This window comes from Xanthomonas sp. F4, assembly GCF_011761895.1.
On record NZ_JAASQX010000004.1, the window covers coordinates 225,085 to 281,333 of the forward strand.

Genomic DNA, 56,249 nt, shown 5'->3' on the forward strand with positions numbered 1-56,249 from the left:
GCCAAGCTGCAGGCCAACACGCCGGGCTTCCGCGTGCGTCGCGCGCAGAGCCAGATGATCGGCGTGGTCTCGCGTGCGCTGGGTACCTCCGGCGGCGTGGGCGTGGCCGAAGCGCCCACCGGCGTCGGCAAGAGCCTGGGCTATCTGACCGCCGGCGTGCCGATCGCGCTGGCCAGCAAGAAGAAGCTGGTGATCAGCACCGGCACGGTGGCGCTGCAGTCGCAGCTGGTCGAGCGCGACATCCCGGCCTTCCTCAAGGCCACCGGGCTGGAGGCCACGGTGGCGCTGGCCAAGGGCCGCACCCGCTACCTGTGCACACGCAACGTCGCCGAACTGCATGGCGAAGCCGCGCAGGACCGCATGTTCGAGGACGAGGCGCCGCTGTACGACCGTCCGCTGAGCCCGGCCGAGGCCGAACAGGCGCGCGCGCTGGCCAAGGCCTATGCCGACAAGACCTGGAACGGCGACCTGGATGCCGCCCCGGAGCCGGTGCCGCCGTCGCTGCGCGCGCGCATCACCACCAATGCCGCCGGCTGCGCGGGGCGCCGCTGCTCGTTCGCGGTGCAGTGCCCGGTGCTGAAGGCGCGCAGCGAGGTGCGCGATGCGCAGATCGTGGTGACCAACCACGCGCTGCTGCTGTCGGCGCTGTCGCTGGGCGACAGCGACAACGGCCAGCCGCTGATCGCGCCGCCGTCGGACATGCTGCTGGTGCTCGACGAGGGCCACCACATCGCCGGCGTCGCCATCGATCAGGGCGCGGCCAATCTGCCGCTGGACGAGATGGCGCGACGCACCGGCCGCCTGCAGGCGCTGGTCGGCGCCGCCTACCGGCTCGCCGACAAGGACCGCATCGGCAACCAGCTGCCCAACGAGGCGGTCGAACTGGCCGCGCAGGTGGCCAAGGGCCTGAAGGCATTCCGCGCCGAGATCGAACGGGTGTGGGTGCCGGAGCCGGGCCAGGACGAACCGATGTGGCGCGCGCCCAACGGCCGCCTGCCCGAGGACTGGAAACCACTGATCGACGCGCAGGCGCAGGACACCGGCGCGCTGCTGAACTGGGTGCAGGCCGCGCACCAGATGGCGGCCAAGTCCAAGCAGGAGGATGCGGCCAAGGAACGCCTGCAGCGCAACCTGGGCATGGCCCTGGAGATGGTCGAGCAGCAGTACGCGCTATGGCTGGGCTGGCGCCGCGAGGACCAGGACGGACAGCCGCCGATGGCGCGCTGGATCACCGCCTCGCGCGATGCCGACCTGATCTGCCATTGCTCGCCGGTGTCGGCCGCGCAGGTGCTGCGTTCGCTGCTGTGGAGCGAGGTGGACGCGGCGGTACTGACCTCGGCCACGCTCACCGGTGGCGGCGATTTCCAGGCGCTGGCGATCGACAACGGCCTGCCCGCGCACGCCGAGATGGTGTCGCTGTCCTCGCCGTTCGACCTGCCCAACCAGGCCGAGTTGATCGTGCCGGCGTTCCCGGTGGCACCGGACGACCGCGAAGGCCATCCGCGCGAGGTGGCGCGCTACCTGGTGCGCGAGCTGGACTGGGGCAAGGGCTCGATCGTGCTGTTCACCTCGCGCTGGAAGATGCTCAAGGTGGCCGACCTGTTGCCGATCGCGCAGCGCAACCGGGTGCTCGTGCAGGGCGATGGCTCCAAGTCGCAGATGATCGGCGAGCACATGCGCCGCATCGCCGCCGGCGAAGGCTCGGTGCTGTTCGGCCTCAACTCCTTCGGCGAGGGCCTGGACCTGCCGGGCGAGGCCTGCACCACGGTGGTCATCACCCAGGTGCCGTTCGCCGTGCCGACCGATCCGCAGACCGCCACCCTCGGCGAATGGTTCGAGAGCCGCGGCCTCAACGCCTTCAACCTGATCGCGGTGCCGCATGCGTTGCGCACCCTGACCCAGTTCGCCGGCCGCCTGATCCGTACTTCCGACGACCACGGCCGCGTGATCATTCTCGATTCGCGGCTGCTGACCAAGCGCTACGGCAAGCGCATCATCGACGCGCTGCCGCCGTTCAAGCGGGTGATCGGCTAGCGGTTGCACGTGCGATGGCGATGGTCGTGCGCGTGTCGTCTGCCGCGTTGATCGCCCCGTGTCGCGACACGCTGCGTGCGGCGTCCTCGCAACAGGAATTGTCTACCGCACCGACCACGCATGTGCAGCTGCGCGCTTGACGGCGTTTATCCGGCAAGCGATAAACATTCACGCGCTAGGAACGCATGCAGCGCCGCTCAGGGGATGGCAATGGCGGACGGATTCTTCAGGGAAGAAGTATTTCGAGCGCGCCGCGAGGGCTGGCTCGGCGCCGTGCGCCTGGACGCACCACGCTTCGGTTGGGCTTACTTCTGGGTCAGCGTCGCGCTGCTCGTAATTGTTCTGGTGCTGCTGTGCATCGGCAGTTATACGCGACGAGAAGCGGTCAACGGCACGCTGGTACCCGATCGCGGACTGCTGACCATGACGCCTTCCGCATCCGGACGGGTCGTGCGCACGTTCGCCAAGGAGGGCGCAAAAGTACGTGCGGGACAACCGCTGATCGAGATCTCCGGCGAACAGGACAGCGCATCGCTCGGTGATACGCAGGCATCGGTGATCGCGCAGTTGCGCGTCAAGCGCGAGCGCCTGCGTTCCGACATCGAGGAACAACGCAGCCTGTCGCAAGCACAGGATCGCGACCTGCGCACGCGCATCGAGTTGCTGAAGGGCCAGATCGCCAGTACCGAAGAACAGATCGGTCTGCAGCGGCAACGTGCCGAAAGCGCCATGCGCCTGTACGAACAATGGTCCAGTCCCAGTAATCGCGGGGTGCTGACCAAGGTACAGCTGCTGCAGCAGCAGGATGTGGCGATACAGAATCAGGCGCAGCTCAAGGATCTGCAGAAGCATTCGCTGGAACTGCGTCAGCAGCAATCCCAGTTGCGGACACAGTTGGAGCAGCTTCCGGCAACGCTGATCGGAAAGAACAACGAGATCGACCGGCAACTGGCGGACGTCGCGCAGTCGATCTCCGAGAGCGAGGCCCGCCGCGCGGTGATCCTGCGCGCGCCATCGGACGGGATCGTCGGCAATCTGCTGGTGTATCCGGGGCAGCCGGTCGCCGCGCAGCAGCCATTGATGACATTGTTGCCGCGGGACACGCGTCTGCGCGCCGAGCTGTGGGTGTCTTCGCGGGCGGTCGGGTTCGTCAGCCCGGGCGACCGGGTGGTGCTGCGCTATCAGGCATTCCCGTATCAGAAGTTCGGGCGCCATGCCGGCCGTGTCGCGGAGATTTCGCGCAGTGCGATGAGTTCGGGCGATCTGACCCGGTTGCTGGGCCAGGACATCAAGGAGCAGCGTTACCGGGTGATCGTCGAACTGGGTAGCCAGGATGTCGTGGCGTATGGGCGCAAGGAACCACTGCGTCCCGGAATGGCGTTGGATGCGGACATCCTGCTCGAACGCAGGCACTTGATCGAATGGATGTTCGAGCCGGTCTACGAGCTGGCCTCCGGCATGCGCGACATCCCCTCGAACGAGCGTGGATCATGAGCCGGTCCTGGTCGCCCTGGAGGTCGCCGTTCGCGACGCGGATCGTGCCGATCATGCAGACGGAAGCGGCAGAGTGTGGCCTGGCCTGCCTGGCAATGGTCGCGGGTTTCCACGGCCAGAAGGTCGACCTGCCCAGCTTGCGTCGACGCTTCAGCATCTCGTTGCAGGGCGCGCGTCTCGAACGCCTGATGCAAATCGCGCGCACGATCGGTTTCGACGTCAGACCGATGCGCGCTGAGCTCGACTACCTGGCCGCCGTTGGCGGTCCCTGCGTCCTGCATTGGGATCTGAGCCACTTCGTGGTCCTGGAGCGGGTGACGCGAGGCGTCGCGGTGATCCACGACCCTGCGCGCGGACTGCTGCGGCTGCCGTTGGCGGAGGTGGGCAAGCACTTCACCGGGGTGTTGCTGGAACTGGTGCCCAGCCCGAGCTTCGAGAAGGTGGCGGCGCCGCAGCCGGTGTCCTTGCGCATGTTGACCGGCAGGATCGTTGGGCTGCGTCGCGCGCTCGTGCAGGTCTTCGCGCTGGCGCTGGCGATCGAGATGTTGGTGCTCCTGATGCCATTCCAGATGCAATGGCTGATCGACCATGTCCTGGTCTCTGCAGACATGCCGTTGCTCAAGATTCTGGCGATCGGATTTCTGATCGCAGTGCTGGCGCAGACGTCGCTGATGCTGGCGCGCAGCTGGGTGGTCAGTTGGCTGGGTGCCTCGCTCAACAGCCAATGGATCAACAACCTGTTCGGCCACCTGATGCGGTTGCCGCTGGACTACTTCGAAAAGCGGCATATGGGCGATGTGCTGTCGCGGTTCGGATCGCTGAAGTCGATCCAGACCACGTTGACCGGAAGCTTCGTCGAAGCGGTCCTCAACGGCATGACCGGCATGCTGGCGCTGGTGGTGCTGTTCTTCTACAGCGCCAAGCTCGCCGGCGTGGTGCTGGCCGCATTCGCGTGCTACTTGCTGCTGCGCGTGGCGATGTACCGGGTCCAGTTCGGCATCACGCGTGATCAACTGTTCCATACGGCGCGCCAACAGAGCGAGTTGATGGAGTCGGTCCGTGGCATCCAGGCGATCAAGCTGGCCAACAAGCAGGGCTTGCGTCAGAGCCGGTTGTTCGCGGCGACCGTGCAGGCCGCCAGTCTGGATATGCAGTCGCAGCGCATCGGCCTGGCATTCACGGCATTGAATGGTGGCGTCTTCGGGATCCAGCGCGTCCTGTTGATCAGTATCGGTGGCTACATGGCGCTGCAGGACGCGTTGTCGGCTGGCATGCTTGTGGCGTTTCTCAGCTACGCGGACTTGTTTACCAGTCGGGCGGGAAGCCTGGTCGACAAGTGCATCGAGTTCCGCATGCTGCGACTGCATGCCGAGCGCATCGCCGATATCGCCATGAGCGATCCCGAGCTGCATGCGCTGGGACACTACAGTGGGCCCGAGCTCGCGCCGGAGATCGAGTTCAAGGGAGTGAGCTTCCGTTACTCCGACGATGACCCCTGGGTGCTGCGCCACTTCGATCTCAAGGTCCGCGCAGGCGAGTCGGTGGCCATCGTCGGACCGAGCGGGTGCGGGAAATCCACCTTGGCCAAGCTTCTGCTGGGTTTGCTCGCGCCAACCGAAGGACAGATCGAAGTGGGCGGCGTGGAGATTCGAAGATTGGGGTTGGAGACCTATCGCGGCATGGTCAGTGCGGTGATGCAAGACGACCAGCTTTTCGCCGGCTCCCTGGCCGACAACATCGCATTCTTCGACCCTGACGCCAGCTTGCAGCGCATCGTGGCAGCCGCAAAGCTGGCGGCCATTCACGATGACATCGTGCGTATGCCGATGGGATACGAATCGCTGGTGGGCGACATGGGATCGATCCTGTCGGGCGGACAACGGCAGAGAGTGATTCTTGCGCGCGCGCTGTATCGGCAGCCCAAGATCCTGGTGCTGGATGAGGCCACCAGCCATCTGGATCGGCAGCGCGACGAGATCGTCAATGCGCACATCAAGGCGCTGAGCATGACGCGCGTGCTGATCGCGCATCGAGAAGACACCATCGCCTCGGCCGACCGCAAGGTCGTGCTGGGGGCGGAGCGGAATCAAGGCGTGCGACATGGCGCCGAAAGACTTGACGCGTCGCGAAGCGTCGAGAAGCTCGCCGGCATCGTCGCTGGCGAATAACCCTGCTGTCTTTCAAGGAGAGTGTAATGGAAAATGTCGTGAACACGGAAAATTCGCGTCCCGTTGCCCAGCGTTTCGCGCGTGAGATGACCCAGGAGGAAGTCAGTGCGATTTCCTGCGGTGGCGGTCAGGACACTCTGATTATCATCGTCGTCGAGGCCGTGGACACCGAGACGGTCATCATCTTCAGCTGATCGGACGGCGCATGGCGGTGCTGCAGCGCCGCCATGCATCTGGCGAGGATGCACAACGGATGTCCGGACGATGCAGGAAGACACAAAGACCGTATTGATCGTGGCGCCGCAGCACGATACGCACGCGGCGACCATCGCCGCTATGATCGTTGCGGCAGGACATAAGGTGGATTTCTTCGATAGCGGTGCCTGGCCGACGGGCCTGGCCGGATCGATGCTGTGCGATGCACACGGTGCCCGCTTCGTACGCGACGGGTCGCCGCTCTGCTATGACGCTGCCTGGTGCCGACGGTTGCTGTTCAAGAAGCAGGCGCCGCCGGGTGTGCACGAGCAGGATGTAGGGTTCATTCGTTCCGAGGGAATGCTGTTCGACCTCGGCACGCTGGCCGTCATGGGCAGTGGAGTCGGCGTGCAGCGCTGGATCAATGCGCCGATGCAGGCGTTGATGGCGGACCAGAAGGCGTTGCAGCTGGCCACGGCGGCCTCCAGTGGCCTGTGCGTCCCTCGGACGCTGATCAGCCACCGTGCGGAAGACATTCGCCGCTTTCGCAGTCGCGAACCGGACGGCGTTGTCGTCAAGCCGTTCAACGTCAGCGCCTGGTCCGAGAATGCCGGCTACAGCGTGTCGTATGCGACGCGCGTCAGCATCGAAGAGACCTTGGCCGATGGCGACGTGAGCGCGTGCCCGACCAACTATCAGGAGGTGGTGCACCACCGCGGCGATGTGCGCATCGTCTGCCTTCAGGGCGAGTATGTGGCGGTCAAGATGACGCACACGCTGGAGGGAGAGATCGATTATCGTGCCGTTCGCCACAAGACGACGATTACGTATGCCGAAGCTGTGCTCCCTGATGAGTTGATCGCCAAGCTCGAACGCCTGCGGCGAACGCTGGGCATCGACTTCTTCTGCGCTGATTTCCTTGTGCCAGCGGATGGAGGCGAGCCGATCTTCATCGAGCTCAATCCCGGCGGCCAGTTCCTCTATCTGGATCAGAGGCTCGCGCAACTGGATATCGCACGTAAGTTCTGTAGCTTGCTGGTGTATGGAGCAACTGCGCGTTATCGAGAATTTCCGAAGCCTGTTGCAGCATCGCCGTCTGCCCAAGCCCCCGCGCGGGTGTCCACCCCCTCCGAAGCGAATCCCCTATGCGAATGATGATGCGCCTGGCCACCGCGGCCACCCTGCTTGCGATCGCTGGCGGAGGTTTCGCCCGTCCTCAACAGGAGCAATCGATGTCCCATTCCGTTGAGGCCGAACACATCAACGCCGACTACCGGCAGCAGCTCCTGCAGTTGGCCCAAGCCGACCAGCAGATCCGTGCAGATGCCCTGAAGAAGTACACGCCGCAGCAGTTGCAGAGTGACCCCGGCAGCGCACGTGCGCTTGCATTGCAGATCCATGCCTCGCAGCAGCAGAATCAGCAGACGCTTTCCACCTTGATGGCCAAGTACGGCTTTCCTGATACGGCGGTCGCCGGCAGTGACGGCGCACATGCAGGCTTTCTGGTGGCACAGCATGTCGGCGACCGGGCGTTCCGCGATGCGTTCCTGAAAGGCATCGAAGCCGCTGCAGAACAGGGACGCTACAGCAAGGAGGATCTTGCGCTGTTCGTGGATCGCAATCGGGTCCTGAGCGGGCAGCCGCAACTTTACGGCACCCAGCACAAGGCCGATGGCAGTCTGTTCGACGTTGAACAGCCCGAACAACTGCAGCAGCGCCGAGCCGCGATGGGATTGCCGCCGGACGTCGCCGGACACTGAAGCACTCAGTACGTGCGGTTCGGGCACCTGGCTATTCTGGCGAGCGTCCGGGCGGCGGGCTCGATCGCGGCGGCGCGCTGGGTCACGAGCTAGGGAGCGGCGCTGAGCTTCTACGGCGGTTCTGTGTTTGCAGATCGGGTGGCCGCGGGCGATAGGGCGCCGAGGCCGGCTGCCAGTGGGCGTCTGAATGGCTATGCCACGGCGCGCTTAGGACTTCGCATAAATGAGTGATCTGGTTTGGTCTATAGATGTGATTTCCATCGATAATTCCATGTCGCATAGGCGGCGATCTGTGTTGTCCAGCCCAGATCGGGGACAGGTCGCGCTTACTGGTCTACTATCCCCGCGACAGGGGGAATCATCATGCGAATCGCCAGGCAGTGGGCGTTCGGAGCGGCGTTGTGCGTGCTGACCAGCATCGCCGCGGCGCAGCCGACGGGCACACCGACAGAAGACACCGCAGTGGCGGCGCCGGCCAATCCGGCCTACCGCACGCAACTGCTGCAGTTGATCAGCGACGACGCGCAGGCCCGCGCCGATCTCAAACGGGACTACACCCCGCAGCGGCTGCAGCACGATACCGTCTCACTGCGCGCGTTCGCGCGAGAACTGAGGATGGCGCAGAAGGAAAGCTTCGGGCGCCTGACCGAGTTGATCCGGCGCCAGGGATTTCCCGATGCGCACGCGGTCGGTGCCGATGTGGCGCATGCGGCCTTCCTGATCGCCCAGCGCATCAACGAGCCTGGGTTCCGCGCCGACTTCCAGCGCGGCATCGACGCGGCCGTGCAGCGCGAGGCCTATAGCCGTGCCGATCAGACGCTGTTCGCCGATCGCAGCCGGGCGCTGAGCGCGAAGCGCTAGCCGCCGCCATCGCGGCAAAGCCAGGAAGGGCGGCGACGTTGCACTGGCCCCGTCGCTGGCGCGACGCGCGCGCAACGACGGCCCACTTCGCAGATGCCGCCGCATCGGTCGCGTGCGGAGGTTGTGCGCACGCGCGTTCGGCAATGTCGCTTGCCGCGGTGCTGCGGTGTGGCCCGCAGCCGGCAGACGCCTGTCGCCGATAGACGCCGCAACCTTGTCTCCTGGCGTTGTTCGGCCGCGCGTCTTCCGACGTGTGGCGTCCCGTTGTGTCGCTGCCCGCGCATTCCACGACGCGCTGCTGCCGCAAACCGCCTGGCACGCGTCTACATTTTGCGGCCGATCTGCGCCGGCACGGCCTTCGACTGACACTGCGCCGGCGCTGCAGCTGCAACGCATTGCGCGCTCCACCCGCGTTCGCGGTCACAGTGCATGCGCACGATTGGCCGTGTCGATGGCAGTGATTGCAAGGAACGAATGTTCTGCGCGCGGCACTGCCGCCATGCTGCAGCTCCCTTCACACGAGCCGACGCCATGCGCCCTGGATCCCTGCTGCTGCTTGTCCTGTTGTCGCCTTCTCTGATCCTGTCGGCCAGCGCCGCGCAGTCCACGCTCACCCGCGACAACGGCGCGCCGGTGGGCGACAACCAGAACTCGCAGACCGCCGGGCCCAACGGTCCGACGCTGCTGCAGGACGTGCAACTGATCCAGAAGCTGCAGCGCTTCGATCGCGAGCGTATCCCCGAGCGTGTGGTGCACGCGCGCGGCACCGGCGTGCATGGCGAGTTCACCGCCACCGCCGACATCTCCGACTTGAGCAAGGCCAAGGTGTTCGCGCCAGGCACCACCACGCCGGTGTTCGTGCGCTTCTCGTCGGTGGTGCACGGCAACCATTCGCCAGAGACGCTGCGCGACCCGCACGGCTTCGCCACCAAGTTCTACACCAGCGAAGGCAACTGGGACCTGGTCGGCAACAACTTCCCGACCTTCTTCATCCGCGATGCGATCAAGTTCCCGGACATGGTGCACGCGTTCAAGCCGGACCCGCGCACCAACCTCGACGACGATGCGCGCCGCTTCGATTTCTTCTCGCACGTGCCTGAGGCGACCCGCACGCTGACCCTGTTGTACTCCAACGAAGGCACGCCGGCCGGCTACCGCTTCATGGACGGCAATGGCGTGCATGCCTACAAGCTGGTCAACGCGCAGGGCCAGGTCCATTACGTGAAGTTCCACTGGAAGAGCCTGCAGGGCCTCAAGAACCTGGATCCGCAGCAGGTGGTGGCAGTGCAGGGCAAGGACTACAGCCACCTGACCAATGACCTGGTCGGCGCGATCAAGCGCGGCGACTACCCGAAGTGGGACCTGTACATCCAGGTGCTCGCGCCCGAGGACCTGGCCAAGTTCGACTTCGATCCGCTGGATGCCACCAAGATCTGGCCGGGCGTGCCCGAGCGCAAGATCGGGCAGATGGTGCTGAACAAGAACGTGGACAACTTCTTCCAGGAGACCGAGCAGGTGGCGATGGCGCCGGCCAATCTGGTGCCGGGCATCGAGCCGTCGGAAGACCGCCTGCTGCAGGGGCGCATCTTCTCCTACGCCGACACGCAGCTGTACCGCGTCGGCACCAATGGCCTGAGCCTGCCGGTGAACCGGCCGCGCGTGGCGGTCAACAACGGCAACCAGGACGGCGCGATGAATGCCGGCAGCACCAGCAGTGGCGTGAACTACGAGCCTAGCCGGCTCAGCCCGCGGCCGCAGGATCCGAACGCGCGCTACAGCCAGCTACCGCTGTCCGGCACCACCCAGCAGGCCAAGATCACCCGCGAGCAGAACTTCAAGCAGGCCGGCGAACTGTTTCGCAGCTACAGCAAGAAGGAGCAGCAGGACCTGATCCAGAGCTTCGGCGAATCGCTGGCCGGCACCGACGACGTGAGCAAGCACCTCATGCTCTCGTTCCTGTACAAGGCCGACCCGGCCTACGGCAGCGGCGTGACGCGGGTGGCCAAGGGCGACCTGGCGCGGGTCAAGCAACTGGCCGCGCAGCTGCAGGACTGATCCGTCCCACGCGCGGCCCGGCGGCGCCATCGCCGCGCCGCGCACCTTCTTGCGGAGACCCCCTATGCGTCGTGTTGTCCTCTTTCTTCTCGGCCTCGCCGTGAGCGCAACGGCCGCCGCAACGGCTGCGCCTGCGACCCCCGATCCGGCTGCGGTGCAGGCGCAATTGCGCAGCTACTTCTTCGATGCCGCGCGGCAGGGCCGCCAGGACATGCTGGCCGAGTTCATCCGCGCCCATTACGACCTCGATACCCGCGACGACAAGGGCTACACCGCGCTGATCCTGGCCGCCTATCACGGGCAACAGGCAGCGGTGGAACAGTTGCTGCGCGCCGGTGCCGACCCCTGCGCGCAGGACAAGCGCGGCAACACCGCGCTGATGGGCGCGATCTTCAAGGGCGAGCTGAGCATCGCCAAGCGGCTGATGCAGGCCGATTGCGCGCCGGACCAGCGCAACAACGCCGGACAGACCGCGGCCATGTACGCGGCGTTGTTCCAGCGCACCGAGGTGCTGAAGGACCTCGCCGCCAAGGGCGCCGACCTGCAGGCCCGGGACGCGCAGGGCAACGACGTGGCCCGGCTGCAGCGCGGCGAGTTCGCGACCGCACCGGCGCGCTGAGCGGTCCCGCCCCGCTTCCGGGGCGGGTGCCGGGTCGGGCAATCGCACGGCGCGTGGATCGCAGGCCCCGGATCGGCGAAAATGCCCGGGTGGCCGGTTCCTCCGGCCCGCCGCGGCCCGTGCGTCGCCGTTTCCGCTTCGGCGGGCGGTGGCACACCAGGGCCGCGTGCTGCCCTGTCGGCGTCGTGCCGGCGCTCTGCCGCGGCTCGCCGTCGCCCATCCCGGATCTGTCTTGAACGCCACTGCCCCCGTTTCTCCCGACGACCTGCCCCAGGCCGAGCGCCTGCGCATCGCCCTGGACCTGCTCGAGACCATCGCCGCCGACCGGCGTGTGCTCGATACCCTGCCGGAGCCCGAGCGGGTGCGCCTGCTGCAGGTGGTCGCCCAGGTCTTCAACCCCGAACCCAAGGCGCGGCGCAAGCTGCTCAAAGACCAGGCGCGCGAGCGCCACCAGGAGAAGGTGCGCAAGGCCGAGGAACTGCTGGCGCAGACCGGCATCCGTGCGCTGCGGCGCAAGCCGGTGTTCAGCACGCCCAACTATTTCCCGCCGCACATGCCGGCCGCGTTGGCGCATGCGCAAACCGTGGCCGAGACGCCCGCGACGCATTCGCCCGAATTGCGCCACTGTTACGTGTGCAAGCAGAAGTACACCGAGCTGCACCACTTCTACGACCAGATGTGCCCGCCCTGCGCCGAGTTGAACTACTTCAAGCGCACCGAGACGGCGGACCTGCGCGGGCGTGTGGCGCTGCTCACCGGCGGCCGGGTCAAGATCGGCTATCAGGCCGGGCTCAAGCTGCTGCGCGCCGGCGCCGAACTGATCGTGACCACGCGCTTCCCGCGCGACTCGGCCGCGCGCTACGCGGAGGAGCCGGATTTCGCCGAGTGGGGCCACCGCCTGCAGGTGTACGGGCTGGATCTGCGCCACACGCCCAGCGTCGAGGCGTTCTGCAGCGAACTGCTGGCGACCCGCACGCGCCTGGATTTCATCGTCAACAACGCCTGCCAGACCGTGCGCCGGCCGCCGCAGTTCTACGCGCACATGCTGGCCGGCGAGACCGCCGCGCTGCACGACCTGCCCGAGCACGTGCGCCGGCTGGTGGGCCAGTACGAAGGGCTACGCGGCCCCGACCTGCTGCCGGCCGGGGGGAACACGCTGCCGGCCGGTGCGGGCCAGGGGCGCGGCGGCGCCGACGGCCTGCTGCGCGCCGCGGAGCTGTCGCAGGTGCCGTTGCTGGCCGACGATCTGCTCGCCCAGCAGCACCTGTTCCCGGAAGGGCGGCTGGACCAGGACCTGCAGCAGGTGGACCTGCGCGGACGCAACTCCTGGCGCCTGCTGCTGGACGAAGTGTCCTCGGTGGAGCTGCTGGAGACGCAATTGGTCAACGCGGTCGCGCCGTTCGTGCTCAACGCGCGGCTCAAGCCGCTGATGCTGCGCACGCCCGAGCGCGACAAGCACATCGTCAACGTGTCGGCGATGGAAGGGCAGTTCTACCGCAACTTCAAGACCACCCGGCATCCGCACACCAACATGGCCAAGGCCGCGTTGAACATGATGACCCGCACCTCGGCGGCGGATTACCAGAACGACGGCATCCACATGAACAGCGTGGATACCGGCTGGGTCACCGACGAGGATCCGGCCGAGATCGCTGCGCGCAAGGTTGAGGAAGAGCGCTTCCATCCGCCGCTGGACATCGTCGACGGCGCCGCGCGCATCGTCGATCCGATCATCCACGGCTTCAACACCGGCGAGCACGTGTGGGGCCAGTTCCTCAAGGACTACGCGCCGACCGACTGGTGAGGCGGCGCCGCTCGACCGGAGCGGTGCGCGCGATGTGCATCCGCTCCGCGCTCGGGGACTAGCCGCGGTCGCGTCCTGCGGTCGTCGCGGTGACGGCGGCGGCGGCCTTCTCGCGGCCCCGGCACTGAACAGCGAAGAACACGCGCGTTCGCCGCCTGCCGCCGCACGCCGCGTGTCCCTGCGTCGCGGCGCCGGACCCGCGCGTACTAGCCCAGGGTTTGCAACTCGCCGCGCGGGCCGGCTGATGTCAGATACAGGTGGCCGATGCTGATCGGCAGGCGAAAGCGGCGTGGTCCGGCGCTGCCGGGATTGAGGTAGAGCACGCCGTCGCGGGCCTGCAGCGACGGCATGTGCGAGTGGCCGCTGATCACCACGTCCACGCCGTCGGCGACGCGCGCCAGCGTCTTCAGGTCGTGGCGCACGTGCAGGCGCACGCCGTCGATGTCCAGGTCCAGGGTCTCGGGCAGCGCCTGCGCCCATGGCGCGGTATCGATGTTGCCGCGGATCGCGTGCAGTGGCGCCAGTTCCCCCAGCGCTTCCAGCACGGCGGGCTTGCCGACGTCGCCGGCATGCACGATCGCGGCGCAGCCGCGCAAGGCCGCCAGCGCCTCGGGACGCAGCAGGCCATGGGTGTCGGCGATCACGCCGAGATGCAGCGTTCGAACGGGACCCATCGGTGGCGCTTCCTGGTGCGTGACCAGCGTCCAGCCTACGCATTCGGACGTGGTGGCGCCGTCGCGACCGCCGTGTAGGTGCCACGGTCCATGGAGCGAGTCGCGCCAGCGCAGCGAGCGTGGACGCGCAGGGTTCGCACGCCTGCATCGGTACGTCGGCGTGCAGCGGTAAGCCCGGCAGTGCCCCCGCGATTGGCAGCCACCGGCCCTGCAGGACCGCGCCATCGCGCTCGAGCATTAACCTGCACGGAGCGGCGCGCGCGCCGAGTGCGGCGGACGCACACGGCGTGTTGTACCGTTGCCATCCGCGTTCAGCCCTCGATGTCGCGCGACCGCGCAGGGCCTTGCCTTTCTTCTCCAGCAGACTTCGACCGATGACCTCTTCCGCTACGCCCCCTGCCGCCGCCGATGCCGCGCCGCACGGCGCCGCCGCCGTGTTCCGCGTGGTCACCGGCAACTTCCTCGAGATGTACGACTTCATGGTCTATGGCTTCTATGCCACGGCCATCGGCCATGCGTTCTTTCCCTCGCACAACGCGTTCGCCTCGCTGATGCTGTCGCTGGCCACCTTCGGCGCCGGCTTCCTGATGCGGCCGATCGGCGCGCTGGTGCTGGGCGGCTACATCGACCGGCACGGGCGTCGCAAGGGGCTGATCCTGACCCTGGGGCTGATGTCGGCCGGCGTGCTGCTGATCGCCTTCGTCCCCGGCTACGGCACCATCGGCGTGCTGGCGCCTGTGCTGGTGCTGATTGGCCGCCTGCTGCAGGGCTTCTCCGCCGGTGCCGAACTGGGTGGCGTGTCGGTGTACCTGGCCGAAATCGCCACGCCGGGACGGCGCGGTTTCTACGTGGCCTGGCAGTCGGCCAGCCAGCAGGTAGCGGTGGTGTTCGCCGCCGCGCTCGGCGTGGCCCTGCATGCATTGCTGTCCGACAGCGTGATGGACAGCTGGGGCTGGCGCGTGCCGTTCGCCATCGGCAGCCTGATCGTGCCGCTGATCTTCCTGATCCGCCGCTCGCTGCAGGAAACCCCCGAGTTCGCCGCGCGCAAGGCGCCGGACCTGGCCGGCATCGCACGCTCGCTGCGTGCCAATGTCGGGCTGATCCTGGCCGGCGTGGGCATGGTGATGATGACCACCGTGTCGTTCTACCTGATCACCGCCTACATGCCGACCTACGGCCGCGCCGAACTGCATCTGAGCGAACTGGACAGCCTGGTGGTGACCGGCTGCATCGGCCTGTCCAACTTCGTGTGGCTGCCGGTGATGGGCGCGCTGAGCGACCGCATCGGTCGCAAACCGCTGCTGGTGGTCGCCAGCGTGGCCATGCTGCTGACGGTGTGGCCGGCGCTGCAGTGGCTGGTCGACGCGCCCTCGTTCGGTCGGCTGCTGCTGATCGGCGAGTGGCTGTCGCTGCTGTACGGCGCCTACAACGGCGCGATGGTGGTGGCGCTGACCGAGGTGATGCCGGCGGAGGTCCGCACCACCGGCTTCTCGCTGGCCTACAGCCTGGCCACCGCGACGATGGGCGGCTTCACCCCGGCAGTGTCCACCTGGCTGATCCACGCCACCCACAGCCGCGCCGCGCCGGCGCTGTGGCTGTCATTGGCGGCGCTGATCGGCCTGGCCTGCACCTTGCTGCTGTTCCGTCGCCAGCGCGGCGCCGACACGTTCCACGCCGCCTGAGCGCGGCACTGCGTGGAGGAGGGCAGGGCGGCTGCAGTCTGCCGCGCTCTGCCTGGGCAACGCGCCCCGGTATGCGTCCGGCGCTGGTCTAGCTCAGATCCAGTGCGGCAGTCAGATCGCCCGGCACCACGCCGCTGGCGGCGTGCATGGCGCGTTCGCGTTCGACCAGGCCCGGCAACGGCTCCAGGCCGAAGCGGCGGGTGATGAAGCGCAGGATCGAGCCGGTGTCGTAGACGCTGTGGTCGACATGGCCGCGCTTGGCGTGCGGCGACACCACCAGCGCCGGGATACGCGAGCCCGGGCCCCAGCGGTCGGCCTTGGGCGGCGCCACGTGATCCCACCAGCCGCCGTTCTCGTCGAAGGTGATGAACACGACGGTCTTGTCCCATAGCGGGCTGTTGCGCAGCGCGTCCACCACCATCGCGATGTGGCGATCGCCGGCGGCCACGTCGGAATACCCGGCGTGCATGTTGAGGTTGCCCTGCGGCTTGTAGAACGTCACCGGCGGCAGCGTGCCGGCCTGCACGTCGGCGAGGAAGCGGTTCTCCGGGGTGCTGTCGCCCAGGCCGCCGTCGCGCAGGTGACGCGCCCGTGCCGGCGTGCCCGGGGCGAGGTTGGCGAAGTAGTTGAACGGCTGGTGGTGGATCTGGAAGTTGGGGCTGGTCGGGAACTCGCTGGTGTCGCCGGTGTCGCCCTTGCCCTGCACCGCCAGCGCCCAGCCGCCGGCGTACCAGGCCCAATCCACGCCCTTGGCGTCGAGCGCGTCGCCGATGTGGCGGTGGGTCTGCGGCGGCAGCGTGTTGGGGCTGTTGGGGTCGGCGTAGTCCGGGCGTGCCGGGTCCTGGCTGGTGCTGGGCTGGAACGGCGGGCTCAGCGTGTTGATCGCCCAGAAGTCCGGGGTCAGCGCGCCGTTGCGCACGAAGCGCGGCCGGCCGTTGAGCGCGCTGCCCGGCGAATCGTCCTGCACCGCCAGGCGGATCTCGTCGGGACGGTCGCTGGCCAGCACGCTGATCTGGGTCCGCCCCGGGCTGCTGTCGGCCTTGGGGTAGTACGGCGCCTGCGCGGCGACCAGATACTGGTGGTTGAGGAACGAGCCGCCGAACGCGCCCATGAAGAAGTTATCGCACAGCGTGTAGTCGCGGGCCAGGCTCCACAGCCGCAGCGTGGCCGGCGCATCGGCGTAGTGGCCCATCACCAGGCCGCCGGCGTCGCTCCACGCGGCGAAGCCGTCGTTGCGGCCGCCGTTGATCTGCATCTGGTTCTCGTAGAAGCGATGCACCAGGTCGCGGGTCACGATGCCGTGCGGCAGCAGTTGGCCGTCGGGCGTGCGCAGCGCGAACGGCGCGTTGGGCAGCGGCCCGATCGCGTCCTCGCCGATCTTGTAGCGGCGATGCGCCACCACCTGTTCGTCCGGCGCCAATCCGCCCCAGATCGGCGGCAGGATGTCGAGTACGCTGCCGTCCCGATCCACCTGCCGCGCCTGCGCCGGCGTCACCTTGGACAGCGGCTGCTGCAGCCCGGGGAACTCGGGGAACAGGTTGTTGAAGCTGCGGTTCTCGGCGTAGATCACCACCACGTGTTCGATCTTCTGCCGCAGTTGCCGATCCAGTTCCGTCGGCGACAGCGCACGCGCTGGCGCGCGCTTGGCGGTCTCGGCGTGGACCTCGGCGGGACCACCGAGCGCGAGCGCGCTGCCGGCCAACGCCAGGCCACCGAGCAGACGGCGGCGTTGCGGGTTTTCGGGGGTGGTGTCGGTGTCGGCGGGCGTGGTGGACGCAGGATCCTGGGGCGGCTTCTTCACGGGGTCATCGGAGGCGAGGGAAAGGCACCCGCCAGTGTGGGCCGCGTGAATGACAAGTCAAAGCCAGCCGGTCCCAGCGCCAGACTCGCGTTCAGCGGCCGTATCGCAGAGCGCCCTACCGGGGTTATGGATGGTGCTGCGAGAGGCCGTGTCCGCGGCCGCTCTCAGCGGCACGCTCGCATGCTGCCGAATACCTGCTCGCACAGCGCCACATGGATGCCCGAGTCGTCGCGCGCTGCCGCGCCGCTGGCGATGGCGCCACTCAGCGCCGGGCCGAGCCGCGCCTCGCCCAGACGCGCGGCCAGCTCGGTCAATTGCGCATGGAACCGGTGCTGCATGTCGGCGATCTGCTGGGCATCGTGCCCGAGCCAGGCGTAACCCTTGTCGTTGTACGCGGCGGCACCGTGCAAGGTGTCGGCCAGGTCGTGCTGCGGGTCCTGCGGATCGGTGGGCATCGTGGGTTGGGGGAGAGATATGCGGCAGCGCCGGTCAGGCGGGCTTCCCGGCATCTTCGGCGCCCTCGGCATCGCCCAGCGCATGCTGCACGTACAGGCGCTTGACCAGCACGTAGAGCACCACGGTGAGCGGCGCCGCCAGCACCACGCCCATCGGCCCGAACAGCACGCCGATGCCGAACAGCGAGAACAGCAGCAGCGCCGGCGGCAGGTCCACCGCGCGCGCCTGGATCAGCGGCTGCAGCACGTGTCCCTCCAACTGCTGCAGCACTACGAACAGCAGCAGCGCGCCCAGCGCCACCTGCGGGCTGACGGTGAAGCCGAGCAGGATCGCCGGCACCGCGGCCACGATCGGGCCGACGATGGGGATGAAGTCCAGCAGCGCGGTCAACAGGCCGATGCCCAGCGCCACCGGCACGCCCAGCAGCCACAGGCCGATGCCGGTCAGGGTGCCGATCACCGCCATCGCCAGCAACTGCCCGGTCAACCACGCACGCAGCGCCTGGCCGCTGGCGGTCAGCGCCTCGTCGGCGACGCCGCGGCGGTCGCGCGGCAGCAGGTGCAGCAGGCCCTGCCGATACAGCTTCGGCTGCGCGGCCAGGTACAGCCCACCGACCATCATCAGCACCGCATCGGTGACGCCGCCGCCGGCCGACAGCACGATGGCGCCGGCGTGCGTGGCCAGGGTCGAGGCGCCGTCGCGCAACTGATCGGGGATGCGCTCGATCTGCGGCCCCAGCGGGCCGGACTGCAGCCAGGCATGGAACTTGTTCCAGGCCGCGGGCAAGGTGGCGCGGAAGGTATCGATCTGCGCGGCGACCTCGGCACCGAACAGCAATACGATCGCCGACAGCGCCAGCACCAGCACCAGGATCACCAGCGCCAGCGCCGCCCACTCCGGCAGCGGCAACCACTTGCGCAGCAGCGTGGCCAGCCCGTGCAGGAGCACGCCCACCACCACCGCGCCGAACACGATCAGCAGCAGCTCCGACAACTGCCAGGCCAGCAGCGCCAGTGCGCCCAGCGCCATGACGACCAGGACCCGCGCCGCGAAGGGACGCAGGGGCGAGGGGGAACTCGGGAGGGAGGCATTCATCGGCGGCGCGGATCCCGATCAGGACAATGAGCGCGGACAGTAGTGATAGCGCAGTGCAGGGCGAGCGAAGATCGAGTGCCGGCCGTCGGCCGCACCCACCCACCGGTCGGCGGCCATGGGCGATGCCGGCGGGCGCCAGCATGTGGGGCGGCTTCGACGCGCGTTGGTCGGGCGCCCAGCGGTAACTGCCGGCGCTACTGCCCTGCGGGCGGTTGCCAGAGTTCCACCTTGTTGCCTTCCGGGTCGATGACCCAGGCGAATGCGCCGTATTCGGATTCGTCGATGCGCTCCAGCACGTGGCAGCCTTCCTCGCGCAGCGCCGCGACCAGGGCGTGCAGATCGTGCACCCGGTAATTGATCATGAAGGGGGCCGTACCGGGCGAGAAGTGCGGCTCCTCTGCCGCCGAGCCGATCGACCAGACGGTGGAGCCGGTCACCGGCGCGCCGCTGTCGTCGTTCCAGGCGAAGGCGGTGCCGCCCCAGGCCTGCACGTCGATGCCGAGATGCCGCTGGTACCAGGCCTGCAGCGCGGCCGGATCCTGTGCCTTGAAGAAGATGCCGCCAATCCCCGTGACGCGCTTCATGGAGCCTCCGCTGGTCCGATGGTGGGCTGGCCCGGCAGTGGCTCGTAACCGTCGCCGCGGCCGCTCAGCCAGCGCAGTCTACGCTTGCCGGCCTCGCTCAGGTACGCCACGGCGGCCAGCAGCAGCGGATGCCGCAGGTCCGCGTCCGTCAGCGTCCGCGCCCGCTCATCGACTTCGATACTCAGAAAATGCGCCTGGTCCGCCTCGTCGTCGTAGCTGCGCGCCAGCAACCGGTCGCGGCCGTCGCTGAAGCGGTAGAGGGTGTAGGCGTAGTAGTAGCCGTCTTCGTCGTCGGGCTCGCTGGCGTCTACGTGGTGGCTGATGTCGACGTGCATGTGGGCTCTGTGTGGACCGCCGTGTTCGTCAGGCCATACTCGAGACCACGTGGCCTGTCCCGGCGTTGCCGTTCGCCCAGAGCGTGAAATCAGTGCCTGCCGGGAAACATGCAATTGCCTCAGACATCAACAACTGTACCGCTGCCCGGAACGTATCGCCGGGCGACGGGCTGCCGGTGAAGGTGAGGCGGGCGGACCATTGTTGCTGATCGATGCAGAGAATGGCGCACCACTGGCCGGGGACGAGCGCAATCGCCTTGCTTCCTGGCTGCGCAGGATGCAGATGCAGGTCGGCCAGGAAGTGATACGGCAGGCCTGCATCAGGCATATGTCCGGTCACGGCTTGCCCCAGCGCTCCTCGACATTGAACAGCACCTCGCAATCGCAGAAGCCGCCGTGCGCACCGAGCCAGGGGATGACCGACTCCGGCGCGACACCGTGGGACGCGAGGAACTGCGTGGTGAGCCGCAAGGAATGATCGCAGCCATCGGCGAGCGCGTCGTTCAAGTGATCGAACAAGGCCCAGAGTGTTTCCTTGGGAAGGGGAAGCGCGGCCTCTTCAGATGTGCGCTGCTCGGACTCCACCTTCCTGCGGAGCGCTTTGCGACCTTGGGCTTTCGGGTCTTCTGTCATTGTCGCTGTCGCTGGTAGAAAACAATGCTGCGGCGGAAGTAGCGGGGAAGTACGGCGCGCGCCGGACGATCAGTTGTCCTTGATCCAGGCCTTGATCGCCAGGTTGACCCGCTGGCGGGTCTCGGCATCCGCCTTGCGAACCAGATACGGCGACCGATTGCCCAATACCCCCGGCGCGGTCGACTGCACGCGCTCGGCGAGCTGCGCGATGAAATCACGTCCAAGGGCGCGGAACTGCGCAATTTCCTGGGCAGTCAGTGCCATGGTCCACTCGTAACCGACGGGGCCATGGCTGCAGTTGACGTCGAGCAGCAGCGTGTCGCCGTCGCGCAGGAGGAACCAGGCATGAGGCGCGTGATCCACTACCTGCATGGCACGTTCCTTCGACGCGCGAGGACAATGCTTCGCGTCCATGTTGCATGCATGACGTAACAGCTCCTGTCGCTTACGTCGACGGCTTGTTCTTGCTGTACACGATCTTCTTGCGTCCTGCCTCGCAACTGCCAATGACCTTGCGATCCTTGACATCGGCGTTGTCGACGGCGTCCAGCGTGTAGTTCTTGACGCCGTGGGCATCGAGTTTCGCGGTGAGCTCTGCCTTCAACTCATCGCAGTTCTTGCCGGCAAGCGCCGGCGACGATACGAGGGCAAGCAACAGGAAGGCAATGGCGTGTTTCATGATAGGGCCAATGGTTGATGAGGGAGGGAGTCTTGCAGCGAAAGCAAAAAGGGCACTGGGACTTGGCGGTGAAACCGAATCGTGTCTGCGCGGGTGACTGGTGAGACCGGTACGCTTGCATCGAGTGTAGCAAGTTGCCGATGGCACCAATCGCTAGGTCCGTCGCACGCTCCTGGCGATCCATCGCGCCAACCGCGGCGGGCGAAGCACCGACGACGGTGCATCAACGATGCCGCATCGGATTCATGGGTCGGCCCAGAGACCCGAGTCGTACATCATCCGCATCGTGTAGTTGAGCTGTAGGGTCTGGTTTGGGCCACACGCGATCTCCGTGTCCTTGCCCGACGTGTCCGGTGGCGAAACAAGAATCGACGAGCCTGACCTGAGTGGATCGGACAAGCTGTAGCGGTAGCCGCCGTTGCTGAATTCGATCGATGCATTGCCGTTCAAGAACGACCGGTAGGTAAACAGCCCCGTCGGCGGCTTCTTCTCGGCAGGGTACTGCAGTACCAGCTTCCCACTCTCCGACGCACGATACTGCAGGTAGCCCGAGGTCCGATTGACCACCTTCGACGAGCATAGCGAGAACACGCGCTTGCGCGTCTGGCAGGTCCACAGGGTGAGTTCTTCCTTGTTGCACAGCGGGCTGTGTTGGTACTGGCTCTCCGACTCCTGCAGCGTCGCCTGGGTGATGGACGGCCCCGGCTGCGAAGCCGGGGCGGCGAGCGGCAGGCTCACCAAGGCCGCTGTCATTGCGATGCTTGCCATTGCCTTCTTCATTTTTTTGCCTTTTGCGGCGGACGATGTCAAGGGAAGGTGGAGTGTGTAAACGATGGCGTCGTCCTGCCGTAGTGTGCAGGACGCTTAGTGTGGATGCCGGGTCCTCGCCAGTAGTGTCCGGGCCCGATCAGCCAGCCTGTCGGGATCTCTCAAGTAGATCGTAGGGGCATGGGTGATCGCAACGGTCGTCGCCGCCTGCATTGGTGAGAGCTGGCTAAGCGGCTTGCCGAATTGGCGATTGGCAAAGCTGCTTAGCCCATAGTCGATGCCGTTGTAGGAAAGGACGCAGTAAAGCCCGTACATTTGCGACCTGTCGAAGTGCATCGGTAGGAGGATGCTCCAAAGTGCGTTGCGCACGTGCCCCTGACCTTGTGTCAGATCCGGGTATACACGTGAAACGACCATGCGTGCCGCATGCCGAGAAGGCGACCGCGTATTCGCGTCGATTAGTCCGCGGATCGTCTGGGGAGGAGAGGACTCCTCGGGGTCGGCATGGGCGAGTACATCGCGAATCAGAGCCAAATGCGGTCGGACCGCTAGCGCATCGTAGGCAGCGAATGCCATAAGCGTTGCCAGGATGAGTAGCGCTGTTGCTGTTCCTAGATACTTGATGATCTTGAGCATGAGCGTCAATCAGGTCTCGGTTGACATCGGCAGACGGATGCTTGGTGGGCACGCGGCTACTACAGTCGACGTTGATCGGCGACGGGCTGGAACAACCAGCCAACGAGCAAGCCGAAGCCTGTGGAGGCGAGCAGTTGTAGCCATTCCAGTATGAAAAGTATGGTCGGTTCGGGTGGCGACAGCGCCGCGACCACAGCTGCTTGGGCGGCGTAGACGACCAGGACGAGGCAGGCATGCGCGAGGCGGTGCTGTGCCACGCGCCGCGCCAGGTGCGCGAGCAGCGCGGCGCATAGCAGGAAGGAGAGGATGGATCCGGCATTGACCAGTCCCCGAGGTCGAAGATGCCGCTGAAAAAGCCAACGCAGCACTGCAGAAGAAAAAGCAGACCGGCATAGGCAAGGATCGATTTCCAGTTCATTGCGGAGTGTGCGCTGATGCGATTTGGGGGAAGATCCAGCGGATGTTCGATACGTCGCGCAAAGGAGGTTGTGCGTAGCCAGGTGTGCTGATCTGATCGCTAACTCGCCAGCTCCGCGAGTACGCGCTGATGCGGCACGTCGGCGGCGAACCATGCCGAGTCTTCTGCTGGTTCGGGGTAAGCGTTGATCGCCACGATGAAGTGCACGGTAGTGCTGGCTGCCGCCGGAACTTGCGGCAGCAACACATCAAAGCCGTTGGGCCGATAGCGCAGGGGATAGGCGTGCTTGTAGGTGTTCGTGTCCAGTCCATGTGCCTGCAACCGTTCTGCCAGGGCGTCGCCATCTTCAGTGCCGAGCAATATGATCTGGTTACCGTCGATCCACTCCAGTGCATCAAGCCGTTCGCCGGTGGTGGGGCGCGGATCCGCTGGGAACTGCCTCTGCCACAGGGCGCTGATGCGGACGTCGGAGAGTGCGATCGGAGGAAACAGGGTGATCAGCACCGCGATGCTTGCTGTGACGGACATGCCCGGTGGCAAGATCGGCGCAATCGGGCCGTGTTGAAAGGTGGCGACCGGTGTGCCCAGCCACGAACCTTGTGCGTGCACATCAAACGCCAGGTCGCCAAGGGGCGTCGTCAGGACATCCGCAATCCTTGGCGCAATGGTCGGACTGAGTAAGCAACGATCCGCTGTCGGTGGCAGGTGCACGTTCATGGCGGACACCTTCGTGACGCATCACTCGTAGCTGCGACCGGCGAACAGGAAGGTAGCGAACAATCGCCAGACATTGGTCGGCTTCGGTCCGGGGCGGGCACCGAACTCCGAGTCCTCCGCCCAGGCGTTGGCTGCGCCGAGGAAGTCGGCGATGCTGTGGTTGGCCCAGGCGCCCTGGAATCCGTCGCTGCTCGGCGTTTGGCTGTCGACGGCGCTGCGTTCGGCGATCAGCAAAGCGACGAAACGCATGAAGGAGGCTTTCCCTTCCACAGACAGCAGCGCGTCGAATAACGGATCGTGTGTCATTGCACTATTACTGCCCTTGCAAAGCTCGGCCTTGAGCGTCTGATGTGGTGCCGTGGGCATCTGCGCTCTGAAGCCTCATATGGTTCCGTCGGCGAATATTCATTCGTCCTCGTCCTCGTCCTCGTAAGGAGCTCTGGACCATGCATCGCCCAATGCTTGCCGGGTCGCGCGCCAGCCTGCCGGCAGGTCGGCAAGCTCTCCGATCGTGTGATCGGCCTCGACCATGCAGCCGAGGCAGACCAGCTTCACGTCCGTTTCGTCGATTGTCGTCCCGCACAGGAACTGCCAATCGCCGTCGTGCTCGTGGTAGACCTCACGCACAGGTTCTGTGTCATCCAGTGCCTGCCGTGTGGTGAACATCCCGGTTTCGACCGGCAGGGCGAAGTGCCAGGATCGGAAGGTGTGGGAGTGGCTCACGTAAGGGGTGTCAGGCTCGGATAGGTCGAATGGTAACGGTGCGTGGGTACAAGAGGCCGGACATCTTCGTTGCCTTGGTCGGCGTCTTCCACGTGTAGAGGCATTTTGTCGTCGCTGAGGTAGCCATAGCTCCGAAGCCAGGGAGCTATCGCCTTGGACTGCAGGTTGTTGGTTAACAGGAACTGCTCGATGCGGGTCATACGCCCAAGCTTCGCGAGGTACTGGGTCGGTGCCGGCCAATGCCCTGGGGATCTGTGCCTGCAGGAACCGATAACAGCCCCAAAGGTTGGAGTTAAGCGGCGGAAGCCACTCGCCTCGAACGAGATGCCAGACTGTGCAAGTTGTAGCGGCCCAAGCAACTTACCCGAAATGCTGGTCAATATACTTGGCCGCTTGCTCCGAGAGTGCGATCGGCCGCGGGCCGCCACCTGTGATGAAATCTGTCATCCGGCCAGGGCAGGATAGGCTTTTGCCATTGACGAATTCGATGCCGTGGTCGTCGCCGCGATAATCATGCCAGTATCGAGCGACAAGTTGACTGCCATTATAGACACGGTAGCTGTAGTTGCCGAAGGCATCCCGCCCAGGCTCCTGTTCGATTCGGTATCGCAAGAGTGAGTCCTATGATGCCTGACTCTGGAATTTAGAGCGACGAAGCAAGTTCGGCTTGAATGAACTGTCAGGCGACTTCATGCCTGAATTCCTCGAATGGAAGTTCGATGGGAGATAAGATGAACGACACGCCATCTTCCTCCTGCTTCACGTGCCATAGCACGATGCCCTCCGGCGGAATGCCAAGCGCCAATGGAAATGCAAAGGGGGGCAGCCATAGCAGACGAATGTCTCCATCGCCGGCCCAGCCGGCCTCGGTGAACATCTCTCTGGCAATAAGCAGGAATGTATCTACCGCGTCGACAATGAAGTCCTTCGGATCAGCAAGAAAGTGAAGGTTGTCGATCCACTCGAAGCCATAGACGCTGAATGATCGAAGTACTTCAGGTGCGTACGGGAGCACATGGTGTTTTGGAATGGTGTAAGCCAACGAATAGTCTCCTGTGGGAGTTAACGCTTGAGTTAAGCCGCGTCGCGAAACAAAGTCGGCTTGAATGAATTGATCGGCGCGTGGTTCATGCATGCTTGTAGTTCCCGAACTCCCACTCAAAACACTGGCTCAACTTATGCGTCGCCTCATCCCAAGTTGGCTCATTGATCTGATGTGGGATTTCGTTAATTTCATATTTAACGGCGTCCCAAGAGTAGCGCTTGACTACAATCTTCTTGCGTCGAGAAAGAGTGGCCGCATCTCGATTGCGAGCGACAGCCTCTGAGGGAACATTGACGTAGAACAAGTGCGCGACTTCCTCATTAGCTGAGCTGATGTGTATACAAGGCTGATAATCGACATGCGCAGGATCGTCTGGCTGCCATGTCTCAATAGGATCATGGGCGGAGCAATCCTGTACCTTGAGCTGCAGTTTCATAACGCCTACGATCTGAATTAAGCCATGCCGTGAAGCGGCGTCGGCTTGAACGAATTCTTATGCCTCATCCGGGAAGAGTGAAGCATAAGTTGGATCTGCGTGCTCCCACTGCGTCTTGTGCCGGATAAGGTAGGAGCGCACCTCTTGCAACTCGACGGCAGGTGGTATGTTGACCGAAAAGTACTTGGGATTGGCGCCCTCATAGCTGCAGCCGAGCGCGACCAGACCTTGGAGCACATGATCAGAGTGGTTGCCGGGAGCGACGGGTGGCTCCAAGATGACCCGGACCGGGCGATTACCAGATTTTGAAATAACCAACTGGAATGTGGGAAGACCCTCTTAATTTTCAATGTGTCGGTCAATGCTAAAGGCTGTGCAGTCGGTATGAGCTTTTCCAGTTTCATGCTCTAGAAGCGTCGGGGCATTGCCAGCCAAAGCATATTTAATGTCGTTATTTTCTAACCATAGCTTAGATGTATGGAGGATGGCCCAACTCCACGAACTTTAAATATTTTCTTTTTCAACAATGATTATCTCATCGCCCTCAGGCAGCCAATCACGCTTTCAATCAATGGCTTCTGCGACAAGTTTATGAGCTTGCTCTTTCGTGATCATATTTAGAAAGCCTAACGTTTGAGTCAACCGGACAGTTGCGGTATGTGGCTAAAGGAACAGAATGAAATGGGGGGCCTTTAGCCGCATGCCGCAATAGGGTCCGGTTGAGTGATGGGTTAGGCCCCGATTGGTGGAATTGGCTCATCCTTAAATGTCGCCAACTTTCTAGTTAAGCGAACCTGTTCTGCCTTTAATTGCTTGGCCTCGAGCCGGCGCGACCAGCGAAAGTACAGTGCCTTGATCGGGCCTGCGTCTTCTTTTCCTACCCCTGTTATAGCGAAGAGCTTGAAGGCCGTTTCAGCCATCTCGACGTAAGTTTTTGCGTTTACCTTGAATGCAATCTCTTCGTCCGCGACCCCGCTGAGAAAGTAGAGGGCATGCGCTTCTAGACCATTCAAGAAGCCATTGATCTGCGGGTGCGCCCCAGAGAGCTTTTTGACGTCATCCTTATCAACGGCCGAGAGGTCAATCTTGACGCCGTCTTCAGTTCTTTCCAGCTTCGCCTTATCGAAGAAGGAAATACTGTTCTCTTCTATGAATTTTTCGAGCCGCAGGGCGTCTTGTATGACAGTTTCGGCAAAGCGTCTGCATTCGACAACGGCTGCCTCTGCGGCGGAACGGCGGGACTGAGTTCGGAAGATTTCCTTGCTTGTCTCCAACTGTTGTTTGGCAAGTTGAAGCTGTCGCAGACCAAAGGTCGCAAGAATGGCAACAGCGATGCCGCTCACAAAATAGGCAAGCTCTAACCATGTTCTAAACGTGGCAAGGAAATCTGGATTAGACGGTTGCATGATTCACGTGTCAGGTTGATATGTGGAAGGCGGCTTCGGGGCCTAACGCCCTGGCTGAGCCGCGGCTGCGAAGCAGCCGTCGCGCTCCAGCCAGATGTTAGGCATCTTGGCTTTTTGCACAGCGGCGTCACGCATTCCTGATGCGGTCTAGCTGAGACATGAAAGCTTCTAGGTCTCTATCTGGGATATCTAGGACGAACGAGAGCTTGTTGCCGTAGCCACCAAACGATGTTCCTAGCAGCGTTCCCGTATTGTTATCTCGAATAATCGTGCGATCATGGATCTCGGTCGTCTGCCAGTAGGAAACTAGCGTTCCACGGGAACGGATTCGATCGTTGAACTTTTTGAATATCCGCTTGTTAGGGCCCGGAAGGACGAACAGCTCAAGCTTCTTAAGAGATATAGGAATGAAGTCTATGATGAATTCTGTGTATGCCTTCTCTGAGGGAAAAGCCTTGTTAGGGCCGTCCCACTGGAGAAAATAGGGATCGGTAATGATCATCCACTCGTTCGAGTGCGACTTCTTCTTGATGTACTTTTGATCCTGAGCAATGCCCCCGGGCAAACCGGTGAGCATGTGCAAGTAGCTTCCGCGGTCCTCTGAGTAAGCACACCGCACAGGCTCCCTTGCTCCCTGGCGGAGTTCGTCGCGCAAGGAGGTTATCTGTGACTCCAGCTCATGCAGATGTCGATGGATGTTTACCTCTCGACGCAACGGGTACACCCACGGCCGGGACTCGATAGCGGAAAGCGGAATATCCTCATTTTCGAGTCGCGCGAGGAGATCCCGCGTCTCGTCGATAAGCTGCTGTCGCAATGTGGACAAGTGGCCTCCGTGGATTTCTGGAAGTCTAACACCTGAGTTAAGCCGCGCCGCGAAGCGGCGTCGGCTTGGACGAATTGTTAGGCCTGCGTAGTGGCAGATCTGCCGGCGGCGACAACCACGTGCTCATGAAGGAAGGATCCGGTATGGCTGTACGAACTCACGACAACCTCTTCCTCATCGTTGTCGGAAGCGAAGACCAAGAACGGAGACAGAAAATCCCCGTTCAATGAAAGCCCATGGCAGCCATCCCAGAGATCTGCGACACCAACAGAAATTTCTCTTGTGAGACCTGCGAGCGCTTCGCCATTGACGCCAGCAGACGCGAGTCTTGACCTTACTAGCCCGACAATCTGATCAGCTAGCCAGCGCTCCAGCTGATCGTGGCGCGCTTGGTCTTGTATGACGTGCATGAGTGATTCCAAGTAGGCCTAACGCTGGAGTTAAGCGGCGCGCGTCAGCGCGTCCGCCTTGAACGAGATGTTAGGCCTTGCAGCGGGGAGCACTACAGGCCTCGAAACGAACCGCTGCTCAGCCCGCATGGACATGAGTGTACCCACGCACAAATGGGATGACCTCTAGCCTCAACAGAAATGGCGCAGCCGCAAGATGGACAAGTGGCCGTAACCGGCTTGCCCTCATTAAACTGGACAAGCGCAGCTAACACTGACTCGGCTTGCGCAGGGAGTCGAGACAGGTCAACTCCAGCAATGTACCGATCTGTATTGTCGCTCATTCGAGAGGCCTAACGCCTGAATTAAGCCGCGCCGCGAAGCGGCGCCGGCTTGAATGAATTGTTAGGCGGCGGTGCCGAGGATATGGTGATGCCTGGACCGCGCTCCCCAAGCACTGCCGCCGAGCGCAGAGCATGCCACAGATCGCGGTCTTGGGCTTGCCCGAGGTGCTACCCGCTGGATGTGACCGAAGCGCGACGCAATGAGCGCAACGGGGCAACGACGCTGTACGACGAAGCGGTGAGCGACCCTGTGGAAGAAGACGAGAGGACTGCGCACCGGAGCAGGCCGCTGAAGCGCCAGAGCTGCCGCTGAAGGTGGAAGCTCCGCCGCACCTACAGCACCACCGCCTAACGTTCGACGTAAGGGGCGGCTTGCGCCTTGGCGCAAGACGTCCCCTTGACGGAGGGGTTAGGTGTCGCGTTCGACAAAAGCTCGGATGCTTTCATATGTGTATTGATGCCGCACCGTTATGAGGTGATTCGCGCGGGACAAGAGTTCTTCAGGAACTGGGTCAGTGGACGACGAGATGGCTTGGAGTGCATTGGCAATCTCGCTTGCTCCAACGGCAGAAAAAGCCTGTGCGAACAGGCCCATCTTGCTCGTGCCGTAGTCCTGGAGAAGATTGTCGATGCCGTCAATGTCGCAGTGCACCTCTGCCTCTGAGATTGCAAAGATGAACTGCTCCACGGGCCCCAGGGCTTCTAGACCTTCGCGCTCGCCACGATGAATGGCGTGGTCAATGATTTCGTCCGTGTTCATGGGACACCTAACGCTTGAGTTAAGTCGCGCCGCGAAGCGGCGTCGGCTTGAATGAGTTGTTAGGCCGGCGACGGCCGCGACCGGAGTAGAGATTGAATGTATGCCGAACTGGAGCCATCCCAGCCGCAGATGGCACATTGCCCTGAAATGAACTCATGTGGACACTTTGGAGTGCCATACAGAATATGAGCGCACTCTGGACAAAGCGATGACATGCTTGAAGCCGTTGCGATGTATCGGCTCCCGCATTCATCGCACTTCCCAGAAGTTCTTTCCATTGCGGCCTAACTACTATTGGACCGTCCAAAAGCGGTGATGTCCCAAGTATCCACCAACGCCGGACGTCTGCAAAGCGGGAAATTCCCACCCTGCATCAATGACTTGCCTTATGGTGGTCGCGGCTCCGTGCGCCAATGCTGGCTACGTTATCCAACGTTCGAGTGGCGTATGAGTTACACCCATGACGATGAAGGCGTAACGGCGCATCAACCGCCGAGGTTGCTGGAGCAGGTGCGTGGCCGGTTGCGGCTTCGGCATTGCAGCCTGCGTACCGAGCAAATGTCTGTTGGCTGGATGGGGCGCTTCATCCTAGTCGATGGTGAACGGCATTCAGCGCGGATGGGGTAGGCCGCGCAGATCCTCCGCATATGCCGTGGTGTCCAGAAAAGCAGCATAGCCGTGGGCGTTTGCGGTCACGCCTCGGGACTGAAGTCCCTCCCACAATGCAGTACCTGGACGCCATGAAGACCGCGGCAGTCCGCGGCCATCATGACAACACCTCAACCATCCAGCAGCGCCTTGTCCCGCACCGCCCCCTTGTCCGCACTGGTCGCCAGCAGCGCATACGCCTTCAATGCCGTGCTGACCTTGCGTGGGCGCGGCTCGGCCGGCTTCCAGCCGCGGGCGTCCTGGTCGGCGCGGCGCGTGGCCAGTTCCGTGTCGGAGACCAGCAGGTCGATGCGGCGCTGGGGGATGTCGATGCGGATGCGGTCGCCGTCGCGGACCAGGCCGATGGCGCCACCGGCCGCGGCTTCAGGCGAGGCGTGGCCGATCGACAGGCCGGAGGTGCCGCCGGAGAAGCGGCCGTCGGTGAGCAGGGCGCACTGCTTGCCCAGGCCCTTGGACTTCAGGTAAGAGGTGGGGTACAGCATTTCCTGCATGCCCGGGCCGCCCTTGGGACCTTCGTAGCGGATCACCACGACGTCGCCCGCCTTCACTTCGTCGGCGAGGATGCCCTTGACCGCGGCGTCCTGGCTTTCGAACACCTTGGCGTTGCCCTCGAACACGTGGATGGATTCGTCCACGCCCGCGGTCTTCACCACGCAGCCGTCCACGGCGATGTTGCCGTACAGCACCGCCAGGCCGCCTTCCTGCGAGTAGGCGTGGGCGACGTCGCGGATGCAGCCGGTGGCGCGGTCGGCGTCCAGGCTCGGCCAGCGTGTGGCCTGGCTGAAGGCGACCTGGGTGGGAATGCCGGCTGGCCCGGCCTGGTAGAAGGTCTGCACCGCGGGGTCTTCGCTCTGGGTGATGTCCCACTGCGCGATGGCGTCGGCCAGGCTGCGGCTGTGCACGGTGGGCTGGTCGGTATGCAGCAGGCCGCCGCGCGCCAGTTCGCCGAGGATGGCGACGATGCCGCCGGCGCGGTGCACGTCCTCGATGTGGTACTTCTGCGTGTTCGGCGCCACCTTGCACAGCTGCGGCACGCGCTTGGACAGGCGGTCGATGTCGCGCAGGGTGAACGGCACTTCGGCCTCCTGCGCGGCGGCGAGCAGGTGCAGGATGGTGTTGGTGGAACCGCCCATCGCGATGTCCAGGGTCATCGCATTCTCGAACGCTTCGAAGGTGGCGATGCCGCGCGGCAGCGCGCGCGGGTCTTCGGCGCCGTACCAGCGGTGGCACAGTTCCACTGCGGTGCGGCCGGCCTTCAGGAACAGTTGCTCGCGGTCGGCGTGGGTGGCGACCACGGTGCCGTTGCCAGGCAGGGCCAGGCCCAGCGCTTCGGTCAGGCAGTTCATCGAGTTGGCAGTGAACATGCCCGAGCAGGAGCCGCAGGTGGGGCAGGCGCTGCGTTCGAACGCGGCGACCTTCTCGTCGGAGGCGGTGGGATCGGCGGCGATCACCATCGCGTCGATCAGGTCCAGGTTGTGGTCGGCGAGCTTGGTCTTGCCGGCTTCCATCGGCCCGCCGGACACGAACACGGTGGGGATGTTGAGGCGCAGCGCGGCCATCAGCATGCCGGGGGTGATCTTGTCGCAGTTGGAGATGCACACCAGGGCGTCGGCGCAGTGCGCGTTGACCATGTACTCCACCGAGTCGGCGATGATCTCGCGGCTGGGCAGCGAGTACAGCATGCCGTCGTGGCCCATGGCGATGCCGTCGTCCACGGCGATGGTGTCGAATTCCTTGGCCACGCCGCCGACGCGCTCGATCTCGCGCGCGACCAGTTGCCCGAGATCCTTCAGGTGCACGTGGCCGGGCACGAACTGGGTGAAGGAGTTGGCGATGGCGATGATCGGCTTGTGGAAGTCGGCGTCCTGCATGCCGGTGGCGCGCCACAGCGCGCGGGCGCCGGCCATGTTGCGGCCGTGGGTCGAAGTCTTAGAGCGATAGTCGGGCATGGGAGCAGCGAACGAGCGGGCGGGGAGGCTGGCGATGGTGGCGCGATCGGATCGTTGCTGCTGCAACCGTCCTGCCGCCCACCGGTGGGCCGACCACGTTAGCACGCACGCTGGCGCCGCCATACGCCGGCCGGGAGTGCGAAGCGGGTCGCAGACCCGCCTGCCTGTGCTTGGCAGACTGCGGAGGCCGGTGCGTCAGGGGGCGTAGGCCCGGCTCGCCCATCATGACCACAGGAGGTGTCCATGCTCCGGCATGTGCGTTCGTCTTCCGCTGTTTCCTCCCCCACCCCGTCCCTTGCCTCCACCCCGGTCGATCCGGGCCGCCGCAACGTGCTGCGCGCCGGTGTCGGCATCGCCGCTGGCGCCGCGTTGTGGGGCCTCGGCGGCCAGGCCCGCGCCGCGGGCACGCTGCCGTTCGCCGGCCTCAACCTGTCCGGGCTGGCGTCCAACAACTTCGTGGACAACGCCATCATCGACAGGCACTACCGCGACATCACCGACCAGCACATCGCCGCCGCCGGCGCCTGCCCGCTGTTCCGCCTGCCCACCACCGCCGCACGCTTCAGCACCGGCCAGGGCATGCCGCTCAACGCCACGTATTGCGACCAGGTCGAGAAAGTGCTGGACAGGCTCGCGCTGCGCGGCAAGGTGGCGATCCTGGAGTTGCACGACTACATGCGCCTGCCGATCAAGGTCGCGAGCAAGTCCGGTTACCGGCGCGATAGTTCCGGCCAGTTGATCGGACCGGATGGACGCGCGGTCACCGACCCCGCCGACCAAACAGTGTGGAACGGCACCTATCGCAAGGGCACGTTCCTGTACCTGGCCTACTTCGATCCTGCCGACAGCCTGCTCAAGCTCTACGAGTATCGTGTGATCGGCACACCGGGCTGCACGCTGTACAACGCCGCCGGCCTGCCGGATCTGTGGAGCCGCATCGTGCAGCGTTTCCGCTCGCATCCGGCGATCTTCGGCTGGGGCCTGATGAACGAACCCTACGAGGGACCGGAGTACAACGCCGACGGCAGCAAGCTGGTGATGGCCGACCACTGGCTGCGCACCGCCACCGCCACCGCGGCGCGCATCTTCGATTTCGACCGGTCGCATTACGTGTTCGTCTGCGGCAATCAGTACGCCAGCGCCCGCCTGTGGGATCAGGTGTCCAACAACCTGGACACGATCCCCGACCCGTACGACCGCATCGTCTACGAGGCGCACAACTACCTCGACAACGAGGGCAAAGGCGGCGGCGCATGGGCCAATCCCAATGAATCCGTTGCGCCGGACACCGGCATCAAGATGGTCACGCCGTTCATCGACTGGCTGGCACAAAGAGGCAAGCGCGGTTTTCTCGGCGAGCACGGCTATCCGGCCGGCAACGACACCGCGCAACTGGCGACCACAAACATGCTCGCGCACCTGCAGGCCAACAACATCCCCAGCACGCAATGGTGCTTCGGGCCCGGCTGGCCGGACAACGACGTGCTGGGCATGAGCCGCGACGTCGGCATGGACATCCAGGTCAAGTCCAACATCGCCGCGGTGCAGCCGTATTTCGATGCGCGCCTGTCCAGCTACGTGCCGCCGCCGCCGAAGAGCTGACGCGTCGCGACTGCGTCCGCAGCGACGTCCAACCGCCGGCCGCGGGTTTCCGCGGCCGGCGGAACCGGGCATCATCGTGGCTGGACTCAGGAAGACGTTGCCATGAAAAGGTCGAAGACGACCGCCTTGTTGTTGATGAGCGCCGCGCCGCTGCTGTTCACCGCCTGCGGGCGCGAGCCGGAAGCGAAGGCGCAGGAAGGCCTGTACACCTCGGTGGATGCCTGCGTGGCGCAGACCCACGACATCGCCACCTGCCGCGAGGCCTTCGCGCAGGCGCAGAAGCAGGCCGCCGAGCAGGGGCCCAAGTACGCCAGCCGCGAACAGTGCGCGCAGGACTATGCGCAAGATCGCTGCGTGGAGCAGCGCGACAGCCACGGCCATTCCTTCATCGGGCCGATGATGACCGGCTTCTTCCTGTCGCAGATGCTCAACAACAATCGCGCCGCCGGTTTCAATGCCGCGCCCGCCTACCAGGACCGGCAGAACCAGTGGCAGCGGCCTGCGTCCTATTCCGGCGGTGCCGGTGCGGCGGCCAGTGGCACGATGCTGCGCGGCAACCAGACCATGAGCCAGATCGGCGCCACACCGAACCGTGCGGTCACCGTCAGCCGCGGCGGCTTCGGCGAATCCGGCGGTGGGCGCGGCTTCGGCAGCTGAGCCCGGCTTTCTTTTTCATCGCACGAGACCCCGCATGAAACGCATCGCGATCGTCGAACGCGGCGACTGGCGCGCCCAGGCTGCGGAGTACGGTTTCCGCTTCCACACCATCGACGGCGAACGCTACTGGGACGAACGCGCCTATTACGCGTTCAGCCTGCGCCAGATCGAGCGCGACCTGGAAGATCCCAGCGCCGAACTGCACGCGATGGCGATGGGCCTGCTCGACGAGATCGTCGCCAGCGAGGCGCTGATGCAGCGGCTGGCGATTCCGCCGGCGTTCCGCGACTGGATCGCCGACAGCTGGCGGCGCCGGGAGCCGCATCTGTACGGGCGACTGGACCTGGCCTACGACGGCCGCGGCCCGGCCAAGCTCTACGAACTCAACTACGACACCCCAACCTCGCTGTTCGAATCGGCGTTCTTCCAGTGGCAGTGGCTGGAGGACCAGCGCGCGCAGGGCCGCTTGCCGGACGACGCCGACCAGTTCAACTCCATCCACGAGGCCTTGCTGGAGCGCTTCGCCGCGCTTGCCGGCTGGCTGCCGCCGCCGCTGTACTTCGCCGCGGTGCGCGATTCGGAAGAGGATCAAGGCACGGTCGCCTACCTGCGCGACTGCGCCGCGCAGGCCGGCGTCGCCGGCGAGCTGATCGCGATCGAGGACATCGGCCTGTCCAGCGACGGCCGCTACACCGATCTGGACGACACGGTGATCGGCGCGCTGTTCAAGTTGTATCCGCTGGAGGACATGTTCGCCGAGCGCTTCGGCCAGGGGCTGCCGGGATCGGGCCTGCGCCTGCTGGAGCCGCCGTGGAAGGCGCTGCTCAGCAACAAGGGCATCCTGCCGCTGCTGTGGGAGCGCCATCGCGGCCATCCCAACCTGCTGCCGGCCGCGTTCGACGACGGCAGCGCGTTGCCGCCGGGCTGGGTGCGCAAGCCGCTGCATTCGCGCGAGGGCGCCAACATCGTGCTGCACCTGGACGATGGCCGGGTGCTGGAGAGCGATGGCCCCTACGCCGGGCCCTACATCCGCCAGCAGGCGCATCCGTTGCCGGCGTTCGAGGGCCGCTACCCGATGGTCGGCAGTTGGATCGTCGGCGACCGCGCCTGCGGCATCGGCATCCGCGAGGACGACGGCCCGATCACCCGCGACAGCGCGCGCTTCCTGCCGCACGCCATCGTCGAGGACGCGCGGCCGGGCGTGTTGTATGCCTGAGTCTGTGTCGCGCGCCGATGCGGCGCCGACTGACGCGCCGCGTCGGCATCGCAACGACGGAACGCCGTTGGCCGCCTATGCGGACCAGGTGGCGGTGCGCTGCCATCGCTGCGGCGCGCCGGGCTGGGTGCTGGCGCAGTGGGAGCCTTACCGGTGGCAGGCCCGGTTCCGTTGTGGCCAGTGCGCTACTGGGCTGGACAGCGCCGCCGACGACTGGGTGGGAGCGGTGCAACTGGAAGGCCATCGCGCCTGCGGCCACTGCGGACACAAGTGGGTGCGTGTGCGTGCGACGGCGACCGGTGCAACCCCGGCGCCCGCGACCTTGCCCGGGCGTTGCGCGCATTGCGGGAAAAGCAGCGCGGTGGCCGTCAGCACGTACCGCGTGCGCGACGGATCGCCCTGCGATCCGCATTTCGGCATGCCGCTGGCGCTGGTCGCGCCGACCCGCGCCGGCCTGCTGTGGGCCTACAATCCGCGCCATCTGCAGGAGCTGCAGGACTACGTGGCGGCGACGCTGCGCGAGCGCCGCGGGTTGTTCGGCCGCTCGATGGTGGCGCGGTTGCCGGCGTGGATGAAGCTGGCGCGGCACCGGCCACTGATGCTGCGGACGCTGCAGCGCCTGCAGCAGGCCAGCGCGCAGTTGCCGCCGGTGCCTGCGGCGACGTGAGCGGCGGCGGAGTGCGAGGCGCTGCCGCCGTGGTCGTGCGTGTGCCGGCTGTGGATGCAATCGGTCCCGCGCGGTTGGCGCGCCTCGCGGCAACGACGAGGTGGTGCTGGTTTGGAGCGTTGGACTTGCATGGGTGATGCGGCGAGCGTCGGAACGCCGAGGCGGAGCGCGCGCTTGGAATTTCCGGGTCTGCGCGCCGGCGCAAGCGATGCGCCAGTGGTGCATCGGTCATGACCGACAAAACCAAGGACACCGTCCTTCTGCAGATCACCGAGGTGCTCGGTCCGTTGCTCGAACGCCAGGGGTTCGTGCGCCGGCGGCATCGGTTCGAAGCGGTCGATGGCGACGGCAACGTCCGTGGCTATGAGCTCTGTCTGTCCAGAAGCAAGGGGCACTTCGCCTTGCACCTGCGCCTGGCGCTAGCCAATCCGGCATTGATGGAACGCGTCAATGCGGCGCTGAAGCAGGCCCTGCTGGATGCGGACGCGGCGCATCCCGCGAACTGGGACGCCGCCACCATCGGCAAGGCGATCGAAACCCGCACGCGCGATACCACCCTGGCGATGCTGACCGACTGGCGCTGCTTCAAGGCGGCGGACGAATCCCTGGAGGCGTTCCGCGAGCGCTTCTCGATCTGGCTGTGCGTGTTCGACGCGCTCGAGGACGTGCACGATTGGCGCGTGCAGGTCGTGCAGAGCGTGGCGTTCGCGCAAGACTGGTGTTCGCGCGTCGGGTCGGGGCAGTGGGTCATCGACAGCACCTCGTATCCGGCGCTGTTTCTGTTGAACGCGCAGGGCCGGCATGCCGAACTGCAACACAAGTACGAAGAGGTGTTGTCCAGGAGCAGGGCGAAGAACGAAGTGGCGTTGTTCTTCAGGCATCTGGCCATGTCGTGATGCGTGCGATGTCGGGCGTGTACGCAGCGTCCGTGCGTATTTTGCCTTTCAGGTGATTCGCGCGATCTGCGCAATGGATTGGGGGCATGCCGCTCAGTCTCTTTGGTGGCCTGCACTGAGTGCACTGTAGGAGCGGCTTCAGCCGCGACAGAGTCCCGGTGAACGCCCGTCGCGGCTGAAGCCGCTCCTACATGGGGGCCGGCAATTGCAGTGGAACAACAACCGCTCGCACCTGCGTTGCCGCGCTACGGCCCTGTGCCGGCTGCTGGCATCCAAACCAAGAACGGGAAGGCGCAACGCCGCTCTAGCCAAGGCGCGCTACAGCAACCCGTCGCGCTTCACCGCCAGGTAGCGCTCGATCAGGGCGGCGGGCAACTCCTCGCCGGTGACGTCGAGCACCATCACGCCGTGGCTGCGCAGTGCGTCGTGCGCGGCGCTGCGCTGCTGCAGGTAGCGCGCCACTGCACCGGCCTGCACGGCCTGCGGCAACTCGTGCACGTCTTCGGCCAGCGCCTGGTCCAGTTCGCGCTCGCGCAGGCTGGCCACGCACACCAGATGGCGGCGCTGCAGCAGGCGCACCGCGGCCAGCAGGTCCTCGATGTCCTCGTCGCGCACGTTGCTGACCAGCATCACCAGCGCGCGGCGGCGCTGGCGCAGCGACAGTTCGGTGGCCGCGGCCAGGTAGTCGGTGGCCACCGGCTGCGGCTGCAGGTCGTAGCTGGCGCGCAGCAGCACGTCGACCGTGGCCATGCCGCGCTGCGGCGCCACCCAGCGCGCGTCGCCGCCGCTGGCCATCATGCCCACCGCATCGCCCTGGCGCAGCGCCAGGTACGACACCACCAGCGCCGCGTTGAGCACATGGTCGAAATGCGACAGGCCGCGTTCGCTGGCCAGCATCCGCCGCCCGGTGTCGATCAGCATCAGCAGCTGCTGGTTCTTCTCGTCCTGGTACTCGCGCGAGATCAGCTTGCGTGCGCGCGAGGTGGCCTTCCAGTCGATCTGGCGCAGGCTGTCGCCGATCCGGTACTCGCGCATCTGGTGGAAGTCGGTGCCTTCGCCACGGCGACGCTTCAGGTGCGCACCGACCAGGCGCGAGGCCTGTTCGGCGCTGAACAGGGCGAAGCGGGTCAGCGGCGCGAAGTTCGGATACACGCGCACGGTCTGCGCCGGCCCGGCCAGGCGTTGTTGCCACCACAGGCGCCAGGGCGCATGCAGGCGCAGGTGCGTGCCGTCGAACACGAAGCGGCCGCGCGCGGTCGGGCGCAGCTGGTAGCGCACCTGGGTCTGGTGCGCGGCGGGCAGGGTCAGCCGCTGCGGCAGGCCCTGCAGCTCCCAGCCGCTGGGCACCAGGTCGAACAGGTCCACGCGCTGGCGCTGTGCGCTGTCCAGATACAGCACCACCTCGCGCTGCACACTCAGCGGCAACGCCTCGGGCAGCTCACGGCGCAGCTGCGGCGTCGGCCGCCGCCACAGCCGCCACGCATCGAACGCCGCGACCAGCGCGATGGCCGCCGCCACCGCCTGCCAGCTCCACAGCGGCAGCCAGCCCAGCGCCACGGCCAGGCCGTACAGCGCCCACAGCGCAAGCAAGGCCAGCAGGGGCGGGGCGGGTCTCATCGGGGGGCCGGGATTCGGGATTGGGGAGTGGGGATTCGCAGAGGCGCGCAATGGCGGTTGCAGCGCCATGTGGCGGTGCGGCGGCGTCGAGTTACAGGGAGCGCGGTACAGCGGATCGGCCAAGACGCGCTGACGCAGTCAGTGGCATGCGCCGCCGCCGCGCCGCGCTGTTGCCAATCCCCACTCCCGACTCCCCAATCCCCGCTCATTTCCGCGGCGCCTCCACCTTGGCCAGCAGCGCGCTCAGGGCGTCGTCGGCGCTCTGGCCTTCGATCTGCAGTTCCGGGGCCAGGGCGATGCGGTGGCGCAGGGCGGGCTTGGCCACGTCGCGGATGTCGTCGGGAGTGACGAAGTCGCGGCCGGACAGCACCGCCTGCGCGCGCGCCGCGCGGACCAGGGCGATGCTGCCGCGCGGGCCGGCGCCTAGGGCGATGCCGGGCCAGCGGCGGGTGGCGGCGACGATGCGCACGGCGTAGTCGATGACCTGCGGGTCGACCGCGATGGCAGCGGTGCCGGCCTGCATCGCCACCACGTCCTCGGCGCCGAGCACGCGCGGCACCTGCGACAGGTCGAAGTCGCCGGCGCTGCGGCCGCTGGTGACCGCGGTGACCATGCGCGCCTCGTCCTCCAGTTGCGGGTAGTCGATCAGGATCTTCAGCAGGAAGCGGTCCAGCTGCGCTTCCGGCAGCGGGTAGGTGCCTTCCTGCTCGACCGGGTTCTGCGTGGCCAGGGCCAGGAACGGCGGCGCCAGCGGGAACGGCTTGCCTTCGATGGTGACCTGGCCTTCCTGCATCACTTCCAGCAGCGCCGACTGGGTCTTGGCCGGGGCGCGGTTGATCTCGTCGGCCAGCAGCAGATGGGTGAACACCGGGCCGCGGCGGATCTTGAAGCTCTCGGTCTTGGGGTCGTACACGGCGTGGCCGCTGACGTCGCTGGGCATCAGGTCCGGGGTGAACTGCACACGTGCGTAGTTCAGTTCCAGCGCCTGCGCCAGGGCGCGCACCAGCAGGGTCTTGCCGAGGCCGGGCACGCCCTCGATCAGCACGTGGCCGCCGGCCAGCAGCGCGATCAGGATCTGGTCCAGCACCTCCGGCTGGCCGATGAAGGCGTGGCCGACCGCGGCGCGGATCGCCTCGGCGCGTTCGATCAGGGCAGGGCCGGCGAGCGGCGCGACGGCGTCGGAGGAGGCGGTGGTCATAACTGGTTTCTCATCTGGACGAGGAGGCGGATGCGCTCGCGCAAGGCGGCGGGTTGGTTGGGTGGCGGCGGCTGCAGCGCCTGTTCGACCTGCGCCGTCGGCAGCTGCAGGCGTTCGGCGATGGCCGCGGCCTGGGCCGGGCCCTCCAGCGCGGCGGCGATCGGCGCGCGCCGGCGCAGCCGCGCCAGGAACGCCTCGCGCATCGCCGCATGCAACAGGTCGGCGCGGCCATAGCGCAGCAGATGTTCGCCGCTGGCGCGCACGTGTTCCAGCAGCGAGCGGCGGTCGGCCGGCGGTGCGGCAAGCAGCGGCCCGAAGCGCTGCATGCGCGACCACAGCCAGGCCAGCAGGATCAGCAGCGCGGGCAGCCAGGCCGGCCAGCCACGGGTGAACAGGGTGCGCCACAGCGACGGCAGTTCGGCCGAATAGATCAGGTGGATGGTGCCCTGGCCGTAGTTCGGCCCCAGCACCTGACGGGTCAGCAGGCGGTTGCCGGCTTCGCGCAGCCCGCCCTTGCGCAGGATCGGGTCGTTCTCCATCGGCGAGCCATCGAACATCGCGCCGATCCGGTTGTCCTGGTTCTCGAGGAAGTCCAGCTCCGACAGCACGTCCACGTTGCCGTCGCCGTAGGGAACGCGCGCAAACACGAAGTCGTCGTCCTCGCCGCTCCACCAGTTGTCGGGCGTGTCCGGATCGATGTGGAAGCGGCGGCCGTCGCAGAACACTTTCTGCGGGGCTGCGCCCGGCACCGCCATCATCAGGCAGTTGTCCGGGCTGCGCGCCTCGACGGTGATGTCCAGCGCGTCCAGGATCGGTACGTCGCCGTGCTTGACCTCTGCGGTGGGCGTGCGCAGCACCAGATGTCCGCCATGCTCCACCCAGTCCAGCAAGGCGTCGCCGTCGGCCTTGCCGAGCATGCGCGGATCGCCGTACAGCACCACGCTGTCGTGCGGGCGCAGGCGCATCGCCGCCAGGTCCAGGCGTTGCAGCGACTCGGCGCGCACGCCGTCGGCGCGCAGGGTCTGGCGCAGCGCGTACAGCGGGTTGTAGGCGGCCTCGCCGCGCGGCGGCAGCACGATCACCCGCTCGGCGCGTTCGTAGCGGCCGAAGAACCAGGCCGCGGCGACGCTGGCCAGCAGCAGGCCGACCAGGAAGATCAGCGCATTGCGCGTGCCGCTGTTCATGCCTGCCACCGGAACTGGCGCTGCAGGTCGTCGACCAGCGCGTCGAAGGCGCCGTCCTCGGGCAGCCGGCCGGCGTAGGCGGCGTGCTGCCAGACCCGCACCATGCGGGCGAACAGGCTGCGGTCGGCGTCGTCGGGCAGGCGTTGCGCGGCGCGCAGGCACTGCGCCTCGGTGGCGCTGGGCGGCAGCACCAGGTCGGCGCGCTCGCACAGCGTCGCCACGCTGGCCCGGTACAGCAGCGCCAGCGCATCGCGGTGGCGCCCCTCGCGCCAGGCGCGTCGTGCCACCGTCGCCACGTCGTCGGGCAGCGGTTGCGGCGCCAGCACCGGGGTGTGCTCCGGCGCCGCCGGCACCGGCGCACGTCGGCGCCCGGCGCCACGCATCCACGGCAGCCAGTGCCTGGCGGTGAGCAGCAGCACCAGCACCAGGATCCCCGCCAGCACCCACATGCCCCACTTGCCGACGAAGGCGATGGCCTGGGCGGCGGCCTTGATCCATTGGCCGAACGCGGTGAGGTCCTGCTTCTTGTCGTCCGGCTTGGGCGGTTCGTCGGGATTGCGCTTCTTCCAGTAGCCGATGGTGCGCTTGGCGGTCAGCAGCGGGTCGTCGTAGGCGCGGTCGGCGGCGCGGGCGAAACGCGCATCGGCGGCGGGAACGGTGTCGAACACCTCGTCCAGCGGGACCGGGCGCGCGCCATGGTGCTGGCTGTCGGCGGCGTGCGCGGTGGCCTTGCTGTCGGTATCGGTGTCGGTGTCTGCGCCCTGGTCGGCGTCGGTCTCGTCAGCGCCATCGCGCTTGTCGTCGTCGGGGGCAGCGTGCTCCGCCGCGGTCTGCACCGTCGTGTCGGTGGCCGGTTGCGCACGCAGCGCCGCCATCGGTGCGGTGAGCAGGGCCACGCACAGCATCGCCAGCGGCGCAGAAGTGCGCAGGCGCGCGGCCATCCGCCGCAGCGCCATCTCCACGTCCCAGGCTTCGAGCTGGGTGCGCCGGTTGAGATACAGGCCGAAGCCGGCGCTGACAAAGAACGGTTCGATCAGGGTCATCGCCAGCCAGGCGATGGCGTTGAAGCCGATGTCGGCCCACACCGGCGTCTGCTGGCCGATCAGCGACCAGGCCGCGCGTGCGGTTTCCGGCAGCAGGTCGATGGGCACGAACAGGAAGATCGTGGCGATGCAGGCCAGACTGAGCATGCCTTCGAACGTAGCGAAGACGCTGGCCATCAGCAGTGCATGGCCGTAGATGGCGCCGCCCAGGGTGCGGCGGCGCTCGCGCTGCTGGTCGGCGCTTGCGCCTTCCAGCAGCTCCAGCGGCATGAACACGCTGCGCGCCGGACTCAGCCGGCGCCAGGTCAGGTAGCCGATCAGGGTGCGCCAGCCCCAGCCGCCCTGCGCGCGCACGGTGTCGCGCACGCGCGGCACGTCGCCGAACACCGCACGCGAGATCACGAACAGCGGAATCCGGTCCAGCACCGGCTTCAGCCACCACAGCAGCAGCGGCGCCAGCCACAGCTGGTCGATCGCCCAGGCACCGAGATTGAGCGCGGCGAACAGCGGCAGGGTGACCAGCAGCCACGGCTTCCAGATCGCCCCGGCATGGCGGCGGACCAGGGCACTGCCCAGTTCCATCGCTTCCCAGGCCGAGCGTGCGCGCAGCACCACGTCCAGGCGCTCAATCCGCATCGATGGCCTCCGCGCGGCCGCGCCCACCGCGCCACAGCCACGCCAGCACCAGCGTCCACAGCACACCGGACACGCTGTACTTGATCCACGCCGGCACGGTCGCGATGGACGACCAGAACGCCTCGATGAAGGCGGCCACCAGCAGCATCGCGGCCACGCCAAGGCACAGCCGGGCGCCGATCTTGCCGCCTTCCACCAGCGCGTCGATGCGCCGCCGCCGCCCCGGCGCCAGCACCTTCAGGCCGAGCTGCAGGCCGGCGCCGCCGGCGATCACGATCGCGGTCAGTTCGAACGGCGCATGCCCGGCGACGAAGCGCCAGAAGGTGACGCCGTAGCCGATCTGGTGCAGGTGCCCGGCCACCGCGCCGATGGTGATGCCGTTGAACAGCAGCACCAGCACCGTGCCCAGTCCGGCCAGCATGCCGCTGGCGAAGGTGCGCAGGCCGATGCTGATGTTGTTCATGATGTAGTGGCCGAACATCTGCCAGTCGGTGCCGCTGTCGCGGCCGAGCTTCTGCGCGCTGGCGGCCGGGTCGTACATGCGCTCGATCTGGCTGACCTGCATCGGGTCCATCAGTCCGTGGATCAGTTCCGGGCGGAACTGCAGCAGCACGAAGATGGTCACCAGCGGCACCACGAACAGCGCGGTGGCCGCGGCCATGTAGCCGGCCTGGCTGCGCACCAGCTGCGGGAATTCGGCGAACAGGAACTCCGCCGCGCGTCGCCAGCGCGGACGCGGCGCCCGGTACAGGACGGTGTGGCCCTGCTGCATCAGGTGCTGCAGGCGCGCGGTGACCTGCGGACTGTAGCCGCGCTTGCAGGCCAGCGCCTGCTGCTGGCACAGGCGCCGGTAGCGCGCTGGCATGTCCTCGTCGGCGAGCGGCGGCGGTTGGTGCGCGTTCGGTGGCGTGACCGCATCCGTGGCGTCGGTTGCGGTGGATTTGGCCGCCGGCTTGCGCCCGTTGCCGCTGCCGCTGCGCTGCAGCCAGGCCTCGAATGCCTGCCACTCGTGCTGATGGCGGAGGACGAACTGTTCCTGTTTCATCGGCGGCCCAGCAGCCAGTTGGCCATCGCGTACAGGCGCAGCACCCCGGCCTGGCCCGGCGTGTCGGTCAGCGGCTGCGCCAGCGCGGCCAGTTCCAGTTGCCGCTCCGGGGTGAGGCGCGGCGCGCGCTCGGCGAAGGCGATCAGCGCCGTCTGTTCGGCCGGCAGCAGCGGCCGCGGCGGCGCGAGCGCACTGGCGATCGGCGGCAGCGCCTCGTCCGCGCGCGGCGGCTGGTGCACCACCAGCGTGCCTGCGACCAGGTCGCCCAGGCGCCGCGAATGGGCGTCGAACAGGCAGGCGATCAGGCCGACCGCGTAGCCGAACGGCAGCATGTCCACGGTGCGCAGCAGGTTGCGGGTGATCGCCGCTATCCACCCCACCGGCGCGCCGTCGCGCGCCACCACGCGCAGGCCCAGCGCCTGCTTGCCGAGGGTCTGGCCACGCCAGCCCTCCAGCACGATCGGGTAGCCCCAGAACACCAGGAACATCGCCACCAGGTACAGGCCCTGGCCGAGGCCGCCGAGCAGGCCGAGGAACATGCCCATGGCGGTGAGCAGGGCGAAGCGCAGCGCCAGGTCGATCAGCCAGGCCAGCGCGCGCGGCACCGCGCCGGCGGCCGGCAGGTGCAGCGCCACGCCTTCGGGCGTGATGACCTCGCGGTAGGTATCGAGCATGCGTGTCACCGCCGCCGCGCGGCGCGGCGGACAAGGGCGCCTGCGATGTGGGGAGGCCGTCCTTCCGTTCGGCCGGCTGCCTGTGGCGGCATGCTGCTCTCGACTGCGTCCTGCTTCCGAAGCGGCACTTTAGCCGGCGTGACGTGAATTGCCCAGCACGCTGGCGGCGCCGATCAGCGCACCGTGCCGCCGTCGCGCTGGCGCCCGGAGAATAGCTTGCGCACGCCGGCGACCAGGGCCATCAGACCGACCAGCACCAGCTTCCAGGCCTTGGCCAGCAGCAGGCCGAGCTTGGCGAACAGGCCCGCCTTGGCCGCCAGGCCGCCGCCGATCAGGGTGGCCACGCCGTAGCTGGCGATCTTGTCGGTGGAGGGGTTGTGGTCGGCGTAACGGGCGCCGCTGTCGAACTCGGCCATCGGCAGCAACTGCTGCATGCCCTCGCGCACCTGCGCCAGTTCGCCCATGCCCGAGACCGCATTGAGGCTGAGGTAGCCATGCCGTCCGAGCACGCGTATGTCGTAGTTCAGGGTGTGCTCGCCCTCGCCCGCGAACGCCAGTTCGCGCGCCCAGTACAGCTTCTTGCTGCCGGTGTCGTAGCGCGGCGGCACCGCCCAGCCGACCAAGTCGACCTGCTCGTAGCCGGCCTTCTTGCGCTGCGCGTTGGACTCGCGCGTCTCCTCCTGCATGTCCTTGAGCATGGCCTGGTAGTCGATCTTGCTGGCGTCCTCGTCGGACACGTAGCCATCGTCGGAATAGGTGACGACCACCGCCCAACTGCCCTTCTCGTCGAGTGCGGGCTGGCGCGGCACGATCAGGCCCAGCACGTCGTCGTCCGGCGGGTTGCCCCAGTAGCTCTCCAGCACCTTGCGCGCGTCGGCCTTGTCCAGGAAGCGGAACGCCGGGCCGAGATCGAAATGCACCTTGGCCTGCGGCAGTTCGATATGGCTGTCGCGGAAATGCAGTGAGCCGACGAACTGTTCGGCGGTCATGTCCGGGCCGCTGTCCTGGGCCAGGGCCGAGCCGGCAGTGGCGCACAGCGCACAGAAAAAAGCGGCCAGCAGGCCGCGCAGCGAGGTCTTGAGCATTGGCGATTCCATTCGTTCGGTGGCGTCCCCACGCCAGAGGCGCCTAGTGTCGCGCAGGCGTGCATGGCGCGCCAGTCGCGCGCGCGCCCGTTTGCCGGTCCACGGCGCCGCGCGGCGTCCTGCCGGCGATGCGCCGGCAGCGCTCAGACGGGTGAGGCCGATGCAGGTCCGAGGCCGGCGTCGAAGGCGGCCAGCAACTGCGCGCCGTGCGGCCATGCGCCCAGGCCGCTGGCCGCATTGAGATGTCCCAGTCGGTCGAGTTCGACCAGCCCGCTGCCCCAGTCGTAGGCGCAGCGGCGGCTGTAGGATGGCGTCGCGTAGGGATCGTCGCTGCTGGCCACGATCAGGCTGGGAAACGGCAGGCGCGCCGTCGGCACCGGGACGAAACTGGCGGCCAGCGCATGCGGGAACGCGTCGCTGTCCGGATCGGGAACCGCGACCAGGAAGGCGCCGCGCGGCAGGCGGTCGGCGCGCGCAGCCCAATGCGCGACCAGCAGGCAGCCCAGGCTGTGCGCGACCAGCAACGGCGGCGTGGCGCAGTCCTGCACGCAGCGGTCGAGCGCGCGCAGCCAGTCCTGCAGTTGCGGGTGCGCGAACGAGTCCGGTTGCAGCCGGCGCATGCGCGTGTCCTGCCGCTGCCAGAGGGTTTGCCAGTGCTCCGGCCCCGAGTCGCCGATGCCCGGCACGATCACCACGTCCTGCATGCGCTACGCTCCGTCGAAGAAAGCATGAGTGTCGCGCGGCCTGTCCGGCATCGCCATGGCGATGCATCGGCCGATGCAGCGTTTTTCCGATGAATCCACGGTGCGTGACGAGGGGCGAGGCGAGTGGCGGCGAAGACCTGGCGGGGCGATGCCCTGGATTACGCGATCCTGGAGGCGCTGCAGTGCGACGGACGTATCGCCCTGGCGGCGCTGGGGCGGCGCATCGGGCTGTCGCAGCCGGCGATGTCCGAGCGCGTGCGCCGGCTCGAGGAACAGGGCGTGATCACCGGCTATACCGCCCGGGTCGATCCGCGCGCGCTGGGCCTGGCGACCTCGGCCATCGTCCGCCTGCGCACCACGCATGCGCAGATCGGCGCATGCCTGGAACTGTTCGCGCAGATGCCGCAGGTACTGGACGTGCATCGGGTCACCGGCGAGGACTGCTTCGTGCTGCGCGTGCTGGTGCCCGCGCCGGCGCAGCTGGAGCCGGTCATCGACGCCCTGGCGCGCTTCGGTGCGGTGACCACCAGCGTCGTGCTGCGCAGCGAGACGCCGCGCCCGATCGGCCGCGCCTTGCTGGCGTTGGCGGCCGAGTAGCGGCGCCGTTTACTGCGGCGACGCCGCGGCCGCGGCCAGGTAGCGGTCCTTCAACCGCACGTAGTGCTGCGCCGAATAGTGCAGGCTCTCGATCTCCTTGTCGCTGAGCATGCGCGCCTTGCGTGCGGGATTGCCCAGCCACAGTTCGCCCTCGCCGACGGTCTTGCCCGGGCCGACCACCGCACCGGCGCCGACGAAGCCGTATTTCTTCACCGTGGCGCCGTCGAGGATGCACGCACCCATGCCGATCAGGCACAGGTCCTCGATGGTGCAGGCATGGATGATGGTGCCGTGGCCCACGGTCACGTCCGCGCCGATCAGGGTCGGGTAGCCGGCCGCGTTGAACGGGCTGTGGTGGCTGACGTGGATGATGGTGCCGTCCTGGATGTTGCTGCGCGCGCCGATGCGCACGTGATTGACGTCGCCGCGGATCACCGTGCCCGGCCACACCGACACGTCGTCCTCCAGCACCACCTCGCCGATCACGGTGCAGGCCGGGTCCACATAGACGCGTGCGCCCAGTTGCGGGGTCTTGTCGAGGAACGGACGGATCGGGGACATGGTGCTCTCCGGCGATAGGGCGGCCGGCGGCCACGCGGCTGGCGATGATAGCGCGGTGACCCGGGCCGGCCGCCGCGCGCCGGCGGGTCCGGGAAACGCCATTGCGGGTGGTATTGTGCGATAAACGCACCGCCAATCGATATTCGCACTTGAATGGTGCACTGCGATAAAACTAGCGTTGCCGCTGTTCCGGCGCCGTGCCACGGACGCGACGGCGTCCGGCGCGCCGCCGCCGGTGCGGTCCCGATCCTGTTGGAGATGGTGCATGTCCCCTGTGTGTTTCCGCGGCCTGGCCCTGCTCGCGGCCCTGCTTCCCGACGCCGTGCGCGCCTACCAGGCCGAGCCGCCGCCGCCGGAGCGCAGCGTGCTGACCGTGGACCGCTACGCCGACGACGACGCCCCGGGCTCCCTGCGCTGGGCGATCACGACCGCCAACCAGGCCCCCGGCCGCTACCGCATCGAGATCGCCGCGGTGGGCGCGCCGCCGTACGTGATCCGCCCGCGCGCGCCGTTGCCGGCGCTGCAGGGGCCGCTGCAGGTGGTCGGCCTGGCGCGGGCGCACGACGGCCAGTACATCGCCATCGACGGTGCCGGCTACATTCGCGGCAAGGGTACCGCCGCCTGCCCGGGCGCGGAGAAGGGCCAGTTCGGCACCAACGTGCGCAGCACCACGCTGCCGGGCCTGGTGCTGCGCGACACCCATGGCGTGGAACTGAGCGGCCTGGAGATCCGCAACTTCTGCATCGGCGTGCTGATCAACCGCGCCAGCGACAACGTGCTGCGCGACAACCGCATCGTCGCCAACCACGGCGGCGCCGGGGTGATGCTGACCGGCGACGACGGCAACGGCCAGTCCACCGCCACCACCACGGTGCGTAACCGCATCGTGCGCAACGACTTCCTCGACAACGGCGACGGCCTGGAACTGACCCGCGGCGCCGCCTGGAACCTGGTGGCCGACAACGTGTTCCGCTCCACCGACGCCAACCCCGAGCCCTCGCAGGGCATCGAGATCCTGTGGGGCAACGACAACACCGTGCTGCGCAACCGCTTCGAGCGCTATTCCGACGGGCTGCAGATCAACTGGGGCAACCGCAACACCATCGCCGACAACGACTTCGCCGGCAATTCGATCGGGGTCAGCGTCACCGGGCGCGACAACCTGATCGAGGGCAACCGCCTGGTCGGCAATGGCATCGGCATCGCGGTACGCCCGCAGCCGCGCAGCGAACCCAACCGGTTCAGCGCCAACCTGCTGTCCGGCAACGGCCTGAAGATCGAACGCTGTTTCGCCGGCGGCGCCTGCGTCCCGGGTCAGCCGCGCGGCGCCATCGTGTTCGGCGTGCCCGGCCTGGAACATGCGCCCTTCGTCGGCTCGCGCGGCATCGGCGTCGATCCGGATCCGCGCAAGCGCGCGGCGATCTGCGGCGCTGCTGCGCCCGACGGTTGCCAACCGCCGCCGAACTTCGGCCAGGCCGCGCCGCAGCTGCGCGCGATCGAACGCGACGCCGGCGCGCCGCGGGTGCAGGGCAGCTTCGTCGGCCGCCCCGGCCACCTCTACACGGTGGAACTGTTCGGCAACCGCCGCCCCGGCGACGACGAGGCCGAACGCTATCTCGGCCGCGTCGAAGCGCCGGTGGATGCGCAGGGGCAGGGCCGGTTTGTGGTGCCGCTGGACGGCGATGCCGTGGAGTTGGCCACGCTCACCGCCACCGTCACCAGCGACGACGGCGCGACTTCGCCGCTGAGCGCACCGCTGGCGGTGGCGCCGTGAGCCGCGCTGCATCGGCTGGCGCTCGCGCTCGCGCGGTACGACGCCCGCCGTCGTTGCCGGCCTGGTCGCTGCTGGCCGCGGCCGTCGCCTTCGTCCCGGCGGTCGCCGCCGCGCAAGACGCCACCGACCTGGCGCACAGCACCCTCAGCGGCGACTGGGACGGCGTGCGCAGCGACTGGCTACAGCGCGGCATCGCCGTGCGCGGCGACTACGTCGGCGAAGCCATGGGCCTGGTCGACGGCGGCCGCGGTGAGCGCGGCGCGCGCTATGCGCAGCAGGTGCGGCTGGGCGTGGACCTGGACCTGGCGAAACTCGCCGGCTGGGACGGCGGCGCGCTGCATGTGACGGTCAACGACCGCCGCGGCCGCAGCACCTCGGCCGACCTGCTCGGCAACCGCTTCCCGATCCAGGAAGCCTACGGCGGCCAGTTCACCCGGCTGACCGAACTGAGCTACGACCGCCGCTTCAACGACGGGCGCAGCTACATCAAGGCCGGCTTCTACGCGATGGGCAACCAGTTCGGCGCGCACACGCTGCTGACCAACTTCGTCAACGCCGCGTTCTGCGCGCATCCGCTGGCGATGTCCGGCAACAGCGGCTGGTACAACTATCCCAACGCGCGCTGGGGCGCGGAGGCGGCGCAGCAACTGACGCCAGCGACGAACCTGCGGGTCGGCTGGTTCCAGGTCAATCCCAGCACCAACAACAACGTGCACACCGCGTTCGACCTGGACGCGCGCGGCACCACCGGCTCGCTGTTCCCCGTCGAGCTCACCTGGACGCCGGGCGCCGGCGGTGCCTATCCGGGCACCTACAAGTTCGGTGGCTACTACGACTCCTCGCGGGTGCCGCGCAAGGGCCTGGATCCGCGTGCCACCACCGGCCGCGACGGCGCCTACCTGCTGGTCGAACAGAAGCTTTACTCGCCCGGCGGCGAGCGCGGCCGCGGCCTGACCGGTTTCGCCCAGTACATGGTCTCCGACCGCGCCACGGCGCAGATCACCCGCTGGTACGCGCTGGGCGGGGTGTACCAGGGCATCGGCCGGCGCAGTCAGGACCGCATCGCCCTGGGCTATGTCGGCGCCGACATCAACCATCGCCTGCTCGACGCGCGGCGCGCGGCGCTGCTCGATGCCGGCGTGCCACCGGACGCGCCGGTGTTCGCGCTCGACACCGCCGAGGAACTCTACGAACTGTCCTACAGCGCCCAGCTCACCCCGTGGCTGATGCTGCGGCCGGATGTGCAGTACATCGTCAACCCCGGCACCTTTGCCTATGCGCGCACCGACAACGCGCTGGCGGTGGGGCTGCAGGTCAAGCTCACCTTCTGAGCGCGCGCTGCGCGCCTTCTTTGCAGGCCGATCCCGATGCCCCTGTTTCCTTCCCGACTAACCTTGCTGTGCTGCGCCGGCCTGCTGCTGGCCTCGCCGCTGCAGGCCGCGGCTGCGGTGCCTCCCGCAACTGCGCCGGCGTCGCCGCCTACGGCGACCCCGTTGCCGGCGCCGCACGTCCTGCAGGTTCGCGGGCTCGCTATCGGCGCCGGCCTGCCCAAGATCATCGTGCCGATCACCGCGAAAGACGCCGAGCAGGCGCTGGTGCAGGCGCAGCGCATCGCCGCCTCGCCCGATGCGGATATGGCCGAATGGCGCATCGATCTGATGGACGACGCCACCGATGCGGCGACGCTGGCGGCACTGGGGCCGCGCCTGGCGCAGGCGCTGCACGGCAAGCCGCTGCTGCTGACCTTCCGCACCAAGGCCGAAGGCGGTGCGGTGGCGATCGACGATGCCGCCTACGGCGCGCTGTACGCCCGCCTGCTGGAGGCGCGCTTCGCCGACCTGCTCGACGTGGAGATGTTCCGCGATCCTGCGGTGGTGCGGCAGCTGGTGGAGCAGGCGCACCGGCAGGGCGTGTACGTGGTGATGTCCAGCCACGACTTCCACGCCACTCCGCCGGTGGCGGAGATCGTGGCGCGGTTGCAGCGGCAGCAGGCACTGGGCGCCGACGTGCTGAAGATCGCGGTGATGCCGCGCGATCCGGGCGACGTGCTGCACCTGCTCGACGCCACCTGGCAGATGCGCCAGCGCAGCGGCCAGCCGTTGCTGACCATGGCGATGGGGCCGTTGGGCGCGGTGTCGCGGTTGTCCGGCGGTACCTTCGGGCAGAGCCTGACCTTCGGCATGCTCGGCAGCGCTTCGGCGCCGGGACAGATCGACGCGGCGCGGTTGCGGCAGGCGCTCGACGCGCTGCAGGCCGCCGCGCCCTCCAAGTAGTCCCGCGACGCCGCGGTTCCCGTTCGCCGTTCTTGCAGGAGTGTTGCCATGAGCCATGCCGCCGCCCCGCCTTCCGCGCTCGTCCTGGACCGCATGAGCGGTTTCCAGTGGACGGCGATTGCGGTCTGCGTGCTGTTGAACATGCTGGACGGGTTTGACGTGATGGTGATGGCGTTCATCGCCCCACACGTGTCGGAGGCCTGGCACTTGTCCGGCAAGCTGCTGGGCATCGCGCTCAGCGCCGGGCTGGTGGGCATGGCGCTGGGCTCGCTGTTGCTGGCGCCGCTGGCCGACCGCTGGGGCCGGCGCAACATGATCCTGTGCTGCCTGGCGATCCTGACCGTGGGCATGGCCGCCTCGGCGCTGGCGCAGGACATCTGGCAACTGGCCGCGCTGCGCGTGTTCACCGGCATCGGCATTGGCGGCATGCTCGCCGGCGTCGGCGTGATCACCGCCGAATACGCGAGCCCGAAGTGGCGCAGCACCGCGGTGGCGCTGCAGGCAACCGGCTATCCCATCGGCGCCACGCTGGGCGGCTTGATCGCCGCGATGCTGCTGGAACGCTGGGGCTGGCATGCGGCCTTCCTGTTCGGCGCACTCGCCTCGCTGCTGTGCATCCCGGTGGTGCTGGCGCTGCTGCCCGAGTCGTTGGACTTCCTGCTCAGCCGGCGCCCGCCGGATGCGCTGGCGCGGCTCAACGGGCTGCTGACGCGCATGCGCGCACCGACCCTGGATGCCCTGCCGCCGCGCCCGCCGGTGCAGGAGAAGGCGGGCTACGCGGCGCTGTTCACCCCGCGCCTGCGCCGCAACAGCGTGCTGATCGCGCTGGGTTTCTTCATGCACATGTTCGCGTTCTATTTCGTGCTGAGCTGGACGCCAAAGTTGCTGGTGCAAGCCGGGGTGTCGGCCGAACAAGGCGTCACCGGCGGCGTGCTGCTGAACCTGGGCGGCATCGTCGGTGGCGCCTTGTTCGGCGGTCTGGCTGCACGCTTCGCATTGCCGCGCTTGACCGCGGCCAGCTTCCTGATCGCCGCACTCGCGATGGCGGCGTTCGCCACGCTCGGCGCGCAGCTGCAGTTGGCCTTCCCGGTGGCCTTCGTGATCGGCGCGGCGCTGTTCGGCTCGATGGCCGGCCTGTATGCGGTGGCGCCGATCGTGTTCGCGCCGACCGTGCGCACCACCGGCCTGGGCTGGGCGATCGGCATCGGCCGCGTCGGCGCGATCCTCTCGCCGATGACCGTCGGCGTGCTGGTCGACGCCGGCTGGCAGCCGGCCAACCTGTACTACGTACTGGCGTTACCGCTGCTGGTGGCCATTGCCGCGGTGCTGACGATGCGGCTGCAACCGTCGCGTTGAAGGCAGGGCGGCCCGGGCGCGCGTCTGGTCCAGAGGCCGAAAACAACACGCGTGACGGCGCTGGCGGCGCCACCTGGCCTACGTCACCCTCTCGGCGCCGCTGTCCGGCACTGCGACCGATGTGTCGGCGGTGCAGGCCGGCGACAGTCAGTGCCAGCGCTGCACCGGTACCGACGACACCGCGCGCTGGTACCGCGCCAGCTTCGAATGACGACCCACCACGTTCCCTCCCTATCGTCGATGGCGTGGTCGACCTGCCCATGCATGACGTGGTGAGTGTGCAGCGTGTGCGTTGCTCGGTGCCCGGCATCGCGGTGGCGGCCAATGTGCTGCGTCCGCTCTAGGCGGCCTGAGGCCCCATGGATGCGGGACGCCTCGGTCCAGGGCCATCGCGCGCAGGCGTTGCCTGCGCGCGACCTTGCTACTTGGCGTTCGGCAGCGCGTAGGCGATCACGTAGTCGCCGCGGTCCGGCGACTGCCGTGCGCCGCCGGCGGTGATCACGATGTACTGCTTGCCGTTCTTGGCCGACACGTAGGTCATCGGCCCGCCCTGGCTGCCCACCGGCAACCGCGCCTTCCACAGTTCCTTGCCGGTGCCGCTGTCGTAGGCGCGCAGGTAGTAGTCCTGGGTGCCGGCGATGAACACCAGGCCGCTTTGGGTGGCCAGGGTGCCGCCCAGCGTCGGCATGCCGATCGGAATCGGCAGGTGCATCTTGAAGCCGAGCGGGCCGGTGTCCTGCACCGTGCCCACCGGCACCTGCCAGGCGATGCGGCGGGTCTTCAGGTCGATCGCGCTCAGCGTGCCGAACGGCGGTGCCTGGCAGGGGATGCCCAGCGCCGACAGGAAGCGGTTCTTGTTGACCGCGTACGGCGTGCCCTTCAGCGGCACTGCGCCCATGCCGGTGTTGACCGCCTCGCCGCCGCTGGAGGCCGCCGCCTTCTCGGCCTTCTGCGGAATCATCTGCACCCACAGGCCCAGGCGCATGTCGTTGGCGAACACCACGTCGTGCAGCGGATCGACCGACAGCCCACCCCAGTTCATGCCGCCCAGCGAGCCGGGGAAGCTCAGCGACACGTCGGTGCCGGGCGCGGTGTACAGGCCCTCGTAGCGCATCTGCTTGAAGGCGATGCGGCACAGCATCTGGTCCAGCAGGGTGGCGCCCCACATGTCCGCCTCGGTCAGATGCTTGGTGCCGATCTGCGGCATGCCCACCGACAGCGGCTGGGTCAGCGCATACGGTTCGTGCGGGATGTCGGCGGCCTTCACCGGCACCTCGCGGACCTCGGTCAGCGGCTTGCCGGTGGCGCGGTCGAGCACGTACAGCTGCCCGGCCTTGGTGCCGATGATCAGCGCCGGCACGCGGCGGCCGTCGGCCATCGGGAAGTCGATCAGGCTCGGCTGCATCGGCAGGTCGAAGTCCCACAGATCGTTGTGCACGGTCTGGTAGACCCACTTGACCTTGCCGGTGCTCGCGTCCAGCGCGGTGATCGAGGCGCCGAAGCGGTGGTCCAGCGCGGTGCGCTCGGCGCCGTACAGGTCGGTCGACGGGCTGCCCATCGGCAGGAACACGGTATTGGAGGCGGCGTCGTAGGACATCGGCGCCCACACGTTCGGCGTGCTGCGCACGTAGGACTTGCCCGCGGCCGGCGGTTGCGTGTCCTGCGGGTTGCCCGGGTCGAAGGCCCAGCGCTGCGCACCGGTGATCACGTCGAAGCCGCGGATCACGCCGCCGGGCATGTCGGCCTGGACGTTGTCGGCGACGCGGCCGCCCACCACCACCGTGGTCCCGGCCACGGTCGGCGCCGAGGTCAACTGGTACAGCGGATCCGGCGCAGCGCCGAGGCCGGCCTTCAGGTCGACCTGGCCGTTCTGGCCGAAGCCGCTGCAGAACGCGCCGGTGTCCGCATCCAGCGCGATCAGCCGCGCGTCGATGGTGTTGGTCAGCACGCGGCGCCGGCAATTCGCGCCGGCCGGCAGCACCGCCGCCGCCACCGGCGAGGCGCCGGCCGCGCTGGGCTGCGCCAGCGGCGCATCGGTATCGAAGTAGGCCAGGCCGCGGCAACGCTGCCAGACCGAGGACTGCGCGTTGATCTCGCGCTTCCACAGTTGCCGGCCGCTGCTGGCATCCAGCGCGATGACGTTGTTGTGCGGGGTGCACACGAACAGCGTCTCGCCGATCTGCAGCGGGGTGGTCTGGTCCTCGGCGCCGTTGCCGTCGCTGAGCGCGATGTCGCCGGTGCGGTAGGTCCAGGCCACCTGCAACTGGCTGACGTTGCCGCGGCCGATCTGGTCCAGCGCGGCGAAGCGGCTGCCGCCGGCGGTGTTGCCGTAGTGGCCCCAGTCGCGTTGCGCCTGCGCCGGGGTCACCGGTACCGGTGCCGGGCCGGGGCCGCTGGCGGCCACCGGCGGGTGCGGCACGAACATGCCGGCCAGGCCGCCGGCGCAGGCCAGTGCCAGCACCGCCGCCAGTGCATACGCACCGCGTCCGCCGGGCAGGCCGCGGGCGCGGCGCAGGGTCGGGTAGACCAGGGCGACCAGCAGCGCCAGCACCGCCGGCATCATCAGCCGCGAGACCAGCGGCCAGAACGCCAGGCCCGCGTCCCAGTAGGCCCAGGCCACGCTCAGCACGAAGGCCAGCGCGTAGAGCCAGGCGCCGGCCGGGCGCCGCCGCAGCACCAGCAGCGCCGAGGCCACGCAGGCCGCGCCCATCGCCAGGAAGTAGACGCTGCCGCCGAGCGTGGCCAGGCGGATGCCGCCGACCAGCAGCGCCAGCCCGATCAGTGCCAGCAGCAGGCCGACGCTCCACAGCACGATCCGGCCACCGGCCGACACATCCGATTGGGTTTGCACGTTTTCGATCCTCTGCAGGGTAGGCGCGCGGCGTCCGCTGCCAGCCACGACGGCGGCGAGGGCGGGGCGTGCGCACGATGGCATGCCGCAACTCGAAAGAGCGTCGGCAGGCTGGGCGATTATCGCATTTGTGTTCGGTAATAGAACGAATGGCCATGTTCGACGGCGCGATGCTGCGCGCCGGCTCCGACGTTTCTCCGACCTTGGTGAAGCCCGTACAACACACCGTTACAGCGATGGTGCGATGCGACACATCGGTGGAGTAGCGTTGCGCGTTTCTTCCCAGCCGCACTCCCCATGTCCGACCTCTTCCAGGCGCCTCGTCGTCCCGTTCGCTGTGCCCTGTTGCTGGCCATTGCCGTGGCCGGAGGCTGCTCCGGCGACAAGCCGGCGTCCGCGCCGCCGCCGCGGGTGGGGGTGCTGACCCTGGGCGCGCGCACCCTGCCGGTCGAGCGCACCCTGGCCGGTCGCACCGTGGCCTACGAGACCGCCGACGTGCGCCCGCAGGTCGGCGGCCTGCTGCGCCAGCGCCTGTTCCAGGAGGGCCAGGAGGTCAAGGCCGGGCAGGCGCTGTACGTGATCGACCCGGCGCCGTACC

56 protein-coding genes (2 of these 56 only partly in view) are annotated in these 56,249 nt (G+C 67.1%); 22 read left to right on the plus strand and 34 right to left on the minus strand.

Features of this window, described 5'->3' with window-relative positions; genetic code table 11:
- The 10 genes from dinG to FHR66_RS15295 all read left to right on the plus strand — a co-directional run.
- A protein-coding gene (dinG, locus tag FHR66_RS15250; RefSeq protein WP_160964458.1) for an ATP-dependent DNA helicase DinG crosses the window boundary here: on the plus strand, positions 1–2,034 show its 3' portion. The gene continues 96 nt to the left of window position 1, outside the view; only the last 2,034 of its 2,130 coding nucleotides appear in the window; its start codon lies off the left edge, out of view; it ends in the stop codon at positions 2,032–2,034.
- A 210-nt stretch (positions 2,035–2,244) separates the two neighbouring features.
- Entirely contained in the window at positions 2,245–3,528 is a 1,284-nt protein-coding gene (locus tag FHR66_RS15255; RefSeq protein WP_160964457.1) for an HlyD family secretion protein, read from the plus strand.
- Positions 3,525–5,696, plus strand: coding sequence for a peptidase domain-containing ABC transporter (locus FHR66_RS15260; protein WP_160964456.1), 2,172 nt, complete (start codon positions 3,525–3,527; stop codon positions 5,694–5,696). The genes FHR66_RS15255 and FHR66_RS15260 overlap by 4 nt, the downstream gene beginning before the upstream one ends.
- Before the next feature lie 26 nt (positions 5,697–5,722).
- Positions 5,723–5,890: a hypothetical protein gene (locus FHR66_RS15265; protein WP_167087915.1), complete on the plus strand. Its 168-nt coding sequence runs from the start codon at positions 5,723–5,725 to the stop codon at positions 5,888–5,890.
- A 70-nt stretch (positions 5,891–5,960) separates the two neighbouring features.
- Positions 5,961–7,046: an ATP-grasp domain-containing protein gene (locus FHR66_RS15270; RefSeq protein ID WP_160964455.1), complete on the plus strand. Its 1,086-nt coding sequence runs from the start codon at positions 5,961–5,963 to the stop codon at positions 7,044–7,046.
- A complete protein-coding gene (locus FHR66_RS15275; protein ID WP_160964454.1) occupies positions 7,043–7,651 on the plus strand; it encodes a DUF6624 domain-containing protein in 609 nt (202 codons plus the stop codon). The genes FHR66_RS15270 and FHR66_RS15275 overlap by 4 nt, the downstream gene beginning before the upstream one ends.
- Before the next feature lie 363 nt (positions 7,652–8,014).
- Positions 8,015–8,512, plus strand: coding sequence for a hypothetical protein (locus FHR66_RS15280; protein ID WP_237475203.1), 498 nt, complete (start codon positions 8,015–8,017; stop codon positions 8,510–8,512).
- Positions 8,513–9,043: 531 nt separating this feature from the next.
- On the plus strand, positions 9,044–10,567 hold the full coding sequence (gene katB, locus FHR66_RS15285) for a catalase KatB (protein ID WP_160964453.1): 1,524 nt from the start codon (positions 9,044–9,046) through the stop codon (positions 10,565–10,567).
- Positions 10,568–10,631: 64 nt separating this feature from the next.
- A complete protein-coding gene (locus FHR66_RS15290; protein WP_160964452.1) occupies positions 10,632–11,186 on the plus strand; it encodes an ankyrin repeat domain-containing protein in 555 nt (184 codons plus the stop codon).
- A gap of 232 nt (positions 11,187–11,418) precedes the next feature.
- The gene (locus FHR66_RS15295) at positions 11,419–12,990 is read left to right on the plus strand and encodes an SDR family NAD(P)-dependent oxidoreductase (protein WP_160964451.1); all 1,572 of its coding nucleotides are present in this window, start codon (positions 11,419–11,421) and stop codon (positions 12,988–12,990) included.
- 206 nt (positions 12,991–13,196) lie between these two features.
- On the opposite strand, the gene FHR66_RS15300 is transcribed toward FHR66_RS15295, so the two are convergent.
- Entirely contained in the window at positions 13,197–13,664 is a 468-nt protein-coding gene (locus FHR66_RS15300) for a metallophosphoesterase family protein (protein WP_167087917.1), read from the minus strand.
- Between the two features lie 374 nt (positions 13,665–14,038).
- Here FHR66_RS15300 and tcuC point away from each other — a divergent pair, with 374 nt between their 5' ends.
- Positions 14,039–15,346 (plus strand): MFS transporter, encoded by a 1,308-nt coding sequence (gene tcuC / locus FHR66_RS15305; protein ID WP_160964450.1) that lies wholly within the window; start codon positions 14,039–14,041, stop codon positions 15,344–15,346.
- An 88-nt stretch (positions 15,347–15,434) separates the two neighbouring features.
- Here the strand turns inward: tcuC and acpA are convergent, their stop codons facing one another.
- The 23 genes from acpA to ilvD all read right to left on the minus strand — a co-directional run bounded on the left by acpA (position 15,435) and on the right by ilvD (position 32,015).
- A complete protein-coding gene (gene acpA / locus FHR66_RS15310; RefSeq protein WP_167087919.1) occupies positions 15,435–17,147 on the minus strand; it encodes an acid phosphatase in 1,713 nt (570 codons plus the stop codon).
- 164 nt (positions 17,148–17,311) lie between these two features.
- On the minus strand, positions 17,312–17,602 hold the full coding sequence (locus FHR66_RS15315) for a hypothetical protein (RefSeq protein ID WP_160964448.1): 291 nt from the start codon (positions 17,600–17,602) through the stop codon (positions 17,312–17,314).
- Positions 17,603–17,636: 34 nt separating this feature from the next.
- Positions 17,637–18,632 (minus strand): AI-2E family transporter, encoded by a 996-nt coding sequence (locus FHR66_RS15320; RefSeq protein ID WP_160964775.1) that lies wholly within the window; start codon positions 18,630–18,632, stop codon positions 17,637–17,639.
- A 260-nt stretch (positions 18,633–18,892) separates the two neighbouring features.
- Positions 18,893–19,282 carry a VOC family protein gene (locus FHR66_RS15325; RefSeq protein WP_160964447.1) on the minus strand — a complete coding sequence of 130 codons (390 nt, stop codon included), beginning with the start codon at positions 19,280–19,282 and terminating at the stop codon, positions 18,893–18,895.
- On the minus strand, positions 19,279–19,617 hold the full coding sequence (locus tag FHR66_RS15330; RefSeq protein ID WP_160964446.1) for a hypothetical protein: 339 nt from the start codon (positions 19,615–19,617) through the stop codon (positions 19,279–19,281). Before FHR66_RS15330 ends, FHR66_RS15325 begins: the two co-directional genes overlap by 4 nt.
- Before the next feature lie 28 nt (positions 19,618–19,645).
- On the minus strand, positions 19,646–19,957 hold the full coding sequence (locus FHR66_RS15335) for a hypothetical protein (RefSeq protein ID WP_343160644.1): 312 nt from the start codon (positions 19,955–19,957) through the stop codon (positions 19,646–19,648).
- Positions 19,954–20,250 carry a DUF2695 domain-containing protein gene (locus tag FHR66_RS21140; protein WP_237475202.1) on the minus strand — a complete coding sequence of 99 codons (297 nt, stop codon included), beginning with the start codon at positions 20,248–20,250 and terminating at the stop codon, positions 19,954–19,956. The genes FHR66_RS15335 and FHR66_RS21140 overlap by 4 nt, the downstream gene beginning before the upstream one ends.
- A gap of 69 nt (positions 20,251–20,319) precedes the next feature.
- Positions 20,320–20,664 (minus strand): hypothetical protein, encoded by a 345-nt coding sequence (locus tag FHR66_RS15345; RefSeq protein ID WP_255421801.1) that lies wholly within the window; start codon positions 20,662–20,664, stop codon positions 20,320–20,322.
- Between the two features lie 31 nt (positions 20,665–20,695).
- Entirely contained in the window at positions 20,696–20,929 is a 234-nt protein-coding gene (locus FHR66_RS15350; RefSeq protein WP_160964444.1) for a DUF1161 domain-containing protein, read from the minus strand.
- A gap of 243 nt (positions 20,930–21,172) precedes the next feature.
- Positions 21,173–21,709 (minus strand): hypothetical protein, encoded by a 537-nt coding sequence (locus FHR66_RS15355; RefSeq protein WP_456361767.1) that lies wholly within the window; start codon positions 21,707–21,709, stop codon positions 21,173–21,175.
- 84 nt (positions 21,710–21,793) lie between these two features.
- Positions 21,794–22,333: a transglycosylase domain-containing protein gene (locus FHR66_RS15360; RefSeq protein ID WP_160964443.1), complete on the minus strand. Its 540-nt coding sequence runs from the start codon at positions 22,331–22,333 to the stop codon at positions 21,794–21,796.
- Between the two features lie 59 nt (positions 22,334–22,392).
- Positions 22,393–22,701 carry a hypothetical protein gene (locus FHR66_RS15365; RefSeq protein WP_237475200.1) on the minus strand — a complete coding sequence of 103 codons (309 nt, stop codon included), beginning with the start codon at positions 22,699–22,701 and terminating at the stop codon, positions 22,393–22,395.
- A 149-nt stretch (positions 22,702–22,850) separates the two neighbouring features.
- Positions 22,851–23,468 (minus strand): hypothetical protein, encoded by a 618-nt coding sequence (locus FHR66_RS15370; RefSeq protein ID WP_160964442.1) that lies wholly within the window; start codon positions 23,466–23,468, stop codon positions 22,851–22,853.
- Positions 23,469–23,489: 21 nt separating this feature from the next.
- Complete coding sequence (locus FHR66_RS15375) at positions 23,490–23,774, minus strand: DUF7660 family protein (RefSeq protein ID WP_160964441.1); 285 nt, start codon at positions 23,772–23,774, stop codon at positions 23,490–23,492.
- 99 nt (positions 23,775–23,873) lie between these two features.
- Positions 23,874–24,191: a hypothetical protein gene (locus FHR66_RS15380; protein ID WP_160964440.1), complete on the minus strand. Its 318-nt coding sequence runs from the start codon at positions 24,189–24,191 to the stop codon at positions 23,874–23,876.
- Positions 24,192–24,551: 360 nt separating this feature from the next.
- Positions 24,552–24,803, minus strand: a complete 252-nt coding sequence (locus tag FHR66_RS15385; protein WP_160964439.1) for a hypothetical protein — start codon at positions 24,801–24,803, stop codon at positions 24,552–24,554.
- Positions 24,804–24,870: 67 nt separating this feature from the next.
- Entirely contained in the window at positions 24,871–25,326 is a 456-nt protein-coding gene (locus FHR66_RS15390) for a hypothetical protein (protein WP_202394524.1), read from the minus strand.
- Positions 25,319–25,672 (minus strand): Imm8 family immunity protein, encoded by a 354-nt coding sequence (locus FHR66_RS15395; protein WP_160964438.1) that lies wholly within the window; start codon positions 25,670–25,672, stop codon positions 25,319–25,321. Before FHR66_RS15395 ends, FHR66_RS15390 begins: the two co-directional genes overlap by 8 nt.
- A gap of 57 nt (positions 25,673–25,729) precedes the next feature.
- The gene (locus FHR66_RS15400) at positions 25,730–25,990 is read right to left on the minus strand and encodes a DUF4265 domain-containing protein (RefSeq protein ID WP_160964437.1); all 261 of its coding nucleotides are present in this window, start codon (positions 25,988–25,990) and stop codon (positions 25,730–25,732) included.
- Positions 25,991–26,403: 413 nt separating this feature from the next.
- Positions 26,404–27,078, minus strand: a complete 675-nt coding sequence (locus tag FHR66_RS15405; protein ID WP_160964436.1) for a hypothetical protein — start codon at positions 27,076–27,078, stop codon at positions 26,404–26,406.
- Between the two features lie 127 nt (positions 27,079–27,205).
- Complete coding sequence (locus tag FHR66_RS15410) at positions 27,206–27,904, minus strand: hypothetical protein (RefSeq protein ID WP_160964435.1); 699 nt, start codon at positions 27,902–27,904, stop codon at positions 27,206–27,208.
- 1,142 nt (positions 27,905–29,046) lie between these two features.
- On the minus strand, positions 29,047–29,397 hold the full coding sequence (locus FHR66_RS15415) for a hypothetical protein (protein WP_160964434.1): 351 nt from the start codon (positions 29,395–29,397) through the stop codon (positions 29,047–29,049).
- 779 nt (positions 29,398–30,176) lie between these two features.
- Positions 30,177–32,015 carry a dihydroxy-acid dehydratase gene (gene ilvD / locus FHR66_RS15420; protein ID WP_160964433.1) on the minus strand — a complete coding sequence of 613 codons (1,839 nt, stop codon included), beginning with the start codon at positions 32,013–32,015 and terminating at the stop codon, positions 30,177–30,179.
- A gap of 243 nt (positions 32,016–32,258) precedes the next feature.
- On the opposite strand from ilvD, the gene FHR66_RS15425 reads away from it, so the two are divergent.
- The 5 genes from FHR66_RS15425 to FHR66_RS15445 all read left to right on the plus strand — a co-directional run bounded on the left by FHR66_RS15425 (position 32,259) and on the right by FHR66_RS15445 (position 37,053).
- On the plus strand, positions 32,259–33,617 hold the full coding sequence (locus FHR66_RS15425) for a cellulase family glycosylhydrolase (protein ID WP_167087921.1): 1,359 nt from the start codon (positions 32,259–32,261) through the stop codon (positions 33,615–33,617).
- A gap of 102 nt (positions 33,618–33,719) precedes the next feature.
- Complete coding sequence (locus FHR66_RS15430; protein WP_202394523.1) at positions 33,720–34,274, plus strand: DUF1190 domain-containing protein; 555 nt, start codon at positions 33,720–33,722, stop codon at positions 34,272–34,274.
- A 34-nt stretch (positions 34,275–34,308) separates the two neighbouring features.
- The gene (locus FHR66_RS15435; RefSeq protein WP_160964431.1) at positions 34,309–35,490 is read left to right on the plus strand and encodes a glutathionylspermidine synthase family protein; all 1,182 of its coding nucleotides are present in this window, start codon (positions 34,309–34,311) and stop codon (positions 35,488–35,490) included.
- Between the two features lie 67 nt (positions 35,491–35,557).
- Positions 35,558–36,157, plus strand: a complete 600-nt coding sequence (locus FHR66_RS15440) for a hypothetical protein (protein ID WP_160964766.1) — start codon at positions 35,558–35,560, stop codon at positions 36,155–36,157.
- A 230-nt stretch (positions 36,158–36,387) separates the two neighbouring features.
- Positions 36,388–37,053: a hypothetical protein gene (locus tag FHR66_RS15445; protein WP_160964430.1), complete on the plus strand. Its 666-nt coding sequence runs from the start codon at positions 36,388–36,390 to the stop codon at positions 37,051–37,053.
- Positions 37,054–37,371: 318 nt separating this feature from the next.
- Here FHR66_RS15445 and FHR66_RS15450 read toward each other — a convergent pair whose 3' ends face one another.
- The 8 genes from FHR66_RS15450 to FHR66_RS15485 all read right to left on the minus strand — a co-directional run bounded on the left by FHR66_RS15450 (position 37,372) and on the right by FHR66_RS15485 (position 46,239).
- Positions 37,372–38,670, minus strand: a complete 1,299-nt coding sequence (locus FHR66_RS15450) for a DUF58 domain-containing protein (RefSeq protein WP_167087925.1) — start codon at positions 38,668–38,670, stop codon at positions 37,372–37,374.
- Positions 38,671–38,875: 205 nt separating this feature from the next.
- Positions 38,876–39,868: an AAA family ATPase gene (locus tag FHR66_RS15455; RefSeq protein ID WP_160968736.1), complete on the minus strand. Its 993-nt coding sequence runs from the start codon at positions 39,866–39,868 to the stop codon at positions 38,876–38,878.
- Positions 39,865–41,052: a DUF4350 domain-containing protein gene (locus FHR66_RS15460; RefSeq protein ID WP_160968734.1), complete on the minus strand. Its 1,188-nt coding sequence runs from the start codon at positions 41,050–41,052 to the stop codon at positions 39,865–39,867. Before FHR66_RS15460 ends, FHR66_RS15455 begins: the two co-directional genes overlap by 4 nt.
- Positions 41,049–42,731 carry a DUF4129 domain-containing protein gene (locus FHR66_RS15465; protein WP_160968732.1) on the minus strand — a complete coding sequence of 561 codons (1,683 nt, stop codon included), beginning with the start codon at positions 42,729–42,731 and terminating at the stop codon, positions 41,049–41,051. Before FHR66_RS15465 ends, FHR66_RS15460 begins: the two co-directional genes overlap by 4 nt.
- Entirely contained in the window at positions 42,721–43,776 is a 1,056-nt protein-coding gene (locus FHR66_RS15470) for a stage II sporulation protein M (RefSeq protein WP_160968730.1), read from the minus strand. Before FHR66_RS15470 ends, FHR66_RS15465 begins: the two co-directional genes overlap by 11 nt.
- Positions 43,773–44,450, minus strand: a complete 678-nt coding sequence (locus FHR66_RS15475) for an RDD family protein (protein ID WP_202394870.1) — start codon at positions 44,448–44,450, stop codon at positions 43,773–43,775. The genes FHR66_RS15470 and FHR66_RS15475 overlap by 4 nt, the downstream gene beginning before the upstream one ends.
- 173 nt (positions 44,451–44,623) lie before the next feature.
- The gene (locus FHR66_RS15480; RefSeq protein ID WP_456361768.1) at positions 44,624–45,535 is read right to left on the minus strand and encodes a DUF2167 domain-containing protein; all 912 of its coding nucleotides are present in this window, start codon (positions 45,533–45,535) and stop codon (positions 44,624–44,626) included.
- Positions 45,536–45,678: 143 nt separating this feature from the next.
- Positions 45,679–46,239: an RBBP9/YdeN family alpha/beta hydrolase gene (locus FHR66_RS15485; RefSeq protein WP_160968724.1), complete on the minus strand. Its 561-nt coding sequence runs from the start codon at positions 46,237–46,239 to the stop codon at positions 45,679–45,681.
- 123 nt (positions 46,240–46,362) lie between these two features.
- On the opposite strand from FHR66_RS15485, the gene FHR66_RS15490 reads away from it, so the two are divergent.
- Entirely contained in the window at positions 46,363–46,836 is a 474-nt protein-coding gene (locus FHR66_RS15490) for an Lrp/AsnC family transcriptional regulator (RefSeq protein ID WP_160968722.1), read from the plus strand.
- 9 nt (positions 46,837–46,845) lie between these two features.
- On the opposite strand, the gene FHR66_RS15495 is transcribed toward FHR66_RS15490, so the two are convergent.
- A complete protein-coding gene (locus FHR66_RS15495) occupies positions 46,846–47,397 on the minus strand; it encodes a gamma carbonic anhydrase family protein (RefSeq protein WP_160968720.1) in 552 nt (183 codons plus the stop codon).
- A gap of 265 nt (positions 47,398–47,662) precedes the next feature.
- Here FHR66_RS15495 and FHR66_RS15500 point away from each other — a divergent pair, with 265 nt between their 5' ends.
- The 4 genes from FHR66_RS15500 to FHR66_RS15515 are packed head-to-tail and all read left to right on the plus strand — an operon-like array spanning position 47,663 to position 52,800.
- On the plus strand, positions 47,663–49,171 hold the full coding sequence (locus tag FHR66_RS15500) for a right-handed parallel beta-helix repeat-containing protein (RefSeq protein ID WP_160968718.1): 1,509 nt from the start codon (positions 47,663–47,665) through the stop codon (positions 49,169–49,171).
- 53 nt (positions 49,172–49,224) lie between these two features.
- Positions 49,225–50,502, plus strand: a complete 1,278-nt coding sequence (locus FHR66_RS15505; protein WP_160968716.1) for a carbohydrate porin — start codon at positions 49,225–49,227, stop codon at positions 50,500–50,502.
- A 36-nt stretch (positions 50,503–50,538) separates the two neighbouring features.
- Positions 50,539–51,444 carry a type I 3-dehydroquinate dehydratase gene (aroD, locus tag FHR66_RS15510; protein ID WP_237475387.1) on the plus strand — a complete coding sequence of 302 codons (906 nt, stop codon included), beginning with the start codon at positions 50,539–50,541 and terminating at the stop codon, positions 51,442–51,444.
- 48 nt (positions 51,445–51,492) lie between these two features.
- The gene (locus FHR66_RS15515) at positions 51,493–52,800 is read left to right on the plus strand and encodes an MFS transporter (protein ID WP_160968714.1); all 1,308 of its coding nucleotides are present in this window, start codon (positions 51,493–51,495) and stop codon (positions 52,798–52,800) included.
- Positions 52,801–53,221: 421 nt separating this feature from the next.
- Here FHR66_RS15515 and FHR66_RS15520 read toward each other — a convergent pair whose 3' ends face one another.
- On the minus strand, positions 53,222–55,651 hold the full coding sequence (locus tag FHR66_RS15520) for a membrane-bound PQQ-dependent dehydrogenase, glucose/quinate/shikimate family (protein ID WP_160968712.1): 2,430 nt from the start codon (positions 55,649–55,651) through the stop codon (positions 53,222–53,224).
- A gap of 297 nt (positions 55,652–55,948) precedes the next feature.
- Between FHR66_RS15520 and FHR66_RS15525 the strand changes: the two genes are divergently transcribed.
- A protein-coding gene (locus FHR66_RS15525; RefSeq protein WP_202394869.1) for an efflux RND transporter periplasmic adaptor subunit crosses the window boundary here: on the plus strand, positions 55,949–56,249 show its start. Its footprint extends 890 nt past the window's final position; only the first 301 of its 1,191 coding nucleotides appear in the window; its start codon is at positions 55,949–55,951; the stop codon falls past the right edge of the window.

What these genes read in the sequence shown, in the direction of transcription:
- FHR66_RS15255 (WP_160964457.1), top strand. Translation starts at nt 2,245, where the DNA reads ATGGCGGACGGATTCTTCAGGGAAGAAGTATTTCGAGCGCGCCGCGAG.
- FHR66_RS15260 (WP_160964456.1), top strand. Translation starts at nt 3,525, where the DNA reads ATGAGCCGGTCCTGGTCGCCCTGGAGGTCGCCGTTCGCGACGCGGATC.
- FHR66_RS15265 (WP_167087915.1), top strand. Translation starts at nt 5,723, where the DNA reads ATGGAAAATGTCGTGAACACGGAAAATTCGCGTCCCGTTGCCCAGCGT.
- FHR66_RS15270 (WP_160964455.1), top strand. Translation starts at nt 5,961, where the DNA reads ATGCAGGAAGACACAAAGACCGTATTGATCGTGGCGCCGCAGCACGAT.
- FHR66_RS15275 (WP_160964454.1), top strand. Translation starts at nt 7,043, where the DNA reads ATGATGATGCGCCTGGCCACCGCGGCCACCCTGCTTGCGATCGCTGGC.
- FHR66_RS15280 (WP_237475203.1), top strand. Translation starts at nt 8,015, where the DNA reads ATGCGAATCGCCAGGCAGTGGGCGTTCGGAGCGGCGTTGTGCGTGCTG.
- katB (WP_160964453.1), top strand. Translation starts at nt 9,044, where the DNA reads ATGCGCCCTGGATCCCTGCTGCTGCTTGTCCTGTTGTCGCCTTCTCTG.
- FHR66_RS15290 (WP_160964452.1), top strand. Translation starts at nt 10,632, where the DNA reads ATGCGTCGTGTTGTCCTCTTTCTTCTCGGCCTCGCCGTGAGCGCAACG.
- FHR66_RS15300 (WP_167087917.1), bottom strand. Translation starts at nt 13,664, where the DNA reads ATGGGTCCCGTTCGAACGCTGCATCTCGGCGTGATCGCCGACACCCAT.
- tcuC (WP_160964450.1), top strand. Translation starts at nt 14,039, where the DNA reads ATGACCTCTTCCGCTACGCCCCCTGCCGCCGCCGATGCCGCGCCGCAC.
- FHR66_RS15315 (WP_160964448.1), bottom strand. Translation starts at nt 17,602, where the DNA reads ATGCCCACCGATCCGCAGGACCCGCAGCACGACCTGGCCGACACCTTG.
- FHR66_RS15320 (WP_160964775.1), bottom strand. Translation starts at nt 18,632, where the DNA reads ATGGCGCTGGGCGCACTGGCGCTGCTGGCCTGGCAGTTGTCGGAGCTG.
- FHR66_RS15325 (WP_160964447.1), bottom strand. Translation starts at nt 19,282, where the DNA reads ATGAAGCGCGTCACGGGGATTGGCGGCATCTTCTTCAAGGCACAGGAT.
- FHR66_RS15330 (WP_160964446.1), bottom strand. Translation starts at nt 19,617, where the DNA reads ATGCACGTCGACATCAGCCACCACGTAGACGCCAGCGAGCCCGACGAC.
- FHR66_RS21140 (WP_237475202.1), bottom strand. Translation starts at nt 20,250, where the DNA reads ATGACAGAAGACCCGAAAGCCCAAGGTCGCAAAGCGCTCCGCAGGAAG.
- FHR66_RS15345 (WP_255421801.1), bottom strand. Translation starts at nt 20,664, where the DNA reads ATGGACGCGAAGCATTGTCCTCGCGCGTCGAAGGAACGTGCCATGCAG.
- FHR66_RS15350 (WP_160964444.1), bottom strand. Translation starts at nt 20,929, where the DNA reads ATGAAACACGCCATTGCCTTCCTGTTGCTTGCCCTCGTATCGTCGCCG.
- FHR66_RS15355 (WP_456361767.1), bottom strand. Translation starts at nt 21,709, where the DNA reads ATGAAGAAGGCAATGGCAAGCATCGCAATGACAGCGGCCTTGGTGAGC.
- FHR66_RS15360 (WP_160964443.1), bottom strand. Translation starts at nt 22,333, where the DNA reads ATGCTCAAGATCATCAAGTATCTAGGAACAGCAACAGCGCTACTCATC.
- FHR66_RS15370 (WP_160964442.1), bottom strand. Translation starts at nt 23,468, where the DNA reads ATGAACGTGCACCTGCCACCGACAGCGGATCGTTGCTTACTCAGTCCG.
- FHR66_RS15375 (WP_160964441.1), bottom strand. Translation starts at nt 23,774, where the DNA reads ATGACACACGATCCGTTATTCGACGCGCTGCTGTCTGTGGAAGGGAAA.
- FHR66_RS15390 (WP_202394524.1), bottom strand. Translation starts at nt 25,326, where the DNA reads ATGCATGAACCACGCGCCGATCAATTCATTCAAGCCGACTTTGTTTCG.
- FHR66_RS15395 (WP_160964438.1), bottom strand. Translation starts at nt 25,672, where the DNA reads ATGAAACTGCAGCTCAAGGTACAGGATTGCTCCGCCCATGATCCTATT.
- FHR66_RS15405 (WP_160964436.1), bottom strand. Translation starts at nt 27,078, where the DNA reads ATGCAACCGTCTAATCCAGATTTCCTTGCCACGTTTAGAACATGGTTA.
- FHR66_RS15415 (WP_160964434.1), bottom strand. Translation starts at nt 29,397, where the DNA reads ATGAACACGGACGAAATCATTGACCACGCCATTCATCGTGGCGAGCGC.
- ilvD (WP_160964433.1), bottom strand. Translation starts at nt 32,015, where the DNA reads ATGCCCGACTATCGCTCTAAGACTTCGACCCACGGCCGCAACATGGCC.
- FHR66_RS15425 (WP_167087921.1), top strand. Translation starts at nt 32,259, where the DNA reads ATGCTCCGGCATGTGCGTTCGTCTTCCGCTGTTTCCTCCCCCACCCCG.
- FHR66_RS15430 (WP_202394523.1), top strand. Translation starts at nt 33,720, where the DNA reads ATGAAAAGGTCGAAGACGACCGCCTTGTTGTTGATGAGCGCCGCGCCG.
- FHR66_RS15435 (WP_160964431.1), top strand. Translation starts at nt 34,309, where the DNA reads ATGAAACGCATCGCGATCGTCGAACGCGGCGACTGGCGCGCCCAGGCT.
- FHR66_RS15445 (WP_160964430.1), top strand. Translation starts at nt 36,388, where the DNA reads ATGACCGACAAAACCAAGGACACCGTCCTTCTGCAGATCACCGAGGTG.
- FHR66_RS15450 (WP_167087925.1), bottom strand. Translation starts at nt 38,670, where the DNA reads ATGAGACCCGCCCCGCCCCTGCTGGCCTTGCTTGCGCTGTGGGCGCTG.
- FHR66_RS15455 (WP_160968736.1), bottom strand. Translation starts at nt 39,868, where the DNA reads ATGACCACCGCCTCCTCCGACGCCGTCGCGCCGCTCGCCGGCCCTGCC.
- FHR66_RS15460 (WP_160968734.1), bottom strand. Translation starts at nt 41,052, where the DNA reads ATGAACAGCGGCACGCGCAATGCGCTGATCTTCCTGGTCGGCCTGCTG.
- FHR66_RS15465 (WP_160968732.1), bottom strand. Translation starts at nt 42,731, where the DNA reads ATGCGGATTGAGCGCCTGGACGTGGTGCTGCGCGCACGCTCGGCCTGG.
- FHR66_RS15470 (WP_160968730.1), bottom strand. Translation starts at nt 43,776, where the DNA reads ATGAAACAGGAACAGTTCGTCCTCCGCCATCAGCACGAGTGGCAGGCA.
- FHR66_RS15475 (WP_202394870.1), bottom strand. Translation starts at nt 44,450, where the DNA reads ATGCTCGATACCTACCGCGAGGTCATCACGCCCGAAGGCGTGGCGCTG.
- FHR66_RS15480 (WP_456361768.1), bottom strand. Translation starts at nt 45,535, where the DNA reads ATGCTCAAGACCTCGCTGCGCGGCCTGCTGGCCGCTTTTTTCTGTGCG.
- FHR66_RS15485 (WP_160968724.1), bottom strand. Translation starts at nt 46,239, where the DNA reads ATGCAGGACGTGGTGATCGTGCCGGGCATCGGCGACTCGGGGCCGGAG.
- FHR66_RS15495 (WP_160968720.1), bottom strand. Translation starts at nt 47,397, where the DNA reads ATGTCCCCGATCCGTCCGTTCCTCGACAAGACCCCGCAACTGGGCGCA.
- FHR66_RS15500 (WP_160968718.1), top strand. Translation starts at nt 47,663, where the DNA reads ATGTCCCCTGTGTGTTTCCGCGGCCTGGCCCTGCTCGCGGCCCTGCTT.
- aroD (WP_237475387.1), top strand. Translation starts at nt 50,539, where the DNA reads ATGCCCCTGTTTCCTTCCCGACTAACCTTGCTGTGCTGCGCCGGCCTG.
- FHR66_RS15515 (WP_160968714.1), top strand. Translation starts at nt 51,493, where the DNA reads ATGAGCCATGCCGCCGCCCCGCCTTCCGCGCTCGTCCTGGACCGCATG.